The 57671-nt window shown below is 44.7% G+C and carries 46 protein-coding genes (2 of these 46 only partly in view); 16 read left to right on the forward strand and 30 right to left on the reverse strand.

The annotated features are described in order from the left end of the window. From H5715_RS05560 to H5715_RS05570, 3 genes are all read left to right on the forward strand, one after another. Positions 1-384 carry the 3' end of an efflux RND transporter permease subunit gene (locus tag H5715_RS05560; RefSeq protein WP_185906604.1) on the forward strand. 2748 nt of this gene lie to the left of the window's left edge, so 384 of the gene's 3132 nt are visible here — the last part of the coding sequence; the start codon falls outside the window, past its left edge; the stop codon is at positions 382-384. A 47-nt stretch (positions 385-431) separates the two neighbouring features. After that, on the forward strand, positions 432-1745 hold the full coding sequence (locus tag H5715_RS05565; RefSeq protein ID WP_075187474.1) for an efflux RND transporter periplasmic adaptor subunit: 1314 nt from the start codon (positions 432-434) through the stop codon (positions 1743-1745). Between the two features lie 332 nt (positions 1746-2077). Further along, positions 2078-2746 (forward strand): MaoC family dehydratase, encoded by a 669-nt coding sequence (locus H5715_RS05570; RefSeq protein ID WP_075187472.1) that lies wholly within the window; start codon positions 2078-2080, stop codon positions 2744-2746. Positions 2747-3007: 261 nt separating this feature from the next. Here H5715_RS05570 and H5715_RS05575 read toward each other — a convergent pair whose 3' ends face one another. Further along, on the reverse strand, positions 3008-4255 hold the full coding sequence (locus H5715_RS05575; RefSeq protein WP_075187471.1) for a tyrosine-type recombinase/integrase: 1248 nt from the start codon (positions 4253-4255) through the stop codon (positions 3008-3010). A gap of 678 nt (positions 4256-4933) precedes the next feature. Between H5715_RS05575 and H5715_RS05580 the strand changes: the two genes are divergently transcribed. Continuing rightward, positions 4934-5587: an Lcl C-terminal domain-containing protein gene (locus tag H5715_RS05580; protein WP_075187470.1), complete on the forward strand. Its 654-nt coding sequence runs from the start codon at positions 4934-4936 to the stop codon at positions 5585-5587. 435 nt (positions 5588-6022) lie between these two features. Then, complete coding sequence (locus tag H5715_RS19950) at positions 6023-6292, forward strand: transposase (protein WP_075187469.1); 270 nt, start codon at positions 6023-6025, stop codon at positions 6290-6292. 674 nt (positions 6293-6966) lie between these two features. On the opposite strand, the gene H5715_RS05590 is transcribed toward H5715_RS19950, so the two are convergent. From H5715_RS05590 to H5715_RS05605, 4 genes are all read right to left on the reverse strand, one after another. Beyond that, on the reverse strand, positions 6967-7134 hold the full coding sequence (locus tag H5715_RS05590) for a hypothetical protein (RefSeq protein ID WP_175574328.1): 168 nt from the start codon (positions 7132-7134) through the stop codon (positions 6967-6969). Between the two features lie 75 nt (positions 7135-7209). Beyond that, complete coding sequence (gene tnpA, locus H5715_RS05595) at positions 7210-7638, reverse strand: IS200/IS605 family transposase (protein WP_075187466.1); 429 nt, start codon at positions 7636-7638, stop codon at positions 7210-7212. A gap of 252 nt (positions 7639-7890) precedes the next feature. Next, a complete protein-coding gene (modA, locus tag H5715_RS05600; RefSeq protein WP_075187465.1) occupies positions 7891-8670 on the reverse strand; it encodes a molybdate ABC transporter substrate-binding protein in 780 nt (259 codons plus the stop codon). 64 nt (positions 8671-8734) lie between these two features. Then, entirely contained in the window at positions 8735-9694 is a 960-nt protein-coding gene (locus H5715_RS05605) for a porin (protein ID WP_075187464.1), read from the reverse strand. Positions 9695-10220: 526 nt separating this feature from the next. Between H5715_RS05605 and H5715_RS20385 the strand changes: the two genes are divergently transcribed. From H5715_RS20385 to H5715_RS05630, 8 genes are all read left to right on the forward strand, one after another. Beyond that, the gene (locus H5715_RS20385; RefSeq protein ID WP_281388191.1) at positions 10221-10352 is read left to right on the forward strand and encodes a hypothetical protein; all 132 of its coding nucleotides are present in this window, start codon (positions 10221-10223) and stop codon (positions 10350-10352) included. An 18-nt stretch (positions 10353-10370) separates the two neighbouring features. After that, complete coding sequence (locus tag H5715_RS20510; protein WP_425507013.1) at positions 10371-10487, forward strand: hypothetical protein; 117 nt, start codon at positions 10371-10373, stop codon at positions 10485-10487. Positions 10488-10613: 126 nt separating this feature from the next. Then, a complete protein-coding gene (locus H5715_RS20515; RefSeq protein WP_425507014.1) occupies positions 10614-10763 on the forward strand; it encodes a substrate-binding domain-containing protein in 150 nt (49 codons plus the stop codon). 17 nt (positions 10764-10780) lie between these two features. Continuing rightward, positions 10781-11644: a ModD protein gene (gene modD, locus H5715_RS05610; RefSeq protein WP_075187463.1), complete on the forward strand. Its 864-nt coding sequence runs from the start codon at positions 10781-10783 to the stop codon at positions 11642-11644. Further along, entirely contained in the window at positions 11637-12317 is a 681-nt protein-coding gene (gene modB / locus H5715_RS05615; RefSeq protein ID WP_221892347.1) for a molybdate ABC transporter permease subunit, read from the forward strand. The genes modD and modB overlap by 8 nt, the downstream gene beginning before the upstream one ends. Continuing rightward, complete coding sequence (gene modC / locus H5715_RS05620; RefSeq protein ID WP_075187461.1) at positions 12314-13390, forward strand: molybdenum ABC transporter ATP-binding protein; 1077 nt, start codon at positions 12314-12316, stop codon at positions 13388-13390. Before modB ends, modC begins: the two co-directional genes overlap by 4 nt. 26 nt (positions 13391-13416) lie before the next feature. After that, positions 13417-13626: a TOBE domain-containing protein gene (locus H5715_RS05625; protein WP_075187460.1), complete on the forward strand. Its 210-nt coding sequence runs from the start codon at positions 13417-13419 to the stop codon at positions 13624-13626. Positions 13627-13646: 20 nt separating this feature from the next. Continuing rightward, positions 13647-14471: a TOBE domain-containing protein gene (locus H5715_RS05630; RefSeq protein ID WP_075187459.1), complete on the forward strand. Its 825-nt coding sequence runs from the start codon at positions 13647-13649 to the stop codon at positions 14469-14471. A 64-nt stretch (positions 14472-14535) separates the two neighbouring features. On the opposite strand, the gene H5715_RS05635 is transcribed toward H5715_RS05630, so the two are convergent. The 24 genes from H5715_RS05635 to H5715_RS05750 all read right to left on the reverse strand — a co-directional run bounded on the left by H5715_RS05635 (position 14536) and on the right by H5715_RS05750 (position 48499). Continuing rightward, entirely contained in the window at positions 14536-15423 is an 888-nt protein-coding gene (locus H5715_RS05635) for a LysR family transcriptional regulator (RefSeq protein ID WP_075187458.1), read from the reverse strand. Between the two features lie 1490 nt (positions 15424-16913). After that, positions 16914-17393, reverse strand: a complete 480-nt coding sequence (gene bamJ / locus H5715_RS05640; protein ID WP_075187457.1) for a BamJ family beta-barrel-assembly machinery protein — start codon at positions 17391-17393, stop codon at positions 16914-16916. Positions 17394-17416: 23 nt separating this feature from the next. Further along, entirely contained in the window at positions 17417-18262 is an 846-nt protein-coding gene (ylqF, locus tag H5715_RS05645; RefSeq protein WP_075187456.1) for a ribosome biogenesis GTPase YlqF, read from the reverse strand. Positions 18263-18511: 249 nt separating this feature from the next. Beyond that, positions 18512-18949 (reverse strand): hypothetical protein, encoded by a 438-nt coding sequence (locus tag H5715_RS05650; RefSeq protein WP_083608203.1) that lies wholly within the window; start codon positions 18947-18949, stop codon positions 18512-18514. A gap of 638 nt (positions 18950-19587) precedes the next feature. Further along, the gene (locus H5715_RS05655; RefSeq protein ID WP_175574327.1) at positions 19588-20742 is read right to left on the reverse strand and encodes a hypothetical protein; all 1155 of its coding nucleotides are present in this window, start codon (positions 20740-20742) and stop codon (positions 19588-19590) included. A gap of 619 nt (positions 20743-21361) precedes the next feature. Further along, positions 21362-22207, reverse strand: a complete 846-nt coding sequence (locus H5715_RS05660) for a hypothetical protein (RefSeq protein WP_075187453.1) — start codon at positions 22205-22207, stop codon at positions 21362-21364. 426 nt (positions 22208-22633) lie between these two features. Beyond that, the gene (gene xerA, locus H5715_RS05665) at positions 22634-23734 is read right to left on the reverse strand and encodes a site-specific tyrosine recombinase/integron integrase (RefSeq protein WP_075187522.1); all 1101 of its coding nucleotides are present in this window, start codon (positions 23732-23734) and stop codon (positions 22634-22636) included. A gap of 83 nt (positions 23735-23817) precedes the next feature. Further along, positions 23818-24399: an eCIS core domain-containing protein gene (locus tag H5715_RS05670; RefSeq protein WP_075187452.1), complete on the reverse strand. Its 582-nt coding sequence runs from the start codon at positions 24397-24399 to the stop codon at positions 23818-23820. Positions 24400-24423: 24 nt separating this feature from the next. After that, a complete protein-coding gene (locus tag H5715_RS05675; RefSeq protein ID WP_139309899.1) occupies positions 24424-27309 on the reverse strand; it encodes a hypothetical protein in 2886 nt (961 codons plus the stop codon). Between the two features lie 5 nt (positions 27310-27314). Next, positions 27315-28742 (reverse strand): ATP-binding protein, encoded by a 1428-nt coding sequence (locus tag H5715_RS05680; RefSeq protein ID WP_075187450.1) that lies wholly within the window; start codon positions 28740-28742, stop codon positions 27315-27317. A 60-nt stretch (positions 28743-28802) separates the two neighbouring features. Further along, on the reverse strand, positions 28803-32951 hold the full coding sequence (locus H5715_RS05685; RefSeq protein WP_075187449.1) for a contractile injection system tape measure protein: 4149 nt from the start codon (positions 32949-32951) through the stop codon (positions 28803-28805). Next, positions 32948-35626, reverse strand: coding sequence for a hypothetical protein (locus H5715_RS05690; RefSeq protein WP_075187448.1), 2679 nt, complete (start codon positions 35624-35626; stop codon positions 32948-32950). Before H5715_RS05690 ends, H5715_RS05685 begins: the two co-directional genes overlap by 4 nt. Next, a complete protein-coding gene (locus H5715_RS05695) occupies positions 35619-36515 on the reverse strand; it encodes a hypothetical protein (RefSeq protein ID WP_075187447.1) in 897 nt (298 codons plus the stop codon). The genes H5715_RS05690 and H5715_RS05695 overlap by 8 nt, the downstream gene beginning before the upstream one ends. Beyond that, on the reverse strand, positions 36508-40587 hold the full coding sequence (locus tag H5715_RS05700; RefSeq protein WP_075187446.1) for a baseplate J/gp47 family protein: 4080 nt from the start codon (positions 40585-40587) through the stop codon (positions 36508-36510). The genes H5715_RS05695 and H5715_RS05700 overlap by 8 nt, the downstream gene beginning before the upstream one ends. Positions 40588-40619: 32 nt before the next feature. After that, on the reverse strand, positions 40620-41057 hold the full coding sequence (locus H5715_RS05705; protein WP_246434701.1) for a GPW/gp25 family protein: 438 nt from the start codon (positions 41055-41057) through the stop codon (positions 40620-40622). A gap of 1 nt (position 41058) precedes the next feature. Next, positions 41059-41352, reverse strand: coding sequence for a PAAR domain-containing protein (locus H5715_RS05710; RefSeq protein ID WP_075187445.1), 294 nt, complete (start codon positions 41350-41352; stop codon positions 41059-41061). Positions 41353-41477: 125 nt separating this feature from the next. Beyond that, positions 41478-43286 carry a type VI secretion system tip protein VgrG gene (gene vgrG / locus H5715_RS05715; RefSeq protein ID WP_075187444.1) on the reverse strand — a complete coding sequence of 603 codons (1809 nt, stop codon included), beginning with the start codon at positions 43284-43286 and terminating at the stop codon, positions 41478-41480. A gap of 2 nt (positions 43287-43288) precedes the next feature. Then, positions 43289-43972 carry a CIS tube protein gene (locus H5715_RS05720; RefSeq protein WP_246434703.1) on the reverse strand — a complete coding sequence of 228 codons (684 nt, stop codon included), beginning with the start codon at positions 43970-43972 and terminating at the stop codon, positions 43289-43291. Continuing rightward, positions 43972-44193: a hypothetical protein gene (locus tag H5715_RS05725; RefSeq protein WP_075187443.1), complete on the reverse strand. Its 222-nt coding sequence runs from the start codon at positions 44191-44193 to the stop codon at positions 43972-43974. The genes H5715_RS05720 and H5715_RS05725 overlap by 1 nt, the downstream gene beginning before the upstream one ends. A gap of 12 nt (positions 44194-44205) precedes the next feature. Continuing rightward, entirely contained in the window at positions 44206-44679 is a 474-nt protein-coding gene (locus H5715_RS05730) for a phage tail protein (RefSeq protein ID WP_075187442.1), read from the reverse strand. Between the two features lie 99 nt (positions 44680-44778). Continuing rightward, entirely contained in the window at positions 44779-45237 is a 459-nt protein-coding gene (locus H5715_RS05735; RefSeq protein ID WP_075187441.1) for a phage tail protein, read from the reverse strand. A 29-nt stretch (positions 45238-45266) separates the two neighbouring features. Then, complete coding sequence (locus H5715_RS05740; RefSeq protein WP_075187440.1) at positions 45267-46982, reverse strand: phage tail sheath family protein; 1716 nt, start codon at positions 46980-46982, stop codon at positions 45267-45269. Between the two features lie 21 nt (positions 46983-47003). After that, positions 47004-47927: a hypothetical protein gene (locus H5715_RS05745; RefSeq protein ID WP_075187439.1), complete on the reverse strand. Its 924-nt coding sequence runs from the start codon at positions 47925-47927 to the stop codon at positions 47004-47006. Between the two features lie 2 nt (positions 47928-47929). After that, positions 47930-48499 carry a Pvc16 family protein gene (locus tag H5715_RS05750; protein WP_075187438.1) on the reverse strand — a complete coding sequence of 190 codons (570 nt, stop codon included), beginning with the start codon at positions 48497-48499 and terminating at the stop codon, positions 47930-47932. A 1702-nt stretch (positions 48500-50201) separates the two neighbouring features. Here H5715_RS05750 and H5715_RS05755 point away from each other — a divergent pair. Together H5715_RS05755 and H5715_RS05760 are read left to right on the forward strand one after the other, a co-directional pair. Continuing rightward, positions 50202-52433 carry a DUF6359 domain-containing protein gene (locus H5715_RS05755; protein ID WP_075187436.1) on the forward strand — a complete coding sequence of 744 codons (2232 nt, stop codon included), beginning with the start codon at positions 50202-50204 and terminating at the stop codon, positions 52431-52433. 52 nt (positions 52434-52485) lie between these two features. Continuing rightward, positions 52486-54513 carry a bifunctional 2',3'-cyclic-nucleotide 2'-phosphodiesterase/3'-nucleotidase gene (locus H5715_RS05760; RefSeq protein ID WP_075187435.1) on the forward strand — a complete coding sequence of 676 codons (2028 nt, stop codon included), beginning with the start codon at positions 52486-52488 and terminating at the stop codon, positions 54511-54513. 151 nt (positions 54514-54664) lie between these two features. Here the strand turns inward: H5715_RS05760 and H5715_RS05765 are convergent, their stop codons facing one another. After that, on the reverse strand, positions 54665-55237 hold the full coding sequence (locus H5715_RS05765) for a porin family protein (protein ID WP_075187434.1): 573 nt from the start codon (positions 55235-55237) through the stop codon (positions 54665-54667). Positions 55238-55545: 308 nt separating this feature from the next. On the opposite strand from H5715_RS05765, the gene H5715_RS05770 reads away from it, so the two are divergent. Continuing rightward, on the forward strand, positions 55546-57671 hold the 5' portion of the coding sequence (locus H5715_RS05770) for an ExeM/NucH family extracellular endonuclease (protein WP_075187433.1). The gene runs 1315 nt beyond the window's last position; the window shows 2126 of its 3441 coding nt (coding positions 1-2126); its start codon is at positions 55546-55548; its stop codon lies beyond the right edge, outside the window.

Consider the following 57671-nt stretch of genomic DNA (forward strand, 5'->3'; position numbering starts at 1 on the left):
GTAATGGTCAATGACGCAATCATTGTTATCAATAGCTACAAGTTGTACCGAAATCAGGGGATGGCCTGTCATGCGGCGATTGAAATAGCCACATGCTCTAGGTTTCGCGCAGTAATTTTAACATCTCTTACTACGACCGCCGGCCTCTTACCGTTGATGTTTGAAAATTCCTTAATGGGCCGATTTATGGCCCCCCTGGCAGTGGTTATTTGTTTTGGAATGATTTACGGCACGGTTTTGATTTTAATCGTGGTCCCGGCGGCACTCTCCTTCTTGGATAGTGCCGCCGAAAAAATAAGGGGAAAAGTATCGGGTGATAGGCATAGGGATTGGCCAGACACTAAGACTTATCTCGATTCGCCTATCGTTGATACGGATCACTAGAGAGAAAATTTTTGAACGCTAATCAACGGTTTATCGCAGGAGAATTCGTGACAATTGTTCGCTCTAAAGTTCGTTATTGGTGGCCCATTAATCGCGCAGTTTTGGTACCTATTTTTATTTTGTTGTGTGGTGTTTTGATCGCCTCAACTCTGTTGGTGACAGCGCCTGTGCCGGAGGAGCAACCTCCCAAGGAAAGCGTTTGGCCGGTCAGCGCAGTTGTGGTGAATCTGACCGATGCAAACCCAATGGCGCCGCTTTTTGGTCGTGTTGAGTCACCACGTGAAGCAAAAATTGCGTCGCGCCTGCCGGCAGAGGTTGTTGCTGTTGAAGTGCACGAAGGTGATGAGGTTGAAAAAGGGCAAGTATTGCTGCGTTTGGATGACGCGGATCTGTTACTGGCAGTACAGCAAAACCAGGCGAACCTGTTAGAAGCAGAAGCACGACTCAAATCGAACCGCATGAACGCACAATCGGATTCACGTTTATTACAGCATCAGAAAATTCTATGGCATTTGACGGATAAAAAAGTTGCGCGTCAAAAGAGTTTACTTGAGGAGAAAATTATTGCCCAGTCGGTCTACGACGACTCTAGGTTGGAATCAATTCAACAGGCAATTGAATTGGAAAAGCAAATTTTTCTCGTGGCCAACGCAAACAATACCGAAAAACTCGCAGAAGCCAACGTAACGCGGGCGCTGGCGAAACTTGAAAGAGCCAACCTCCAGTTGTCCTATGCAACGGTAACCGCGCCTTTTAATGGTGTGGTAAGTAAAGTTTTAATTTCTGAAGGCGATCGTTTACAGGTTGGTTCACCTACGTTGCAAATATTTGATCGTGAAGAATTACAAGTTCGCTCTGCAATTTCAAACGCCTATGTCAGCGCGATAAAAACAGCGCTCACTGCGAATCAAACCATCGTTGCGTCTACAGAGGCCTATCAGCATAAGGTAGAACTGGAATTGGTTAATCTCACTTCCAGTGTTTCCTCTAGCGGTGCGAGCGTGGATGGTTTATTTCGCGTAACGGATTCAGGCGAGTGGTTAGTACTAGGTCAAATGTTGCCTATTTCGTTGCAGATGCCAACGGAGAATGCTGTTGTATTAATACCACCTCAAGCTTTATATGATCAGGATTATGTTTACGCAATTGAAAATGGCAGTTTGGTGCCTTTGAAAGTCGAGGTGGTTGGCGAAACGAGTTTGCGCGGCAAGACAAAACTACTGCTGCGCTCGAATGATTTGCACGATGGTATTTTATTGCTTGGTTCGCGTTTGGCTAATGCGAAAACAGGTTTGAAAGTTGAGCCTCGTGTGAAAATTGACTATGCGCCAATACTAGCAGATGCAGAGAATCAAGATTAAATGCAACGGAGACATTAGCAAATGACACCGGAAATTGAAAACAATTTCCTCGAATTAAAACATATCTACAGTGTTTACTTTCTCACCCGCAAAGAAAGGCATGCGTCGTAAATGCGAAGATGTGAACCCGTTGAAAAAATACAATACGATTGTACTGGGTTTGTCGACGGAGCACGTAATCTTTCGAAAAGCGCTTATGCTTATCGATGGAATTCCGGCACCCAGAGGGCACCAGAAGAACGGGAGACCCATGTGTTAGATACACAAGAGTTTCGAAAATTGGCGCCGTATGTGGAATGGGTGCAACTTAGTACGAAAAGGAAGAAAGGCGGATGAGAATTGTTGAGCTGATCAAGGAGAAATCCCAGATGATTACGCTGCAAAATTTTACTGCAGAGTCCATCGAATTGAGGCTTAGGGAGCTAAAATCCTCGTTTTTTGAACGTTTAGCCCTGGTAAGCACCAGTAACAAACGGCCCCAATTTTCGCCTGTACAGAGAGAGGCCAAACCAATGGTATGTTCAAGTACATTTGTGCGCGCATATCACGACGATTTGCTAAAAAAAGTAGGCTTTGAAATTCATATTGGCGAGTGGTTTGAAATTACCCAGGACTCAATAAATATCTTTGCCGCCGTGACCAAAGACAGCCAGTGGATCCATTTAGATACTGAGAGAGCTCGCAGAAATTCCCCCTTTAGAAGTACGGTTGCGCAGGGTTTTTTGATTATCGGTATGATTCCCGCGTTACGCGATTACGAAAATTCGGTATCAGAAGCAGATTTCCCGGTTCGTATGGTTGTGAACTGCGGTATTGAAAAAGTACGATTCCTATACCCAGTTAAACCCGGAAGTAGAATTCGTGCGCGCACCATACTCAAAAAAATCGAGCTAGCCCGAAAATGTATTGAGGTTACGGAAGCAATAACCGTGGAAATTGAAGGCTGCACTAAGAGCGCATGCGTAGCGGATATTATTTATCGGGTTTATCTGCAGCCGTAGCTTTAGCCGTAAAGATGAATGACAACCTGCAGGGTGGTTTTCCACTAGCAGCCTGTTGAAAAAGCCGTAATCCGATAAATTACACCAAAAATAGCAACGGTCAATCTTGCGCTGCCAACGTTTTTTAATATGCCTCGAAATACTTCCGTTCGATTTTACCCAATGACCTATAGCTTCCATTCCCAAGGAGGCTATCATGCTCAAACGCCGCACCTACAACTGGCCCCAGCTCTTTACAGAATACGAGCAGTCAGATGTTATTCAAACCTTTCTGCCTTTCCCGCTAAGCGCACGTTTTTTATTTTCAGTTTGTACGTAGATTGTATCAGTAGTTGCCATGCTGGAATGCCCTAGGTCTTCAGAGACGTCTTTGAGTGCGCGCCCACGCTCAACCTCCATGCTTGCGCCAGTATGTCTTAGCCAGTGCGTGGAAGCTTCCTTCAATTTTTGTGATGCGTTTTCACCTTTATCAGTTTTCATTCCTTCGTAAGCTTTATCAAACACCTCCTGAACCAACCTTGTTAAGTGCCTTGATGTCATACCACCTTGACCTCGAATTTTTTCGACAAGAGGGGAGTCATCAGTAGAAGAGGGTAGTGGTGTAGTTCCCCGCGAACTTCGGTAACGCGAAAGGTAGTCAAGGAATTCTGAGGGGACTGTGACATCTCGAAGCTTACGACCCTTCCCAAAAACTTTAAGCCACCAGTTTCCCTCATCATCCTTCCAGAAATGATTCATGGTTGGCGACCAGTTCTTTCGTTCTGAAAGTTCTGAAATGCGGAGAAAAAGCGTTTTAAGGCCGGCAATGATAAACAGGCTGCGTTCGTAGGTTGGTGTTTCATTCGCTAATCTAGTAGCTGTTGCGAGAACATAATCCCATTGATCTTCAGTTAAGCGCTTAACTTCCTTTACTTGGGCATCTTTAATAAAGTATTTACAGTCCTTTTTCGCATACTGGGCAGGGTTACCTAAACAAATTTCTTCTTGAATCAGATAATTGTAAAAAGCAGACAGCCCAGAAAATGTCGCGTCGAGCGTAGCCTGCGATGGTCTGTACCGCCGAGCATCTAGTTTTTGGTTATCGCCTTTGTCTCCCTTGGGTATTTTATACCTAAAAGGGCGCCAGCTTTTGTTGACCTTGAAGCCACCACCAATCAGATCAAAGCGGCCAATAGTTGTCTTGCTTATCCATTTCGCGGGTGGGGTCCAGGTAAAGTCCGCGAACTCCAATATGTCCTTCTTACGCTGTTCGTCGACAGGCTTATCTTTGTACAAAAAGGTCCACAGCAAGAATCTTTCTACATCGGTCCTAAATCGCAAAAAGGTATGTTCCGATTTGTTTCGGCCGGTATAGACAAGGAAATCGCGTGCCCACTTCCAATGCTGTCTACGCCAGGCTGGGCCTTCACCCAGAAACTGCTCAACTTCCGAGTATGCCGTTTTGTCGTAATCCATTAGCTCTTCGTAAGACGGGAACAGAGGCGTGGGTTTTGTGTTGTTTCTAATCATAGAGTGTCAGCGAATTAAGTAAGCAAGAAGGTAGAGTATACAGAAACGCTCGCTATGTCCAATAATTAGAATTATATGACGTAATGTAATAGAGAGAGTGTGAAAATAAGTAACTATTTCAGTGGCTTAGCGCTTTCTTTTCGCTAAAAACGTATTCAGCAGTTTTCATTTTGGCATAGGCTTTATAAAATACATCCAGAATAATGCGCGTTAGCTGCCGAGTCGTCATACCACCTTGACCACGAATCTTTTCAACTGACGGCAACGGTTACAAACCACGGAATGCCCGATAACGCTTCAGGAAACCCAGAAAGTTTGCTGTTACCGTAATGTCACGGGCCTTTCTACCTTTACCATAAACCTTGAGCCACCAATCGTTCAGCTAGTTCAGCTATTTGTAGATGCCGAGTGTTCAAAGTACTAATAACAAATAGACTACGCTCGTACGCGCGATCTTCAGCAGTCTAGTCGCTGAACTTTACGTTGCTCCTTTAGCTCCACTAAACATTGGCATATAGTTTCGTGTGATCTCTGCCACGCCTAGAAACCTTCTCGCATTCCAGGCTACCTATATCTCCAAAAATTATCTTAACAAAGAAGTTACTATTTCGCTTATACTAGAAACTGAAAGTTGCGCATTACCTTCTGAAATTGAGTTGCATTTAGGACGATATACTCATGAAAAGCCAGACGATCAAGCCTAAGCTTTTATCTCTCACTCTAATGTTCTCAATTATTCTGGCGTCTTTCTCATCTTACGCCGCACTTTTGACTCGCTCCGATGGATCGGTTTACGATGACATTCTCAACGTCACATGGTTAACTGACCTAAGTTTTCATAGAGAGAACATTTCCTCCACGGGATGGGAGCCTAACGATCCATCATATTTATGGACAGGAAAAGATGGTTATATTACAAATTATCAAGATGTAGATGAATGGGTCGAAGAACTTGAATACGTAGGTTCCTTAGATTGGAGGTTACCTGAATCTAGCGAGCTGTTAAGCCTGTTCAACGATAGTTTGAAAGTTAGTGCGGGTAATATAGGCCCATTTGCAGGTTTATTTTTAAATCGCGGTTATTGGACATATATTCCTAAATGCGGTGAGGGTTTGAATTATGTTGTTCATATTGCTGATGGCGAACAAGCCAGAAAAGAAGAGGTAAATTACTGTACTTACAATGATGAAGGCGTTACCGGCGTAATTATTTTAGCTGATGGTGATATTAGTAGTGTAGCAGTTCCAGAAACGTCAACACTTACATTGTTTGCAGTACTGATCCTGGCTTTAGGTATAAACACTAAGTACCAACGGAGACAGTCGCAGTAAACATAATAATTTAACATTACAATAAAACGGTGGGAAAGAAACGCAGTTCAATAGTGTCAAGCTCTTATTGTTACAACTCGTTTACTGGCCGGAGTACCATCGCCCTCGTCGCGCGCACCCGCTAAATCCTTTCGCACCAAGGAGCCAAAGGACGTTGGCAGGTGCCACCATATTGCTAATTCTAGAAAGCCTGCCCTTAGCTTTATCTGCTCTCAGTCGTTATGGCTAAATCGCTAAATGATTATATTTCGCCAAGCTATTCGGCTTTCAATGTTGTTGTTATGTCAGTAATTTATTGAAGTGTTATTTGCCGCATTTTTCTATAGTGTTTGTCTCTGTAGCTTTATTAGTCTCCTAAAAGGTTAAAACCATCGGCTTTAGCCGGTCAGCTTTAGCTACAATGCTGGAATCGCAAATAAAGCTGGGGAGCAAAATATGAATTATCGATATGGCAGCCATACAGTCTTTAAAATTCAATGCAACCAAATCAAACAGGAACTCGCTGAAGTCGCTCGATCACACCCGCTATGCCAACGACTTTTAACATTGCCGGGGATCGGAGTCATCAATGCAACCGCAATGTACTCAGCCATTGGAAACGCCAGTCAATTTGCCCATCCTCGTGAGATTCCTGTTTGGTTGGGCGTTACGCCAAAACAATTTTTAAGCGGCGAAAAATCCGTTAACGGGGGTATCACGAGTTGATTCATGGCGCGCGATCCGTATTGTATCGATCAAAACTCAAAACGGACAAACTCTCCGTTTGGGTAAATAACCTTGTTGAGCGAAGCGGCGTGAATAAAGCCGCCGTGGCTTTAGCTAACCGTTTGGCACGACTAATTTGGATTATTTTGCGACGGGATGAAGATTATAAAGTGATTCCTGCGTAGTTATGGCATTGTCATAGCGTATTAAAACAATTTATTTTTTAGGAAATTTTAGAGCAATAAAAATGGTATTTTCTCTTGGTATCGTCGAGTTTTGATGTTAAAGCGGGTTTCCGTACTTAACCATAGTCTGGTTGGGACAAGGCTTTAATAAGCCGAGTGACTGTTTGAGACAGTTAAGTGCGGAACTCATCAGGGCCAGAAAGAAACACTCAAATATAAGCTTTCACAATAGGCCGAATATATGTCAGCACGAACCCAAATCAAAAAAAGACGGTCAACAAGGGAACACAACAACAAAGGCGATCAAATATTGATGGCGAGGTATTTTTCGCCTTGACATACCAGGAGCGTCCATATACTACCTAGGCGGCAGCAAACAATACAGTTGCCTCTTGGAAAAATGATTTAATCAGAGCCTTATCCCGTTTGATACTTTCCACGTCTAAAATGGCACGATTCTTTAGTGATTCTCCTTTCTTGAGTGGCTTTTTAGAGCCGCCGTTTTTTATGTAAGGCAATGGGTTCGTGGTCGACATTACGTCGAATTTCACCATTCGATATCGTTATGCTTTTCGGCAGCTTTGTATTACTTACGCGCTTACCCGATACAATGCTATCAATTGGTGTCAATTGAATAACGGCATTATCTGTATCCATAACTCAACAACCACCAGCTAAATCTTGTGGGTTAGCATTACGGACTGAAAGTCCGGATACGGGTCGAAGACCCGTCTATTCCTCCACCCGAAAATTGTCTTCAACTTTCGGTTCGAAGTGGTGTTCTAAATAACTTTTAATCATCTCTTCAGTTAACTCCCCAGAAGTAACACAAAAGTATCCTCTTGCCCAAAAATGACGACCCCAATATCTTTTCTTAAGATCAGGGAAACTCTCAAATAGCTTTGACGATGAGCGGCCTTTGACCCTACGCATGATTTCGCTCGGGGCCATATTGGGCGGAGCTGAAACAAGCAGATGTATGTGATCTTTGCTAACCACTCCTTTCAATATCTCAATCTCAAAAGCTTGCCACGTTTGTCGAATCAGCTCTCGGGCCTTCAACCCAACATCCCCCGTCAAAACCCGATAGCGGTATTTAGTGACAAACACAAAGTGATATTGAATTTTAAAGACTGTATGGCTGCCATATCGATAATTCATATTTTGCTCCCCAGCTTTATTTGCGATTCCAGCATTGTAGCTAAAGCTGACCGGCTAAAGCCGATGGTTTTAACCTTTTAGGACACTAATAAATTCAATACTTCAACATCCACCGAACTTAATGTTTTTTATTACGATGACGGTCTAGTTTTTTTGAAATGTTATTTGTCGATTTTTTCTAGAGTGCCTGTCCCTTATTACACCTGTCCCATCTTACAATTTGATTGTCCAATGCGTTGCATACGACCAACGTTATGGGGAGAACTGCTTGCTCAAGTTAACCGGTAGATAGCCGTAGTGCCTGATAATAGCTTGCGCAGCTGGGCTTAACATAAAATCTAAAAACGATTGCGCTACCTTAGGTGCTTTAGAGTCGCGTAGTCGAACCGCTTGCTGCTCCAACGGGGGATGCAGTGATGCGGGAATAATTCGGTAAGAGCCGGGTATGGCCTTCCCTTCTCGGTAAATCAAAGAAAGGCTGATAAAGCCAAGCTCAGCTGCGCCACTCTCAATGAACTGAAAGGTCTGTAGCACGTTTTTTCCCTCAACAAATTTCGGGCGTAGCTGCTGAGTCAATCCAAGTTTGTCTAAAACTTCAATGGCCGCTTTACCGTGAACCCCAACTTTCGGGTTGGGCAATGCTAGGTGAGTAAAAGAGTTGCTTTGTAGAACCGAAAGGCTGCCATTAATCCGATCTCGGTTGGCGGACCAAAGTACTAACTGGCTGGCGGCGTAACTAATTCGAGTGCCGCTAACCCCTATTTTTTGTCGTTCCAGACTCTCAGGTGCAGCAATATCAGCACTGATAAAAAGGTCGAATGGCGCGCCCTGCTTTATTTCAGCATATAGCACCCCTACTGAGGCATAGGCGGTAAGAACGTGGTGACCGGTCTCTTTTTCGAACGCCTGAACGAGAGGCTCCATTGCGGGCTTAAAACCACCGGCAACTCCTGCAATAAGTTGATGAGCATTACTGGTAATACTGATAAAAATAAGCCCGATTAGGCTCCATACTCGTCGCTTAATATTCATGGGTGATTCCTTTTATAAAGATAGGGGAAATAGCGAAGTATTCGCTCTTCTGTTTTTCGAATGGTTAAAAACAATAGCGAAGGCCCAGAGATAAAGCAGTACTGATTTCGGTTTTCAATTCGAGTTGGGTTGCCATTGCGTACGCGGTGGCTGCCTTGGAAAAGTTATGATCAACCCCTATGCTCGCCATTTTGGCTTTTTCCCCATGTTGAATTTTGGAGTTATCGTAGCTGTACTGTAGCTTGGCAATGTTTTCGCCTATGGGTAAAGCTAGGTTCACCATGTACCCGTTACCGGAGAGGTCTTCGCTATTTTTTTCTGATTTTTGGTAGAGACCGCCCAGTTGTATCGCTCCAATATCGATCTGCCCCACAGCTCGAAAGGCATCAACCCCTTTAACTTTGTGATTGAGGGCCGCTGCGATGTAATAAGGTCTTTTCTTAAGTTTGCTATCACCATAAGTGGCTGAAATGCTGTAGCCATCGTCCCCGTTTTGGCTTGAGGCATCATCACCAAATACCCAGGTAGCGGTAAGTTTTACTCCTCGATTGAGCGGTGCTATATAGGTAGCGGTATCACCTATACGATCTTGACCGGAAAAAATCTGCTTTAGGTTTCCTTCACGCTCTTTAAACAGATCCGCGCTACCTTCGGTTTTCTTAAAGCGTGTGTCATTACGTCCGAAGACCAAAGTGCCGAAGGTCTTAGAGCTAACCCCCATAAAAGTATTGCGAGCTGTCAGTGGTTGATTCTGATTTTCGTCATCAAATCCCTTAACCTCCGCCTCAAGGGTGTACACCAGTTTGGCACTATCAGTTAACGGGTGGCTCCCTTTCATCCCTAGTCGGCTGAATACCGAATGCACATTGGTGCCTTTATCAACCTGCCTCATAACGCCGTTGTCAGCATGAGTTAGCTCTATTTCTACCTTTCCATAGAGGTGGGTTTCTGCAGCTTGAGCTAGGCTGGCGACTGATGCTAATACGCTAATCGTGAGCAAGAATTGTGAAAGAAAAACATTCATCGTTAACCACCTCGTTATTTACAATTGTAAATAACGAGTAGCAATAGTGGCGCCATCCTGGCGAATGCGAAGAGCCTCAAAATAAGTGCATGAATTCATTGAATATATTGTGATTTAGACTGAAAAACAAAAGAACTCAATGCTTGGTATTATGTCGGCCAATGATTGTAAAATTGAAACAAAATGTTTCGTTATATACATATAAATATAGCGATGTAGCTGCTGAAGATGGAAATAGGTAGCGAAAGAGCCGAATTTATCGCAAATTTAGATTGGCTTTATCTTTGCAGGTACACAGCGCAATCGTGGTTGATACCTATTGTTGAGTGTATGAGAACATCTTTGTTAGCGTTTGGAATTTAGGTTAATTGGTTGTTTTTAGGGGGTTAATCTGTTTTCTCAAAAATAAAGCGTTATTAAAAGGAAGCATTGTTTTGTCGTTATCTCTTCAATGGGATAACGACAATTGAGTTAAATACCACAGAATATTATCAGCCGTTATTTCAGAAATAGATGGCGATCGAATATGACAATGTTAAAACAATTCATTCTGATGTCGATGCCTGTTGGTGCTTGCTCTGCTCAGGAGGGAGAGGTGCGAATTGCTATCGCAGCTAATTTTTATAAACCGATGTTGCAACTTGCGAAAGAATTTTAAGACCCAGCCGTAAATAGTGTGGCTGTCTTCGCTGGCTCAACAGGAGCTCTATATGCGCAAATTAAAAACGGTGCACCGTTTGAAGTGTTTCTGGCTACCGACCAACGCCGATCAAAGGCCATAGAAAAATCTTAGCTAGCAATTTTTTGTAGCGGCGACCTCCAGCGTTGACCATCTGGCGATTGCTAATCCTATAAAACCGCGCATTATCGCGTTATCACAAGTTTATCTAATGGCAGCATTACCGAGGGCAGCGCCTGATTGGTTCCTACCTCACTGTACCGCAAGCTCAACCAGGATGCCGTATTACTGAAACACGGGCAAAAACCCCCTGCGGCTAAACCATTATTAACCTTTTTACAAAGTGCGCTAGCAAAACAGACTATCCACTCATTTGGATACCATATTTAATCGTTAGGAGATGGCTTATGACTCAGGAAATTGTGCTGGATGATCAGCAGTTACAGGCGTTGCTTCGGGAAGATGTCCCAATGGGAGATCTGACAACGTCCGCGTTACAGCTGGAAACCAAACAAGGGCGTATCGAATTCAGTGCCCGCTATGACACTTGTTGCTGTGCTGTTGAAGAAGTGGCTCGATTGCTGAGCTTAAAAGGACTCAGTGTTGAGCTTTATCATCACTCAGGAAGCTGGATCACAGCCGGCACTTTGCTGTTGTCTGCCACAGGCTCCACCGCAACCGCATTAGCTTGCTGGAAAATATGTCAGAACTTGCTGGAGTGGAGTGGTGGTATTGCCACTGCCAGTTACCAACTTGTTACTGCAGTTCATCAATCCAACCCAAACGCCCATGTTGCTTGTACCCGCAAAAATACCCCCGGCACCAAGCGAATGAGCGTTAAGGCTGTTCGTTGTGGAGGCGCTACAATTCATCGCTTAGGACTTTCCGAGAGTGTACTGATCTTTGCCGAACACTGCCAATTTACACCGGCAACACCTGAACAGCTGGTGGCACGAGCGAAAACTTATTGCCCCGACTTAAATACTACAGTTGAAGTCAGTTCGATTGAGGCGGCGTTGATTTGGGCAAAATCCGGCGTGGATATATTGCAATTGGAAAAGTTTTCGCCAGACAAGCTCTTCCAGTGCAGGTTACAGCTCGCAGAACAGGGCAAAGTGCCTTTGATCGCTGCTGCCGGTGGAGTGAATTTAGAGAATGCCGCTGAATATGCAACCTGCGGTGCTGATCTATTGGTTAGCTCATGGCCCTATCAGGCGCGACCCAAAGATATTCAAGTTCGTTTTTACCCACACGGAAATGTGGATGTTTGAGATCAGTATTAATGTGGTTTGGCTCACCTTAAAGTTGGCATTTGTGGTCACCATCATTTTGCTGTTTGTGGCAAGCCCGCTGGCATGGTGGTTGTCGCAAACCCAATCGCGTATCAAACCTGTTGCTAGCGCACTGTTTGCCGTTCCACTAGTGTTACCACCTACCGTGCTGGGTTTCTATTTATTGCTATTCCTCGGTCCCAATGGTCCGGTGGGTCGCCTCGCCGAGGCATTGGGTATCGGTACCCTGCCGTTTAGTTTTACCGGTATCGCCATTGCTTGTGCGGTTCATTCGTTTCCCTTTGTGGTTCAGCCACTACAAAATTCATTTGAGATGATCGGAAAAAGGCCGCTGGAAGTGGCGGCAACACTCGGTGCTTCGCCGTTAGACTGCTTTTGGAATGTGGTCGTTCCACTGGCTCGTCCCGGTTTCATCACCGCTGTGGTGATGGGGTTTTGTCACACTATTGGCGAGTTTGGCGTAGTACTGATGATCGGCGGCAACATTCCCGGTAAGACCCGAGTACTTTCGGTGGAAATATACAACCATGTTGAGGCCATGGAATATGCCCAGGCTCATTGGCTAGCAGGCGGCATGATGGCATTCTCCTTCCTCGCCCTGCTAGTCATCTATTTTGTTAATCAACGGGCTGCGAAAAGGAGCCTGGCATGAGTCGTTTACAAGCAAACTTTCAGGTCGACCGGGGAGACTTCAAACTAAACGTGGAATTTACGTTACCCTCTAAAGGCGTGACCGCGCTATTCGGGCCATCAGGTTCAGGAAAAACCTCCTGCCTGCGGGCAATGGCAGGACTGGAACGATTACCAAATAGTTTTATTAAGGTTGGAAATGAGGTCTGGCAGAACGACTCTCTAGGGGTTTTCGTTCCAGCTCATCAGCGCGAGATTGGTTATGTATTCCAGGAGGCGAGCCTGTTTCCGCATCTAAACGTTCGGCAAAATCTTGAGTTCGGTTTGAAGCGCCTTCCCGCATCAAAGCGCAAAGTGGAACCAGAGTCTGTGATTGAGCTATTGGGAATTGGCTCGTTGCTATCACGCCCACCGGCTGCGCTTTCTGGGGGAGAACGACAGCGGGTGGCGATTGCTCGCGCTTTGTTAAGGTCTCCTGAGCTGCTGCTTATGGATGAGCCCTTATCTGCACTTGATCGGCGACTTAAGCAGGAGATTTTACCCTATTTGGAGCAGCTGCACCGAAGGCTGTCGATCCCCGTAGTCTATGTTAGTCATGCGCCGGATGAAGTGGCAAGACTAGCCGACCATATTCTGATACTCGATCACGGCAAACTGATTTGTTCCGGGTCACTGAAAGAGATCATGGTGGAGCCACGATTTACGTCCCTGTTTGGTGATGGAGCCAGCACCTTGTTTGAAGGAATGGTCTCGGCCCAACATGACGACCTAATTACCGAAGTAACGGCCGATAAGTTGGTACTTCGGTTAACCCCACGCCCGTTACCGCTGGGTTTTCCTATTCGCTGCCGGATTTATGCCAGCGATGTTAGTTTGTGTACTGTGGCACCATCCCACTCTAGCATTTTAAATATTTTCCCTAGTCGGGTAATAGGGATCGATGATGGTGGGCATGCCGGTGAATGTCTCGTTACCGTTGAGTTAGCAAAGGAGCAGAGATTGTTGGCGCAAATATCCAGCTACTCCCTAAATCATTTGCAGCTGAAGCTAGGAGCTTCCGTATGGGCACAAGTGAAATCGGTTGCTGTATTGTAGCTTTTATTTAAATGGAGGATTAAGGTATGAAATTAAGCGCAAGAAACGTTATTCCCGGTAAAGTAGTGAGAATTACTCAAGGCGCAGTGAATGTTGACGTGGTACTTGAAGTCGCCCCTGGCGTGCAATTAGTCTCCATCATTACCAAGCAGGCTTGTGAGTCGTTGCAGCTAAAAGAAGGGATGCAGGCGTATGCGGCGATCAAAGCCACCAATGTGATGATTGCATCAGAATAACCAAAGGCCTGAGTGAACAGATGAACAAAAGTGATTCCATGTTAGGTGCTGCCAAGCTCAGTTTGCATACTGAGATGGGACAGTTTTTAAATGACCACCGAATTCGTTTATTGGATGCCATTGCCGTACACGGCTCATTGAGCGCGGCAGCTCGCTCTTTACCTATGTCGTATAAAGCGGCCTGGGAGGCCTTAGACTCGATGAATAACTTATCGGCCCGCCCAATAGTTATCCGCTCTACCGGGGGTAAAAATGGTGGAGGAACGCAATTGACGCCCTACGCCCACAAACTAATCAGCCTCTATAAAGCAATGGAAATTGAGTATCAGAAAAGTTTAGAGCGTTTACAGGAAGCACTTGAGCAGACCCCTGAAGCAAAAGAGGTTAATGATTTTCGTAAATTGATGAATCGAGTTAACTTTAAAACCAGCGCTCGCAACCAGTTGGTGGGGACAGTGACATCGGTCACCATCGGCGCTGTCAATGTGATTGTGGAGCTCAAAATTAGCGAGCAATTAACACTGGTTGCGGCGGTGACCAAAGATTCTGCGCAATCGTTGGGAATTGAGTTTGGCCAGGAGCTGGTTGCGCTAGTGAAATCGTCTCAAATGGTATTGCATCAGGGAGATAAGCTTAAGTTATCAGCGAATAATCAGTTGAAAGGAGTCATTAGCCGAATACAGCCCGGTGCGGTTTGTTCCGATATAAGTGTTGAACTGGAAGACCAAAAATCCCTGAGTGTTACCATTACCCAAGAAAGCCTAGAGCAGTTAGCGCTGAAAATTGAACAACCGGTAACGGTTTGCTTCAATGCTTCTGCGGTTATCTTGTGCCGCTACAGCTAGTTGATTTAAAGGCACGAAGGGAATAGACGGGAAAAGTTAGTGTTGAACTGAAAAAACATTCGCCCTAAGCCGCACTCTCTGAGGAATAAACTGGTTTCAGTATTGAACAAAGCAATTCTTCAACATACTTATTGCGTTGAAAACCATTGTATTTCTCCGCATAAATACTCTGATGTAAAGGGTAATCGATTATTGGCAAAAACAACAAACTATTGGCGAGAGCCAAAGAACGCGGCACGATTGCAATACCGCCTTCATCATTAACAAAATTGGCAATCCAGTCATCTCTAGGGCTGTAGCACAAAGCCCTCATATTATAACCACGAACCTGTAAGCATTCGTACAATTTTGATGACGATTCACAATGCTTCCGAAAAAGAATTTTTTCATTTTCAAAATCTTTTAGAACTAACGCATCACGCCTAACAAAATCGTGCTGTCGATTGAAAACAGTTACAAATGTGTCGTCATAAACACAATCAAGACTAAATTCTTTGGCGGAAGAAACACGACTACCTATGAGGATGTCAATATCATGATGAATTAACTTATCATTTAACGCAGAAATTTCAGAATCACAATATTCAATATCAAAACTAGGCCGATTAGAACGAAACACTTCAAATAAATTGAAAACCACCTCAAATGAAATGCTCGACTGAAACCCAACTTTCACACATGAATCATCTTGACACAGAATTCTTTTTGCCTTTTCTTCTGTCTGTTCCGCGTTGAGATAGATATCTTTAAAGTTGGGCAACAAACTACTCCCAAGATCAGATAACTCAACGGAACTCTTGGTTCGATAAAAAAGTTCTCCGCCAATAATACTCTCTAATTTTTTTATCCCCTTGGTTAGGGCTGGCTGTGATATGCAACATTGCTTTGCCGCTCGCGTAAAATTAAGTGTTTCACTTACAGCAATAAAATATCGAATTTGGGACATTTCCATAAATTTAGTCCTTTGTATATCCGAACGTATGCACATGCCTTAAAATTGCGCACAACACATACGCCAACGTTCTGCTGGATTCTTTAAGTTACACGACTATCTCAGTTTAGCTGATCTGACTGCCATATACTCGGTGAAAATTAACGCGGCGCCAGTTCCAATCATATCTCACTCATACATAGCCATCGATCCTAAACTACAGTTATCTATTACCCCATATTTTCAATCTACTTTCAAAAGAATGGTCGGCGGCCGATTTCGAAACACCGCCCCTACTCCCTTCAGGAGCCCCAATTTTGCACCCATATTTGGCATTTGTGACAGTAACTGAATAGTTAATAGCTTATTTAAGGTCTATCTCGCCTGCATATTCTGGAAAGTTACTAACTTACCCCAAAGTTAGCAATAATGAATATTACAGGGTGTAATAACGAGCCTGTCCCATATAAATTCAAACACTAAACAGAAAGACGTCCCCTAAGGTAATTACAGCCCTAATTATACATTTCACCCCTTCCGTGTACCTTAGACAAACACCGCAGAAGCGTTCCCATTAGCACCGTTTTTAGCCCTTATACCCAGTAGTACCTGCCAGGAGATTAAAATATTACCTTTCCCCAAAAAAAATACGAATTTAAATCGATCAACAGAATGGCGATGTACATGATCAGATAAAAATATACGATATACACCACGCCGGAATCTGAAGATAGAGTTCCAGCCTGGACATGAGTCTGCATCACAACAAAAAACTAAGCACGTAGTAATTGACCCGTTCGTATTAAAACCGAACCTCTTAACTAACGTATTATCCTAGGTTAACGTCATAAACCGAGAAAACAAAATAAGGAAAACTACGATAAGAGGTGCCAAATTAATTATAAATTTGTTAACGAAATCCCGCTTAAAACACAAGGAAATATAAAATTATTTTCGCTTTTCCTCATGTACTCTGGGGGAATATAGACGGTATTTTGAGCAATCAAATGATTGACGAAGGCTTACATCAGAATAACATCCTGACACTTAGCAACTCTTTCTGTCTTGTTAACCAAACAAAATCAATCGTAGTATCTTGAGAGTCAGCCTCTTCGGTGAAGATAAAACCTTTTTAAATTTATTTGGAACGTTATTGGGGTGTTTTTGAAAATCTGGATACTCCAAACCCAGACATACCTCCGCTACCCACGAGATTTTTTATGTACAACGAAGCACCGAAAACTTCCGTCAAGCCTCATTAGTAAATAGCTGCTCTTGCTTTATGAATACTGACAAGTTTATGCCGCGGTATAAAATGAATAATAATTATTGGCCGATAACGGAACGTTATATGGTGAAATTGAAACGGTCGAAAACTTACAATTCTAAGGACAGACATCCCGTAACAGAAGCTACATAGAAAACTCGCCAAACAGGGTATAAGCTACAATAGTTACTCGAAAAAGCTAAATTAATAGCTATAAAACGCCTAGCCCATATACCTCCGTTGATTAACTGTCAGTCGTTATTTTTATAAGTTCAACATCAAAAATTAATGTTGAACCGGCAGGAATCTGGCCGGAGTTACGATTGCCATAACCTAAATTACTGGGAATAAATAGGCGGCTCTTTTCCCCTTCTACCATTAGCTGCAGGCCTTCTGTCCAGCCTGGGATTACTTGGTTCAAACTAAATTCGATCGGCTCACCTCTATCGACGGAACTGTCGAAGACGGTGCCATCGATTAGTGTTCCGTGATAATGTACTTTGACTTTATCTAAGGGTTTTGCGTGCACGGCGCCAGTTCCGGGTTGCAACTGCAGAACCTGTAAGCCAGACGCTGTCACAAGTACACCCTCTATCTGTTTGTTTTTTTCGAGAAAAATATTGCCTTGTGTATTGTTTTCTTTAGCTTTCTTCTTACTGACAGAGCCTTGCCAAGTAAAATATGCAACTAACGCAATGAAAATTACGATAACGAATGTGTTCATACTACTTACCCTCATAAATTATTTTAGTCGCGGAAAATGTAGCTGAGATGGGGTTCTTCAAAACTAATGCGGCCCAGCTTTCCTGCTCGCAATTCGCGAATAAATAATTCGCCAACGCGTACTAGGTCTACGCCGCCACGTTTCATACAACCACGTTTTTTAGCCACTTGTTCTAAGGCGCCGTAGGCGGAATCGATCAAATTGTCTATTTTGTAGCGTTCGCTTACTCGGTCCGGGTAGCGCTGGAGTAAATAATCCATCGCGAACATCGCTAAATGATCATATTCCACAGCGGTATCTCGAATGGCCCCACTGGTTGCAAGGCGATAGTTGATCATTTCATTTTTTGAACCTGGCCAAGTCATCCCCGGAGAGTCGATCAGTAAGAAATCTTCGGTGATTTTGATTCGTTGCTGACCTTTGGTAATAGCGGGTTCGTCGCCTACCTTTGCTATTTTACGCCCAGCCAGGGTATTGATAAGAGTCGATTTGCCAACGTTGGGAATCCCCAAAATCAATGCAGTCACTGGTTTGTGTATCCTGCCTCGAGGAGGGGCGAGTTTAAACACGCGGTCGGGGATGGTTCTAGTGAGATTAGTGTTACTGGTACTTATGGCGATCGCATCCATATTGCGCTGTTCACGAAAAAATGCCTGCCACGCCTGAGTAATCGCTGCGTCGGCCAAATCTGACTTGCTCAACACTTTTAGATAGGGCTTGTCTCCTCGCAATTTCTCGATCATGGGGTTGGTACTGGAAAAGGGTAAACGAGCGTCTAACACCTCGATCACCACGTCAACCTGAGGCATTATCTCCTTAATCTGCTTGCGAGCCTTATTCATATGGCCCGGATACCAATTTATTAACATACACCACCCTGCTTATCGAAAGTTCGCTATCTTACCGTTTTTATTTGCAAATTGCTGCGGTCGGGGATCTCGGGGCCAAACGACAACGAGAGGGACAGGCGCTCTGTATCTGGACAGCCATCATAAGCATTTATATATCATGTCTGTACCCGCTATTAGTAATCCTGAAAATTTGTGGGTTATTACAGTCACACAACCTTAATTAATCATTTTCCCAAAATATTAGAGACTTCACCTTCAAAAGTGAAGCTATTGTTCGTAACTATTTAGTGAGAGCCTGTCCCTGCTATTCAAGCGCAACAAATCATCACAATCGTTACAGCCGCAAATATGAGCCTTATCAGAACCACACTGAATTTCGGCGGTGCCTGCCGCTTGTATGGAATAGCTGCAATTATTAAAGCCGAGGGCCTTATTGCTCAAGCGTCCCTCTACATAACAATTTAGCCAGTCGTACTCATTGTGCATTGTTATGGTATCAATCTCTTTACCTCGATTAAAAAAGGTTTCCGCTTGGCTTGTTGTAAGGGTAAACCCACCACAAAATCTGTCTGCTTGTTCACCGCGGGATTGTGTACTCAACACCTCAAAACCTGTTTGGCTTGTACTGTCAGGCGCGTTCTTTACATATAAGGCGCCACAACCGTTCAACAAGAGCACACCGAATAGAATCATATATTTGTTCATAGTCATTACCATGTTGCCGTTGAGGCTTCGCTTGCCTGTTTACGGGATACCGTAGGGTGACGGTAGAAGTCCGATTTGGTCAAGCTAAACAATTTAGTTAACTCAGCCACCAGCCATTTCAGCGAAGTGTTCTGTTTGCTATTTATCGAGTCAAAGATTTTCTTAGTTTTATCAAAATTTTCTACTAGCTCAACCCTGATAGTGTCACCATTGGAGGAAAGTGATCTGTAAAGCCTTTTGCCTTTTCGTGGGCATGTAATTTTTTTACTCATACACCAAAGGACTGGCCATCGGCATAAAGGATATTGGCCGCGACAGCTATTTAATTTTTATTGCGCACGCTCCTTTGCAAACAACGAGGTTTTGATTTTTACACATGGTAGGTTATTTGATCAGTAAGGGTGGTTTGGTAAAGAGCACCCTATTTATCAATTAGAAAGTAGGCGTCATTCGCACCGGCGTTGATGTAGGCGTTAAGCGTGTGCTGCGCAGTAGGTTCTTCCGTTTGATCAACTACAATGCCGTGCGCAGTGCTCACGGTTCCTTTATGTAGTTTCTGAAAGGGTTTTGAGTGGATTTTTTCGATATTTTTGTTTATTTTTATGGCAAATCATTACAAAAACTTCCAGGTAATTAGGTTAAGAACAAAAAACACAAAAGGCCAAAAGGCCAAAAGGCCAAAAGCATATTTTTGGAATGATATTATCTTTGTACAAAATAATATTCTGAAAAATTTTAGGCCTTATCGAAAACAAATAGGTGTTAATGGTTGAGCAGACCAATAGGAAATACATTAAAATATAAAAATATTCTAGGTAGACAACACTCGAACCCGAAAATTGTTCGCGCAATTGTATATGGGCTATCATGACCACAAAAAACAACGCCGAACACATACCTAAAAAACCAGTGGCATTAAAACCGAGTAAAACATTGTGATTTGGGCTGTCGGTTATCGTTAGTAGTGCAGCAAACAATAGCACCGAAACCAAGAAAAGATGTAGCATATAAATGATGAAGGCATTATCAAATCGTCGTTTTACGACAAAGTTATAATATAGCTCGGGGAAGTTTTTCTGGCCCATGTAGTTGCTAATACTAAAATTGGTATCATAACCAGAGGGTTTGTAATCAAAATAGGTGTTTTCGCGTATCCATGCACCAAGCACAATTTTCTGTTCAATGCCGAAAATCGCATCAACCTCTGTAGATTTATAGGCCGAAAAATCCGGCGACAATATTACATTATCTGAAAACTCTTTCGGCCAGAAACGAACCCAAACGGTCTTATGGTCGAACGGATACTTCGTGTAATTAAAACCTTGCTTCAGCGTTGACTCGAAATACCATCCAATCACTTCGTGGCCAAATCTACACGCCAAGCCCGCGTCGGTGGGGCAGCTTTCTTTACGGTAAGCAAAATTCAATACACTATCGCTAGCCGTATACACCTGTTCCGGTAAAATAAACCCTGGAACCAAATCGTCATCAGCTGTATTTTGGTAGGTTTCAATCGGAAAATGTTGCCATATATAACCACTAATATTCACTTCGCTCGAATTAAAAAACTTAAGCGATTGAATAAAAATACCGGTTTTAATACGTTTAGTTTCGGCCAGATTAATATCATTACCGTAATGCGCTACCAGGTATTCTTCTGCCGAAACTTCGCTAACCAATTGGCCGCGGCTATCAATCACGTAAGTGTCCATTTTTAGCGACAACGCTACCAGCACGCATCCCAGTGCGAGAGTGATCGCGATAGACAATGTCCATAGCTTTAACTTGGTCAAAATGCACATCCTTATTTTTTAGGAGGCCGTTACTTTATTGAGCCGGACGCATACCCCTTAAGAGTGAACACGGCATGATCCCCTACAATCATCATGCATACTGAGCGATCAGCCCGTCGCCCTAAACAATAATTATCCTTCGCTATAGGTTAGTTTCGGTTGAGGCTGGCCTTTTCGAAAATGAATTTTAGTTACAACCTTATAACCAAGCATAAATATCGAAATAGAAGGTATAAAAATTAGGCGCGCAATGGGGCTAACGGTAGAAAACCACAATAAAAACTAAATACGCCTGGCTTGTGTTTCGGCTTTGTTAAAATGCTAATCGAAACCGTTGCCATCCCTCGTCGGTATCTTTCGTTATAGCACTTTACTGTCCTGTACTGGCCTATTTTTATGAACGCACTCAATTTAGATCGGCCCTCCAAAAAAGTTGCCTATAGCAACGGAAGAAAGGCGTGGGCAGAACAATTCTGTCGAGATATGGGGCGGTGTTGGGTAAAATATTAATAGTATGAATGTCCAATTTTTTTTCCGATTAACCTAAAAGACATATCGCTCTACTTTTATTCTCTTTCGCCTTCTCTACTAGTACATACATATCTCAAGATTTTTTAATTTACTCGATATTTACATGAACATTGATTTTAATTTGGCCGAACTTACATATTAGATTGCCCTGAACTGTACGAGTATCTAATGTATCCCCTACATTTCCCTTCCCTTGTTCAGCCTTGTCCTGCGGAGAAAAGCTATGGAAATTTGATATAGTATCATAGCTGTCAATACCGTCCCACTCATGCTTGGCTGAATAAAACTCGTCTGAGGAGAATTTCCCGCCCACACCTGCGTTGATGTTAGCCCCACCTACATATGTAGCATGTGCGATACTGAACGCCGAAAGGGCAAGTTCATCGCTGATATTTTCACGTATTCCTTCAAAATCGTCCTTCACATTATCTCGACGCTCTTTTTTACGTTTTGCATCAAGGATTTCCTGCTTCTCACTAAATATCAGCTGTTCACCCGAATCAATTCCCCCTTTGTCATAATCCTGGGCGTGTTCTACTGCCAAATCTTTCAGCAATTGAGGAAGCTTCCCCCACTCCAAATCAATATTAGATGCATATGCAGTCATTAACCTGATGGCTTCCCCCTCATTTTCTGCAAGCCATATTCCTCTTCTTTTTTTCTTAGGTTGAACGATATTTTTTCTGGAAGTTGACAGATTAATCTTTCCCATGCGCTGGGTGGAAAAAGAGCTTACTTTCACATCTTTGATTGCTCCAACACCATTAAGTTTTTGATTGGTTTCGACAGCTCCTTGTAGTTTCCTTTGGGTATTAGCCCCCAAGCGGTTATCTGAAAACCCTAAACCTTGCTTCGAATTACTTTTTTCCTGAGTTACTATATTGGCATCAGACCTATTTTTGTTGACTTTTGGTTTATCCGCTTGTTCATACATATCATTAACCTTTTAAATATTTTTTCGATGTGATGGGCTTCTTAAACTGTACCTGCCCTGCGGTCTTCCGAGATCACTATCTTTCATGGCCAGGTAGAAAGTTCTACAATATGATCGACATAACTCCCGACCCTGATCTTTAGCGTGGGATTTTCTGTATCCTCGCTCAGAAGTTGTGCCCTAATTACGGCTTCTTCTAATTATTCTCCACTCAGTTTTAACAAGCCCCACTAATCGTTGCCATTTCGTCGCTAATAATTAATTCTTTACTGTCCGAATCTTTTTAGTCAAGCTGCCTTCGTGATTATTGATCATAGAAACTAGTTGCTGATAACAAGCCCGGAACGTCCAGAGTGGAATTTATTTGGGCTATCTCTTTATCAACACTGACCCTTTAACAAACACCACAGCTGTTAAAAGACCACTCTAAACATCAATTTCATCCAGCGGCGACCGAAGTCCCGCAAACCCCTTCGTCGTCACATGTGTATAAATCTCCGTAGTTTTAGAGCTAGAATGCCCCAACAACGCCTGTATATAGCGAAGGTCCGTTCCCCTCTCTAAAAGATGGGTAGCGAACGAGTGCCGCAACGTGTGAAGCGTGGCTTTTTTTTGAATACCGGCCCCCTTCAACGCCCGATCAAAAATCTTCCGTAAGCTAGTCGCGGAATACCGACCACCTTCCGCCCCTTCAAAAAGAAACACCTTAGGCCGATACTCTCTAAAATAATCCCGCAATAACACCAAACACTTTTCCGACAAAAGCGTCACCCGGTCTTTATTTCCCTTCGCCTCTCTCACCATAATGCAATGGCGCTTAGAATCGATATCGCCAACGTTAAGTTCGATAAGCTCATTACGCCTTAGCCCCGCTGAATAGAGGCAGTAGAGCATGGCTTTGTGTTTTAAATTTTGAACTTGCGAAAACAGGAGGATCACTTCTTCTTCGCTGAATACAACGGGTAGCTTTTTCTTTCTGCGCGGTGCCGTTACGGCTAATTCACTCAGCTCTCGATTAAGTACGGCTTTGTAAAATAGTTTAAGTGCATTAATGGTTTGTCGTTGGTAGGCACCCGAACATTGTCGCTGGTCGATTAAATACAGCATGTATTCACGAACTTGCTGATCACTAATGTGTTCTGGGGGAACCTGTTTGAAATAGGCAAGAAACTTCCCTAGCACGCTGGCATAGGTTTTTTGCGTATTCTCGCTATAGCGTTTTAGCCGCATCTGCTGGTAAAACCCTTCGGGAATAGGAGAGATTGGCGTGTTATGAGGAATTGTCGGCTTGTGAGGTTTTTGCCCAGTATCCACATGTTGAAAATGCGCTAAGGCACTGAATTTTTTTCGTAGATACTCCATGTGATTTTCGTAATAGGGAATATGCCATAACCCCAGCGCTTCACTCCAACACCAGCCGGTAATATTCTGAAACTGCATGGCTAAGTTGGGGTTGTTCTTTAGGCCAAAGGCTAGCCGTGTTTCACCCGATACGCCTATTTTTTTTAAATATACGACAGTTTTCATCCATGCCACCCATATACTGTATATATAAACAGCATTCAGTATAGCATTTGTTTTGTAGGGTTTTAAAGCCAGCGCAAAACTGCTCATTGTTTTCCACCGCCTTCAACCATCTGCAAAGCCCTATCCCCCATAACCGTCGCCTCTGTCTCCAACCCCACATTATCATTCACCGGCAAGCCCCCCACTTCGGTAGTCGGTTGCACCCGGCCCTGCGCTTGCTGCACCACATGCCCCAGCTCGTGGGGCAAATGTTGTTCCTGCCCCGGTGCCACGTGAATATCGGTGCCTTGGGCATAGGCGTGCGCGCCCACTTCGGCGGGTTTGCTGGAGTTCTGGTGTACCTTGACGGCGTCTAGGCTTATGCCCGATAACTGTTCCATACCCGTTTTTAGGGTGTCGGGTAGGCCGGTGGTATTCGGGTGTTGTTGCGCAACCGCTTCTGGCGAAGCGGCTTCAAACTTTCCCTGTAGGGGTTCCTCCTCTTCTAAATCCACTTTTTGCACGGGTTTGAATTGCCCCTGCATTAATTCCTCTTCTTCCAAACCCTGTAATTGTTTTATTGGCTGAGACAAGCCACGGTTATCTTTAAATTGTGCACTGGCTTCGGACGACCCCGCCCGCGTGTTTAGCGCCTGAGGTGTTTTGGGTAGAAATTCTTTGCTCATAATAGAACGCTCCTGCTAGCATAACTATTCAACGCGGTCGGATAACCGCAAAAAACTGCGATAAAGGGGAATGCCTAACATTGCCGCCACAAAAATAATCATCGTTATGTTTGCGTACGGTTGTAAATTTGGATCGCAACCAAAAATGATAAAGATGAATAACACCACACTCCAATTTAATAGGGCAAAATAAAGCCGATGGCTTTTAATATAGGTGCGTGACGGACAGTGGCTACGATAAAGGACAAAGATAATGGCGTTGGCCGCCAGTAATACCAATACAATGGGCAGTGTCCAGGCGCGATGAGGACACACATAGGCACACACCGACACATAGTGTGTGAGTGCGGGGCTGTGTAGCACGGCGCCAATACCGCCCAGCGCCGCCGTGTTAACATAATTATTTTCGCCATTCTCAAACGCTAATTTAAGCGTATGGGAAAGTATTTGCATTTCTGTATTGGTGGGTTTTAATGAATGGTCTTCATTCTCTGTGGTTAACGGTAGGTTCCAAAATCCGATACCGCCAAAGTTGTATTTGAGGTAAGCAATGTCGTCCATAAATTGCCGATGGGCCGATGCATTTTCTTCACTAAGGTTTAAACGCCCAAGAATAGGGATAATTTTTTCCTGGGAATCCACCCGGGCCTCACCTTTAAATTCATTTTCGATTTGCAGGCGGAGTTTTTTTTTGTTGATGCTGGTGCTTTCGTTAAGAAAAACTAAAATGTGGTTAACTTTGCTTTTATGTTCACTCTCTTTTAGTTGGGAAATGAGCGACGAAAGCGTTTGCGGTTCGCCTTTTTCGATATCCTCAACGCTACTCTTTAATACCCTGTCTTTATGGGTGTCCATAAACAGTGTTTGTAATTTAGCAAAGTAGCTGTTGTTATCCTCTACGCTGTCACCCACGCGGCTTTCTTCGTTATCTAAACCCTCTAGGCTCAACATTAAATTAATATCTAACCAGGGATGGCTCGCCATAGTCGATTCTTCGCGTATTTTTTCGTATAACCGGGAAATATAGGTAATAATGAATGACGGGTCTGACGCGGCCCCATAATGATCAAAATATAAGGTTACCCCATTAATGCCTCCATATTTTTCAACGGAGTTCTGCATCGTTTTTAACTGCGCGTAGTGCTCTTCGGCATACACTTTTACTTGGTCTTGACTGGGCCAATTAGCCCAATTTGCCGTATACAGTACGATATCCCGTTTAACGTTAAATTGTTTTAGGTGTTGCACAAAACGTTTTAGAAAACGTGGATTTTTCCAGTGCAATAAATCGTTGAGTTCGCCGTTGTCGTTAATGGGTAAGGCAAAATAGGCCATTCGCGAAAATAGGCTGAAATTTAAGTAGCCGGGATTGGCTGGACTAACACCGATTTCTTCGTAAGCGCTTGACGCTAACCAGTAGGGATAAAACCCATAGGTGGTGCCTTTAAGGGGTAAGGCACATTCCTGACATTCAGGGAGAACGCGAAGATGTATTTCGTTGAGGCTGCTGCTTAAAAACGGTTTTTCGGCGGCGGCGCTTACCGCGCTCACAACCGACTGAATATAATCGGTATAGGTTAAACAGTGTTGGGTCGCACACACGCGGCACTGGCTCTTATCTAGGGATAATAATAAGGCGAGGTCGTTTTCTGCTTTTTCCATTAGCGCACATTGCAGATCGGTAATGGCCTTTTCTGGGGGCGTCTCGCCGTTTTCGTTGGCCTCCTTTGCTTCGATAAACACGGTGAAGAGATCTTCTTGCAGGACGCAATCGAATTTTTCGGTGGTGTCGGTTTTATCATCGAGTGTATTCAACCCCGATTGTCGTAGCTGCATTAACATCGTGTCGATAGCATGGGAAAAAGCATAGGCATTGGGATACACAACCCCCACTAGCGCGGTGATGCAGTCGGTAATGGATTGATCCAACGACGGAAAACCCAATGCCAGAGTTGTTTCATCAACCGTTAGTTGATAACGGGTTGTTGTTAGGGTGTTGTCGTCTAGCAGCTGCATTATTTCGTTTAAACGTTCTTTGGTTGCATTTGCCTCTGCTGATGCTGTGGTTTGTTCGGGCGTATTCTGGGTGGCTACACAATGTTCAGACCCTTCTTCTGCCTCTGGGCATTCTGGGCCCTGCGGTGGGGCCACTACTTTGTCGGCCCCTAAGGCTTTCTCTAACGCATTTTTTAAAATGATTCGAAAATCCGTCGCGGGAAGTAATTGGTTGGTATACACCGTGAGACTCTCCGCCGAGAGGGGTTTACCGTCGCTTAACAGCGTTGTAATAAAGCCGCTTGAAATATAGTGATAGCGTTGGTCGGTAATCATCGGTTCTATTTTTTCGAGGTAGCTTTGTGTGAGTGGTTCACTAATGCCCTCTATTTCAGCCAGCTTTTGTTCCACGTAGGTTAAGGCGGCGTCGATTGTAATAAATTGGTTCTCTTGTTCGTTGATGGCGGTGGCTTCTAGTATTTCTCTCACCGAGGCGTTGAGGGTAAAGGTTTCTAGATCGTCCGCTAAAAGCACATAGGGTTGCACTCCCGAATAATAGTGCGCGCGCGCGTTCGTGCTGGCCTGTTCCGTACAGTCACGCGTTTCTGACGGTATCGCCTCGCAGTTTGAGCCCGCACTGGCGGGTTCTTCCAAGGCTTTATTGATCCATTGACGGGTCACCGGGCCAATAACGCCATCGTTTAAGGTTTTGGTGTTTTCGAGCTTTTGCTTATAACAGCTATTTTTGGCAAGGCGAGGCTTGAGTCGCTCTTGAATCTGTTCGCCACTCACGGGCGCCATATCGGTACAGCGAGAATCGGTTTGAGCGTTTTGTGCGAAAGCTGTATTCAACCACAACCCCATTGCCAGTGTTGTGTACACTAATGTGCGAAACGCATGGAAAGTTGTTAACACCGCGTTCACCCCAATACCCTCCCCTGCTTTTTTTTCTCTTTGCTGATGCCTGTTTCCAGATCTTGCAGTAGCACTTTATTTCGCCCCTGATTCATCATGCGTATGGCGGCAAACCGGACCACATTAATTATGGCGCCGCCGGTAATTTCGTGCTGTTTGGCCAGCTGTTTGAAATCGACAGATTCGTGTAAGCAGGTGGCATTGCAGAAGGCTTTTTGCCAAAGGAGAAAGCGTTGATTGACATCGGGCATAGGGAAGTAGGCGAGCGATTGAAAACGGCGTGAAAAGGCATCGTCGATATTTCCGCGTAAATTGGTGGCGAGAATAATAACGCCGGGAAACGTTTCGATACGCTGTAATAAATACGCCACTTCTTGGTTGGCATGGCGGTCATTCGATGAGGTGGTTTCGGTACGCTTACCAAACAGCGCATCGGCTTCGTCAAAAAAGAGTATCCAGTTGCGGTTTTCTGCTTGATTAAATATGGCCTCTAGATTCTTTTCGGTTTCACCAATGTATTTGGAGACCACCGACGATAAATCGATACGATAGACATCGGAACCCATAGCTTTGCCCAGTAAGCTGGCCGTGAGTGTTTTACCTGTGCCGGGTGGGCCATAAAATAGCGCGCGATAACCGGGTTGTATAGATTTATGTAAGCCCAGCTCGCGAATAATAACGTGCTGGTTAATTAACCAGGTACGGAGGTGGTCGATTTCGTCGAGTGTTTTGGGGGGCAGTACCAGGTCGTCCCAATCCAGGTTGGTTTCTAATAATTTGGCCGGGAAATGCATGCTGAAATCGGGCTTTTGCGTTTCGCCGGTGGTAATGCGATGAAAATATTCGTGGGACAAGGTGATGGACGTGGTCAAATACGCCTCATCAAATTCACCCGTGTGGAAGCGCAATATTCCCGCTTTGGTAAAAAAGTGGTCGCGATCCAGCAACGAGAACACCTGCATGCGTTTTTCCAAATCTTCTCCTGCGATTAAAAACGCTGCCGTTTCGCCGGTGGGTAAAAACCCCCCGTGAGTTTTACCGCGCCAGCCCCCAAATTCCACGTAGGGGTGATCGATATGCGGGTCGCGTATTAATAGCAGGTTAAGAATTTGAGGGCGTAAATGAGGAATAGCAGCCAATATAAAAAGCAGCCGCTCTGCGTGCGACATACCAAACTGACGAACAATAGTGGCGTACTCTGAGGGGTCGTGGGCAATGTTGGGTACCGGAACGTCTTGCACAGAGGCGTATACGCATTCATTTTCAAAATAGAGGGCTAGGCGGGTTTCTAATAGTGAGGAGAACCACTTGAATTCCCGTTCTAACGTGTGTGCATTGCGGGCCAGCGGCGAACAGGGAATGGATAACGGTTCCTTCGTTTTGCCGTACTGTTCCGGCGATAAACGGATAAACGATGACGCATCTACGCGCATAACACCCCCTCCCTCCCAGCCCCAAAAAAATCTGGTTGCCGCGTTGCTATGGTTGTTTGGCTAGCGCCATTGCACATGAATCGCGTCCTCCATAAATGGGTACTTGATAACACTGAAGCCCCAGGGCAAGCGGTCGAGAAGCACATCTAATGGGTGCGATTCCACTTTAAGCTCCCAGCCTTTGTCGTCGACCAAACGCAGCTCACCCCAACGCTGCAAAAACGTTTCCCGTAAACCGGCTACGCTGGTGGCCCCTAGTACACGCCAATGTTGAATAACCGCTTTAAGCAATTCTTCACAGGTGTTTTGTTCTTCTTTGGTGAGCTTCGGCAGGGGCACTAAGGTGTTGGGTTTAATACCGCATATAGCGTTAAACAACCCCCAGAGAGACGGCAAAGACACCTGTGCCGCACATTCTCCGTGGCTTAAATAGTATAAAAGCTGAAGCGCTTTGCCCTGCTCTGTGGCTTTTATTGTTTGATCTTTAAGTAATGCCATGCGCTCAAATAGCACGGCAAGGTAAGGCGCCAACACCACCACCCCGGCACCGTCTACCAGTACGCCTTTCTCGTATTCCAATGCGACGTGTTTATCGCATTCAACAGCGCTTTCAGGGTTAAGGCGGGTTTGACGTTCACTTTCGCCGCTACTATGGCTAGCGCCCGCATTGAGGGGTGTCGATGGCATTAGCTTTTCATGCGGTGTGATTGGCTCGGCCTCTTCCATGCCGATATCCGCTACCGTTAACGACTGCAGTGCGGCTTGCATAATGTAGTTAAAGGGCTTATCCGCCGAGTAATTACCAGAATACAGGTGGCGAATGGCGGATTTTAAGAAGCCGTCCATCGCGAAATTTTTGGGGTCAAGCTTCCAGAGTTTAAAAACGCGACAAACCGTTTGCTGAATAAACCAATCGACACTGACGCATTTTGAGACCACGAGCTGTACTGCTAGGCCATGGAAGATAACCGCAAGCCATTCCTTTTCGTGAAGGCAGTTATTTGACTGAAAAACACCAGCCCACTCCCTTTCTTTATCCGTTTCCTTCTTGTTTTCGATCGCCAATAACGTGGTTTGGCAATGGGCTAGAATCATCTGTAGCACTTGTGCGACGGGGTAAAGACGTTGCATTTTTTGGGGATCGACGAGATAACAATAGTCAAGTAAAACAGCTTCACCCTGATCCGCAATACGGTGCGTGTTTTCCAATGATTGGCTCATTAACATAACGTTGTTTTTAGCAATCGACTTTTTAGCGGCTGAAGGGTTTGGTGTTTGGATGGCAATGGCGTTTGTATTAAGCGCTTCATTGGCGGCAATGTGTTTAGGCGGTATCGCCACTGTAGCGAGAGAAGGGTTCGGCTGCGGCTGCCAATGATTAGCGCCTTTTAGTAGGTGCTCTAGGTCAATCAACCCTCCTTGAAGGAGTGCGCCAATAACCATTACATAAAACGCTCGGCGGTCACGCGCTTTAAGGGCGTATTGTTCGATTGAGTATTTTAATGCTGAACAACTCTGCCCCCCAACCCCGTGTAGCGTAAGACAGCGGTTTGCCAATTGCTTTAACGCCGCGGCCGAAAGGTTCCGGTAGAGGTTTTCATTGGGAATGAACTGATCAACTATTCGTTGAGCCAGACGCTTAAAATAAAGGCTGTGTCGATCTGACAGTACGTTAATTAGGACCGTCCAGCGGCCTAAGTTTGGCGGCGAAGTGGCTGTGAGTAACCCGATAATTTCCGAAAAAAAGGCCGCGCCCTCCTGCCCTAACGACATTTGTTGTGCCCAGGTGCTTACTGGCGCGGTTTCAAACGTGGTAAGCGCTAAAGCCGCTAAGGGCTGTGTTTCCGTAGACCCGGGCGAGCGTGATGTATCGGAAATATCTAGACCGACGATTACTCGCCAGTGTATTGCCAAGGCTTTGGGCAATTCAGCATGTTCGAGGTGCCCTTGTAAATACACTAACAGTGCCTGGTAGTTTACATTGTAGCGGCCACTCATCTGCCTTAATAAACTTCGTGCGTAACTGCGTTGATTAAATTCGCTGCCCCGCTCTAGCACTAAATATGAAAATGTAAATTCGCGTACGGCTAAAGAAAGGCTATTTGAGGTATTACCTGACGAGTGATTAGCGTAGGAATATAGGCTCTTATATTGCGGGTTATTTGTTTCTGAGAAGCCGTTTATAAGGTTATGAATTGCGGCCGTGGACTGCCAAATGCCCTGAATCAATTCCTGTGCATTAAGATCTAATATGCCCACTAATTCAGCTTGTATAGTCAGCGGCAGGTTGCTGACAACCCGTTGCCTTACCGCTATTGGTTGCATAAGCAAGCACAGTAACGAGCGTATGGTTTTCACGTTGCCAGATTTAATCGTGCACCAATGCGCGGCACTGATATTCCAATCACCTTTTTGAATAGCTTTCACCAATGGGGTAAACACATTGTGTTGATCGGCACCGTTCACCATCGGCTGACTAACGGTGTTGGCTAACGGTTGTGGTAGGTGACTGACGCTAGATATCGGTGGCGTTTTTAACAGATTCAAACCCTGTTGAATGTCCCTCCATAGCGCGTTTTTTTGATCCACACATGAGGTTTTTTGAAAGACCAGCTTTAGATCTGCTGTTGATCGCCCGGTTAAGGTGGATAAGCCCTGTAATACGCTCTCTAAATAATGGCATAGTAGATTCTGACCGGATAACGGTCTAACGGAAGATGCATTGTTATTGAGAAAGAATACTAGCGTGACATGCGCGAGAAATTTCGCTTGATTAACCGGCTCGCCCTGCCCCCGGTGCCACAACGAGGAGACTAATGATAGGTACGGCTCTAAATAGTAGTAGTTACTGGCACACAGGTGTTGACACAGTTGTGCTTGAAGATTTCCCGGTAGATTGACCAACACGTTGGCGATATTCGCAACGCTGTTTACGCTGCGAAGTAACACTACCAATTTGTGGGGATTATAACGCAATAGGTATATCACGCTGTGAATAAAGCCGCGTTCTGTTTCGCCCTCAATATTCGCCAGTGTTAAACCGTGCGTAACCGTGCGAATAGCGCGGTGATAATCGAGTTCGATGACTTGCCCTATTTCAGGCTCACCACGTTCGACGGTTGGGCCTAAATAATCATCTGGCTCCAGTATCTCCAATAGTTCTTGTTTGAGAATGTGGGACGAATCCACGTTGTGTAAGATCTCCCGCAGATGCTGGCTGAGCGCGCGACTATCCATATTGTTATGTTGGGCCATTTGCCGCATTAAGCTACGCATATAGATTTTTCGATTAAATCGACTCCCCCTTTCACAGGTCATATACGCCAACGAAAATTCCACTAAGTAACGACGGCTCAAACACGCACTGAAGTTACTGCACGTAGGGGTTTCATTTTTAGGTGTGGGAGAAGACGGTTCTAAACGCGCGTGCAGGTGTTGTGATTGCACATTATTGTGAATATTTGACGCGGTCTTTGATCGTAGGTCAGTGTCCGTTTTAGTGCTGGTTTTATTGGCACCAGGGCGAAGGTGTTGCCCGAGTCGCACCGGCTCTATTGTCGATAAGGCTGCAATAACACGTAAAATGTAATCTGCTTGCGTGGGCTCCAATACCACCATTATCTGGTTTTGTAGCGCTTCAGGAAATTGGCTTGCAACGAGCGTTCGATTGGGTGTTTGCTGTAAATATTCAACCATGCTGTTGCGCAATGTAGCCGGATCCTGCTGCGCCCATTGTTGCCAATAGCGCTCCAATAACCTTAGCGCACTGCCATCACAATGGGCCGTGTTACTACCACCGAATATTATACGTAACACGTTTTCTAGTGTTAAACCTAGATCGGATGATTGTGGCCCCACTGGACTGGCCGTGTACTCTGGCGACCACTGATCGCTGTCACAATGCATGCTGTAGCGAATGGAGGCTTTTAATTCTTGGATAAAACAGCGGCAAAATTCTTGTTTAAACGATTCCGTTGATTCGGCCTGGATTTGAAGCTGCAAATGATGAATACGGATGTCCGGAATCGTTTTTTGTGGTGACTGTTCCCATTGTCGGGATATTTTTTTCCATTCTTGTTCAAGAATGGAATCAACCAACGGTAGCACGCAGTTTTGAGACCAGAGGGATACATCCTGATCCTCGCCATGAGCACCATCGGCTATAATATTTGAATCAAAGTTTAGCTCCAGGTGATGAATACTATTCATGACTCAGACCTTTGTTCAAACTCCGTTATTAGCGCCATTAATTTATGTGATAAATGATTAAGACGCTGAGGTTTTTTAGCGTTGGATTTTTCATGGCACCAATTTTTAAAGAGAACTTCAAACGTTTCCATTTCTACGTATGACACCCAATGTATGTGAGTATAAAGATGCGCGGGCATTTCTCGTAGGATAAGATCGTTGACATACAGCTGAAAATCCTCATCCCGAAAACGCGCTGACCAGGAGGGTAAGATTACACTAACTTGGTTAACATGCCGCTCAAACCAAGGGTTTTCTGCGACAGGCGTTTCGACTGAAGAATTTTTAACCGGTGCGTTCTTCAAAGATTCCAATGCGCGCTGGCTGTGACGCATACGTTCGTCAACGGGAAGCAACAAATTATGTTCCAGCACATGCAGGCCTTCCATGTTTATGTTCAGTTGCTGAATACAGAAGCACAGTTGATTCGCCGCGACAACGGCTTCGCTCTTGTTTTTAAAACTCATCAAATAGAGCCAGTTGGCCTGTAACGGTGAGAGACCATTCAAATTAATAAAGAGTTCTATCTGCCGTTTATTGTTAACCTGCCCTAGGCGATAGCACTCGAGGTTGGCACCGGCTTGAAACAAAATATTTTGTAAGTTGTCCAGATTCGTGAACGCTAGGTTTTTGACATAATGAAAGGTTTTCCAGCTCTCATCCTCTTTAATATGTCTATGCGGAGCCGCGACAAAATCACTTGCCTGACTAACAATAGTTGCTTTATTAATATTCTGATAAAAAGCCGTTGCGAGGGGGTTGTCTTCCTTTTTGGCGTTTGGATCGAGGTGAAAGCCCATCGAGCTTTCGTTATGTATTAACCCACATTTAATTAAAGGGTGAACTGTGGATAGACGAACATCTGAGAGCCCCAGAACTAACCGCAATCGCTTTTCGATATAGGGGATATTGTCTTTACCCCAGCTAGATTTCCGATAATTAAAAGCGCCAGCGCGGTTCTCGGCGTATTCATGAATTCGCTCTAAATGATTTTTTTTGTTCTCTAAAATACGTTGATTTTTCTCTGTCTCCGAAAAGTAGGGGTTGCGAAACTCCCAACCAAATATTTCCCTATCACGACCATTCATCGCGCTTAAAAAGTCTAAGACTAGGGATTTTCGCTGGGGGTAATTGTCATAAGCCTCTAAATTTACAAGGAAATCTTGCCCAGGTAAGTAGGAATATAAAGCGTTTATACCAGGGATAACACTGGCGTCCAAGCCCTGGCAAGGATAAGACGTTTTGCCGGTAATATCTGACGATAGAAAATGTTTGGCGTTATCTAAAATACCAAGATGATCACTCATAAATTGATCGAAGAGCATTAAATACCCTTTTAATTGCTTGGTTTGCGCCTTTCGCTTATCCGATTCATGTGCCGATAGGCCAAACGCGTTGATGCCATAGTTATTCGGAAATTGCGATTGAATGGACACATAAGACAGTAAGTCTTTATGCGCACCGGGCCAGGCAGTGGGTGATTTATCCACCCGGCTTGCTTGCCGCTGCAATCGTTTGGCGTTGAGTAAATTATGAACCTTGACTTTAAGCTGGCCAGTTCGATAGGCGAGCTTTCGATGATTGAAGACAAGGGTAAGCGATTTTTCATTTTCAGACTCGGGAAGACGTAACCGTAGGCTGTAATCGCCATTTATAGTGTCTGCTAAATTCAACGGTTGGTAGCCCTCGGGTTGCTGGCTATCGGTTTCCCACAACCTTGCATTGTCAACTTCTAGTACACCGGGAAGTTGAGTTAACGCCGCAATAAGCCCGGCTAATGATCGAGCGGCATTCGCATCCTGTAACGCTTTGTCTGTTATGCAAAGATAGTTAAGGCCGGGGCCGTCACTATCACTGCCGTCCTTGTTGTTTTTGTAGTCGCTACAGTCACTGTTGGTGTTATATTGCACTTCACCTAGCAAATAGGATTGTGCTTGCAGGTAAAGCTGAGCCAACAGCTCTTCTTCTTGGCAAGATGCTATCACCGTATTGTCTACATAAACACGTGCTTCGATAAACAGCGTTTTACTTTCGGCCAGATTAACTGAAAAAAGGTCCTCACCTAAGTTGCGTATACCGTGAAAGCAACGGTCAACCTGTTTGAATAGGCTATCCCGCTCTGCGCGACTCGCAAGGTGATTGCGGGTGTGAAGGGTTAATTGGTAGAGCCAGGGCAGTTCACAAGCATTGTCACCACGACCTAGATTGAAAACTGTCTGCTTGATTTTGATAGAAGCTAGCGCCGGAACCGCATCAAGAAAATATTTGATTTTATCGTTATGGCTTACCGGTCGACAAACTAAGGATTCGTTCGGTGTATAAAGTCCATGGTGATGTAGATCCACTTCATGCTGGTCGTTGGCAAATAACTCTTCAATGGAATATTCAGTGCGATAATTTAAATCTGAGAGGCCGTAGCACAATTGCTCGAGAATGGTGACGCCAGGATCGTGAAGATTGTAATCGCTCCAACGGTGAGAAGAGAGACGCTGTACTGCGTTAAGCATGGTCTCACGTAGTTTTTCGAACTCGCTGGGCCCGCGTTCGCGTTCAATGTAAATGGAGTGCCTATGTTGAGGGTCGAGAATTTCTTGACCTTGATTTATCTTTGCTAACGAGCCGGAAACATCATTCATTACTGAGGTCTCCCTGCGCTTGCTCGTCTAGGGACGTAAACCTATCGTCATCACTCCACAACCGTGTTATGTGAAAATCGAGAACGCTAATCTGCGTGTCGGATTTACTGTCCACGCGTACGTTGGATGAACCGTAGGTACAGTTTGTACGGATCTGTAACTGATAACCGTTTTTTGCGTCGTCATCCGTCCAGCGTAGCTTAATACGATGTAGCAATGAATCGTGAAATACCTGTGTATAACGAATACGATTACGAAGCCCCAACCAAGACAAAAAGTCATTCTTTTTACTTCGCCAAGGGCAATGTAGGGCAATGGCATGAATTATTGCGTAACGCCGTTTTTCCGGGTTCTGTGCACGAGCAACCACTTCAAATGCTGCCCCCCCTTTTATGTTGTCCGCAATCGTATACCATTGCCCATCGGCCGGTACCGAACGAAATGAATGCCCGTAGGTTCCGCGCCGTTCAGATAAGTGCACACAGCCGTTAACGTCCAATGTACTTATTGGCCGCTTCGTACCCACGCCGATTCGAAGCTCATTGTTTTCTCGGGATAGACATAAAGCTTCTTTTAAACGTTGTTGGTTTAGAGGATCGACTTCCATTCCCGCTTGGTCATCGGCTTCGGATTGCCAGACCAAGTTATTATCAGCACCATCAAAGACTATTTTCCACACCGCCTGATCACGCTTTTGTTCATCGTAATAGCTCGTTAATACCTTCGAGTCGGCGTAACTGGATATCTTGACACCATCGCGACTATTTTTCTCAAATCTATCGTCGTTTAGATTAATGGAGGAATCGATTAAATCGCAAAAACTTGACGATGTTGGTAGCGCACCGTCACCGAAGAACGATTTTAACGTGCTTCTATTTTGTTTAGACATGTGAATGCCCTTCTTCCAAAATAAATGTGCCGCCTATTTCCATGGTATTGATGCCGACCGGCTGCGCTGCTCTTTCTTCAGCGTCACCTTCTAACAGTACGATATCGTGTCGTTCGGATGGGACGGGTAAGGTCCACGGTGTAACAGCCTGAATAAATAGCGGATCGCTATGGGGAGCTCGTTTATAATCCTCCCTCGCCGCCGTATCTTCCAGATGGTAGAAATCCGTTTTCTCAAGATCACGATACACTTTCAGTAGCGACACTTGCGTAGCAAATTTGACATAGGTTAGTTGGCGTATAAAACTCTCCACATCCTTTATTCGAATTTTCCAACCCAACCCTAGTTGCATGCCCGTTTTTGCCCACGGCGATAGAAAACGGGACAAATCTCCATTCAGTTGTTTTATTCGTAGCCCGTAACCGATTTTATCGAAAAAACTGACGGCGCAACGTACCCGTACCACCTCATAATGTGCATTGTTCACTTCTATCCTGATATGAGGAAAACTCAATGACATCAGGTAGCGACGAATTTCTCCAAGCACAACAGCGTTAAGATGATGCCCTTGCGCATGAATATTGTCGATATCCGCCAAGCGGGGTGACACAATGACGGTGACTATACCCGGTGAGGGTTTTGCGTCCCCTAGCCGACAAGCCGGGAGGCATTTGACGCGATCGACCTGAGGAAAACGCTGGAGTACCAGTCGCTCGAAATCCCAGGGCGTGATGGCCCGATTTTTATGACGTAATTGCTCATTCAATCGCCGCTCAGCCTGTTCGTCTGTTTCTTCGTCTGGCTGACTAATGGCGGCTTCGTACTGGCGATAAGACTGCACACCCGCGATGGCAGGAATAGCCTGCCATTTATCACTGATACCAGGATGGTCTGACACGGAGGGAACAGAATTCAGTTTAAGTGTTGTATCCGCAGATTTAACGGTAATGGTGTCAAATACGAGTTTCTCTAGACTGGCATATTGCGCCAGCCCTGTAGACCCTGAGAGGCGAAACCAATACCTATTCGAAGGAATAAGGCCGAGATGTCGCGCTTTGTCTTTGGGTAGTTCAATTTGGATAACGCCCGATCGACGAAGCCCATTAGTCGAGTCTGAAAGAATGGCAGATAGAGGAACGGACTTCCAGCCGGTCTCCGAATAATAGTGCCAATCAAGCTTTGATTTTTCTAAGCTGCGAGTATGCGTACTGTTTTCCCGAAGCTGAAAGTAGATATTCAAGGCGTCTGCTTTATTGGAGATATCAAAGGCCAAATAGAGATTACCGTCGTTCAACCACTCAGGCAGAAGGGTAAACCCGCTTTCCTGTATCGGTTTTTGATTTAACTCATTTCCTAATGGCGTAAAATAGTAGGCGAAAGAACGGGGATCTTTTTCCGACGATTTTTTTTGAATGGCCGTCAAATCACGAACAAATACAATTTCATCCTCGGCGGCATAATCTAACTCAATATTTTTGATTTCCGGGGTGTAGGGCGATTCAGGTAACGCTTTTTTACGCTTCTTGCGTGTGTTGTAAACCAGCGTGTCACTAAGAACTTGATTATAATCTTTATGACCAAACAGTTTACTTTTGGAGTTCAATGCCAGATTAATATACCCGGTTTGATGTTGATTAAATTGCCGATATTCCTGTTCAGTAAGCGCCGCACTCACTCTCGGTGGCTTAAAGATAACGGGGAAATCAATCTGCGTACGCGCGTTTAACTGCCGGGTTACGGGATGGTCGAGGAATAGAGGCGATACGTAATGCAAAGCGGGGTCTTGAGGTATTGGCTCGCCACCCACCAAGATTTGTACGGTGACTGAATAGTTGTCTGTTGCGTAGCCGGCACCGTACGCGCGGTAGTATTCCGAAAACCCACCGTAATTGGTGGGGATATTGTTCCAACGAATATGCATTCGAATTTTTTTAGTACGCTTACGTGCGAATTCAAAGCCACCTATACGTAATCGGCTACTGGATGATGGCGCAGCGGAAAAAGCTAGAAAGGGCTGGGACGTGTCGACTTGACCGTAGTCATTCAATACCGTTAGGTCTCGATACCCCTTTACTGAAACCTTTATGTTGCAGGTACTGACCGCGACGCCGCGCAAATATGAATAAGGAAATACCGCAGCCGTAGGGCTAATCATCATTTGTAAGGCTGGGTAGAGGCCTTGAAAGCCATGTTTAATCAAATCAGGCACTACCACGGCCGGATCAGTTTTTTGTAACCTCAAGCTAAAACATACTCTATTTGATCTTCCTACCCGGTGAATTTCATACTCACGTGGAGAAAACCAACCATTTTCACCGGTTAAACGAAATTTAAGGACGTTGCCCAGGTAATATAGAAGTATGGCTTTATCACTTAATAACAAATCCCTCTCTATGTCTTTAAACATTAATTCAAGCCGTGATCGTGATATTTGACTCATTTCAACGAGCGAGGGTAACTGAGAATTGAGCGTTTGTATTCTCTTCAAAAGTTGCTCTATCTCAATTTTATTTAGGTAGTCGTGAAAAAATATTCTGCGAATATTTATTTCTCTATGCACCAAGCCCAAGCTATGAACATCTTCAATATTCATATATAAATAGAGGAAAAACTTGCGTAGAAATTGCTTCAGAGATTCCTCGTCAATCTTCGGGGGAAGTCTGTTTTTTCGAAAAAACGCTTGTATTACTCGCATTAGGCCTGAATATCGAGTCAGCTTTCGGGGTAATGCCCTATAAAGATCAACCGCAATTTTTTTAACCTCTGGGGTTAAGTCTTGAAATATCACTGATTCAGTAACGCCTGATTCGCTTTGTTGATTAACTATCAGCCTCTGTAATGTTCTATCGACCATATCTATCTGAATAGCAATATGGCGAGTCCCTTGCTTTAAATCCAGATGATCTGACTGAATACACAGGCCGAATTCAGCGTCTTCCTGCTGATTATTTTCTCCAGGAACCTCATCAGATCCGAAAAGATTGGATAGAAATGTTATTTGCGGATTGTCTTCCGATAATAGCGCTTGATGTTTGACGGCCGTAACAGCCTGGGTAGAATTTTCTGGCGAAATTTTATTATGCCGCTGTAAATAGACTGTTTGTACGGAAGACAGTTTAGCACCGGTAATTATACTGTTCATTTCCGCTTGATAAACAACATCTTTTAAATCTGGGCTTTTTCCGGCTAGAAATGTCGCCCCTTGCCTAATAATGAAAGGATCGAATGAGGTAGACTGGCAGTGGAGAAAAGCTCTATCCGGCTTACCTTTTCGCAGATTATTTCTATGCAATTGATTGTAGTAAAATCGATGTAGTTTCTTCGGTAACGTATTGATGTTTAGTTGAGTTGACTGGTAACTTTCCAGAAATGCGATCAGCATCGTAACGGCTGGTTCATGACCGTTTGACTGCAGCAAAAAATAGAACAATTTCTTGCATTTCTCTGAGAGGAACCGTCGTATTTCTAGTACGGTATCGAAAAACTGATTTAGCGCGGTCTCCTGCTGCTCGCGAGAGCTGGGCATCTGATGTGCCCGAAGCGTGTTGTTTCCATAAAGTTCAGTTTCAAAGGACGATAAAAATTGGGTGTCTTTGGATTTAAGTCGTTCCGCTAAATGGATAAATACGCCATAAGAATCGGACAGGGATTCCTTGGCGTACGCTCTAATTTGTATCGCTAACGCTTTGGATTCGACGTGGGAAAAACGTTGACTAGCGGTTAACCATTGCGCAATAGCGCGCACTATTTTTGACGTAAATTCGATACTGTGTACTAATCCTAAACTTCGCTGGCGTCGGTGTTCGCTTTTTAGTCGATTAATACCAATTTGTGCTGCTTCGGCGACCACTAGAATTTCATTGTTCTCAAATAATTTATTCCAGCTACCTGCAGGCTTGTTGTCAATATCGTAAAACCGAATAATTCGAGCGTATGCTGATAGCGCACGCAAAAGGTCTGAAAGATTGCGGTCATCGATGCCTACATATCCAGAAGACAGTGCGCTCGGCATCCTGTCGGATTGCAGAGATCCTTCTATACGATCGACACGATCAAAATACGATTTCTCCATACGGCTCTCTTATTAACGCACTAAATTGTACCCTAAACGTTGTCCGCCTCAGAAAAGTAAAACGGATACACCATGTTGCTGCGCGTGTTTGTTTGTCTGATTCGGTAATGCACTTCAATTTCCAAATAGCCGTTATACACACAGTTTTTATTTTTCGGGTCGTTATCAGTGTTAACGTCGACCCGCTCTAACTCGATCCTTGGTTCAAAAAAAAGAATAGCGCGTTTTACCGCGTCCCTAATTTTACTTATCGCCCCTAAGTTGAGGGTTTCAAAAACCATTTTTTTTAAGGTGCAGCCAAATTCTGGATACATTAGCCGTTCACCAGGAGACGTTGAAAACAGTATTAAAAGACTCTGCTTAATATCCTCCTCGTGATTAACCAATTCAATACCGGCATCTAAGCGATTAAACGTTGGCGGAAAACTCCAGCCGGTTCCTAGAAATTCGTCACTATTTATCTTACGCACACTAGCCTCCTATCATTACATTGGCTGAGCCTAATGTAATCGCTCCCCCGTGAGAGGTGTTGTCGCCCATACGGGCGGCGGGCATATTGGTGATCATGACAGTCGCAGACCCCTTAATGATGCTGCTCGGAGGGCCTACACAGGTAGCCGAATCCCCCATGACCGCTGCGGGTAGATTATTAATGAGAACAGTGAGCGCACCAGGCCCGAGTATTGGTCCACCCACATGGGGAACACCCGTGGCATCGACCATTGGGCACGTATGCATATCGGTTAATCTCGCGGCAGGAAGCATAGAAAGACACCTTGTAATTACACGTTTTCTTTTAAACAGAATTAAGTATTTTTAAAGTTTAACCACATGGTTATTTTAATTTCGATGCCCATAAATTCAACGAATAATTTATCGTTGAGTGCCGATCAATTAATCATAACCATTGCACCTTTTACAGTAGTGGTGCCTGACGCCTTTAGTTCTGATGACGCGTTACCTGAAGCACTAAATGCAGTGGTGGCATCTAGACTGACGTTCATTCCTGAAATTTTCGCGTCACTAGTGGCTTTGCACTCAAGACTAGAACCTGCTGTCAGGGAAATTTTCCCACCCGCATTCAAGCTAATATCGGCTGAACTGTCTAGATCAATGCCGGACGAACTCATTGTTATGGTGTTGCCACTCGAATCTGTCACCACAACGTTCTCCTGGTCATCATCTAACGTTACGCTTTGCCCTCCAGGCGTTTCTAGTTGCAATATCTTATTTTCGTCGTCAAATTGAATTTTCAATTTACTTTTTGTGATTAGAGTCTTGATATGGTTTTCGGCGGTATGTACCAACGGAGAAGTGTTTTTTTTGCTATACAGGCTACCAAGGATAACGGGGTATCCGGGGTCATTGCTAAAATACCCCAACACAACTTCATCTCCTATTTCCGGAATAAAAAAAGAGCCGAAACCCGCCGATGCGTACGGATGCGATAACCTCGCCCAAATTCCAGGTTCCGTTGCCTGCTGTAATGGAATATCGACCTTAACGCGGTATTGCCCTTCCGGGTCTTCATCCAGTTTTAGCACTACGCCTATCTGTAAACCTTCAAATGCGGGAACCAGTCCCGCCGCTTTTGGATAGGTAATATCTTGCTGATCGGTAAACCAATGAGGGCTGCAACCAAATTCAACATCGGTAATCCAAGATCCATTTTCTATACGATGCTCTATTGCACTGCAGAAAACATTTCCACTAAACCGCTCGCCTACCCCAACGACTTTAATTTGCTCGCCCAATTTTGGTGTGGCATTTCCTTGGAATTTCACGTGGCCGCGGAGAAGAGATAACTTGGATTTAGTGAGCTGCGCCGTTGACCAGGATTTTAGACTTTTCTGGACCTGAGGGGTGCTAGTTTTAAGCGTGAATCTTCCAACTCCTAAAACTGTGCTTAAATTACCATTTTTGGTGGCGCGCGCAGAGCTATCGGGTTCCAGAGTTACCGTTTCTTCTACAACTTTCATGGTCGTAGAATCCCAGGCGGTACTTGTGACTTGTGATAGCTGGAAACGCGAATCTAGGTCTGCACGGAAATCCATAATGTCTATACCATAGGTAACCGTTAGTATCGGCATGCTTGTGAATTTCGGTGTTTTTACTGAAATTTTTCCCTCCTCCGATATCACCAACATATTATTGACTTCTGCACGCGACAGAATAAAATCCCAGTCCGTTGCGCCATATTGAACGAGGCTGCTCAACTCTGCGTCGGTCGTTTCAATGTCCGCGGTCAACCCGGAGTAGTTTCCAACAATGGTCGAAATGACTTCGCTGTCCTTAACTACATCACCCGATGATAATGAGATGAAATTGGCATGTTTGCGACCAAAAGTCATTTTAATGGCTTCATCTGCACATTCGATAACCAAGCGCGTGTCAGTGCTTGTGCCTATTTCTATACCGTGCTTCACAATAATACCGCTAAATATCGCCGAGGATTCACTGCCATATCCAACTTCAATATCGACTTTATTTCCAGGCGATAAATCGCTTTTGTCACTGATAGGAAACGTCTGACTCGGCATGTCACCATCGATTAAATGAATCCAGGCCTTTGCAATGCGATTAACGGCCTTGCTCACACGAACGGACTCAATCTTCAGATCACCGGTCTTATCATCGCCATCGATTTTTATCACGATGGACACGGCATCACTGGAATTTTTTTTAGGAGAGTCGACCATAATTATTTCAACGGAGGAAAAAGAAGTTTATCGCCAATGTTCAGCACACGAAAGTTGTCGATACTATTAATCCGTGCCACCTGCATATAGTAACGGCAATCACTGTAAATGCGATGGCAGAGCAATGGTAACGTATCCCCTTCCCTAACATGTACTATGTGACTTAAATCGGGAGACGAGCGATTGGCACCTATACTTTCTTCCTTGTCGGTCATAAACTTTACGAACACCAAGAGTACACTCGCCCGTAACGGCTCACCACTGGGCTTAAAAAGTGTATGGTTGACATCCATGGTTTTCATTCGGCCAAAGAATACTAATGTTCCCCAAACAAGGCGCGAATGTTTTGGCTGGTGATCACTACCACTATAACCAACAATCGATTTTAATTTTTCGATCTCCCCGTCTACGGTTATAGAAGCATCGTGAGTAACGACACCGGTTCCATCTATTACGACTTCAATAGATACGCTATCATCGTCCATACGACAAAATCTCTTGCGATTACCAATTTCGCCTATCGATTTTTCATCGCTAAAGCAGATACTCTGTTTTCTCTTGTAACTATTGGGATTAAGCATTACCGAAATTTTGTCATCTTCATCAATTGTGACGTTTCCGGCTGCATCTACGGAACATGCGGTGATTTCTAGTTTTTCATGTTCGCCGGAACTAAATATGTCCACTATCGACTCCTTTTCTCTTCAAAACAGTTGACTATTATTCGTCGGCATTCTTCAGCCAACTCCTTTTTCATAGAATTGATCATAGCCCTATCGAAATTTTCTTCAGTTTCCTTATGCGAGTCCCTGGCGTTGCCTTTATCCGCCTTTTTTTTATCCTCGCTTTCCTCAGAACTTCTCTTTATTGAAGAATTAACCGTTAATTGATGAATTTCAATAGCCATAAGGTAAACCCACTAAAATAGTCGAGAGGATTTGGTGTATTTAAGTTCGACAGTTTCGATTGCGACTTTATCACCAGTAGAATTGAATTCATCGACGCTCCATTTTTTGGGTAATGCGTCGTCGATTTGCCAGACTTTATTAGGCCATCCCTGGGGATCAAGCAGATGAATTTGCAGCATCCTCGGGTATACCGGAAATCGAAAATCCGTTTGCATTACCGCATTGAGCCATAGGAATAGGCCTGAATTCACACTGCTAATACCCCGCTTTAGTACCAAGGGAGAATGCGTGACCGTTTCCGGCAGAGAATAGCTCCCCTCATTCCCGCCACCCTCTTGAATTTCTTTGTACTTTACTTCGGAGCTTAAACCACTAACGCTTTGAAATGAGGTGTCGGCGCCATTCAATGGATTGACAAAAATCACTTTGAAATAGAATGCGGGAATGGGATACCCATCATTGCCAAAATAGTCGCTTGTCCACATGCTAGGCACCTCTATCCGTTACTCATGAAACCCATTTTTTTAGATCTACGATTTAAACTGCTCAATCGGAGGCCGGGGTCAATGGTGAATTTTTGTTCACTAGGCGTTAGCGATGGTTATACCCTCGTGGGCAATTTCAATGGTTTCAATGGCAGCCTCATTGCCATCGGATTTTAAATCTGTACCCGTAATTTTTGTCGGCCAAGCATTCGCCAAAACCCAGACCATTGTTGGTGCTCCGGTCTCGTCCAGCAAACTAATGGTTACGGGAATTCGTGCAATGGTGTTCATTTTAATTGTATTAAACCAGTCCCAAAATTTATTGTCCGATTTGAAGACGCCTTTCTTCATGGTGACATTCCCAGATTTTTGAATACCAGGCATTTTTACCGTTGAAAAAACGGGGTTGTCGCCACTTCGGTATTCAATGATCTGAGCCTCCACATCTAAGCCAGACACTTCTTGAAATGAAAGAACTTCTGAGTCCCACTTCACTTGAAAATGAAATTTTGGGATGGGCCATACGTTTGCCGATTGAGCTGAGCCATCATCTGCCATAAGGTACTCCTTAAATTATTTTTTTTCGCCTAGGATTTTTGCATCTGCTGGGTAAAGGTGATTTCGATGAATTCTGCTGGCCGTGTTACCGCCACCAATATCGATACCCGCAATATACCCTCTAGAATATCTTCGGGCGTCATGGTTTCACCAAGCCCAACATACACACTGAAGGCATCATCAGGGCTCGAACCAGCGAGGCCCCCTCGCTTCCAAATACCCGTAAGGAAATTTCGAATCATGCTTTTAATGGTTATCCAGGTTTGTGCATTATTGGCCTCAAAAACATAGGCCTTGGTACCCAAGCGTAGGGATTCTTCCATCATAATCATGGTCCGGCGTACGCTGATGTAACGCCAATCCAAACTATTTCCATCGAGGGTTCTCGCTCCCCAAACCAACGTACCTTCACCAATAAAACTGCGGATGGCATTGATGGATTTACCCTGGGTCGTTACATTGAGATCTTCCTGATCATCGTGTGTAATATTCACCGACGGGGCGGATACGGAAGACAAGCTGACATTCGCAGGCGCTTTCCATACGCCTCGTGTATTATCAATCGCTGTATAAACCCCAGCCATGGCCGCTGCAGGTGGAAGCAGGTTTAGTCGAGCACTTATCGATTTTAAAACTTGTACATACAGAGGACTAACGGCCATAAGTGATTTATTCAGCAACGCCCGTTCAGATAAAACTAAAGACTTGATATCAGCATCATTTTTTCCGGCCAAGCTTTGGTCACCTCCATCACGTAACGTAATTTTGGCGGTAACCGCATCCGACAATTCGATGACCTTCAGCAATTCCTTGCCCAACATCTCGCGATTATCGAGCATCATCTTCCCCTCTTTCGTGGGACTAGATTCTGCAGTAGAGGGTGTATCTCCAGCTTCCACTGGTGCTTCCATCGGAATATCGTCTGTTACACCCACTTTTAGTTCGGTGTTCAAAATATCAACTAATGCCGATTTTCCTGCTTCAGTTAAATAGTTAAAGCTTATTACGGAGTCGGATACGATGGTGGTATTCACCCAGGGGTAATACGCGGCCGCAAAATCGAGATAGTTAATCCCCAACGCGTCCCGAAATGCGGCGATACAATCGCCAGCGGCATCTTGCCGATCTTTATACCCGTCGAAAACGTCCAAAATGGCAACACGATTTCGCATTTTGTTACCACAGTGTAAAAGTACGGCCTGCTGTACCGATGTGCATGCTTTTAAACTGGGTAAGGACATCGTTTCGGGAATTACGATCATTGTTGGCTCCGGCTCTTTAATAAGAGTAGCGACGCCATTCTGTAGTTCATCGGCCTTTATTTCCCCTTTTCCGTCGCCGTCTTCATCACCATCGTAGTCGCCTACAGAAACGATATAACAAGCGCCCCCGCCATTCTGAAAAAATAGGCGCATTGAACTAAAAAGGATAAATTTCGCACTTTCTTGCTTCAATGATTTCCCTTTACCCCGACCATCTCCCGCTATTCTTATCTTAAAATCAGCATTTTCTAACGACGCTGCATCCTCAATGGTGAATTTTGGTGTCGGAGCATCACCGAAGTATTTTTCGAATTCCTTCATTGAAGAAATTCGCCAGGGTTTGTTAAGCAGTGATTTATCGCCGTTTTCCGCTTTTTGCGTGTAGCCGATAAACGCAGGAACCGCTGTCGCGACTTCTACGACGGAGTTGGGGAAAGCGCTTTTTTCGACAATATAAACGCCGGGGGTTTTCATGGCTGGCATAATTTTGTCCTTTTGCTATATCTAGTTAATAAATGATTCTGCCAAGATGATGGCGTTGTCGTTAGCATCATACTGCCTGACATAATTTCCTGGATTTGGTAGCGGCAAACTATCAATTAGTATGTTTTCGCGGCCGTATTTCTCCTCCACTAAAGAGGCGTAATTTTCGAGGGTATCTTTCATTGTCATGGATTTTAGGGAAGTGAAAGTTTGCACCGTTCTTCCATTCTCTAAAGTTTCTATATTTGAATTAAATTTAACATCATTCAACTTTACAGACAGCCGTTCACTTGGAGTGTATTTCATAAGGTAGTACTTGACCTTGTAACGATTAGAATTAAAATAAAGCACTTTATTTATTACCTTATCACTACTGAGTAACGAAGAAATCGGTACATTCAGTATAATACTAGAGATTCGGCGAACTCTGTTGAATAAAGCCAAGACCTGATCGTCCATATTCGTATAGTAATCATTGACATCAACTAAATTTAGACTTTTAAGCTGGCTCAATGATTCTATGCGCCGTAAAGTATCTACTGAAAAGCTCGTTCCTGTTAATTGGTCTCGATCGTCATACCAATTAAACAAGTAGAAACAAAGAGATTCGACATTTGTATTTTTTATTTCATTATCAAAGAGTACAGTTTTCGTGTGGCGACAAGTAATATTAATACCCTGGGTAACGAGGTGGAAATTTGTTGGGTCAACGGGTCTAAGGTAAAAAACCAAATTATCGTCACAAAAATATTTATTGATCTCTTTTTTGCTCAACCGATCTGAATTCCATATTAAACTGAATCCGGCCGAAGACGGCATCAGTTTCCAATCAAGCGCGTCCAATATTTTTGTGGTAAACCCCATCGCAAACACATTCATTTCAAAAGGGGTACCGCCAGAGAAAAATTCGTGATTGTAGGTAACATGGGCGATCTCCTGATACATATTCAGTTACCCACTAACGCTTGAGGGTTGGATGCTGTATGAACTCGCGCAACAGTCCCTTCGGGCTTAATTGTTAACATTCGTACTTTGTAGAAAATTGAAGGCAGATATTTACCACCTAACATCCCCCATAAATTACTGACTTCATTTAGATCTGTATTTTCTATCTCGATAATTAGTTTTTCTAACTGGGTGGGTATATCCGGAATAATAAACCTGTCTAATACTGGGTTTTCGTGAAGGCACTGAATGGACATGGAAAGAAAAGACAGTGCATCTACGTAACGATTACCGTGAAAATTGGCTGCGATGGAAATATGAATATTAAGGTAAAGCGCTTCGGTCGACTGAATAATTCCCGACTTTACAGTTTGACATGATCGAGAATACGGCAATGTATCTTTTGATATATTGGCAACAAAGATTAGTATCTTGTCATTCGCTTCAACCGGCATAACGCCGTCGGGAGAAACTGGCGAAGCGATTTCAACGATATCCTCATCAATATCTACGCGCTGGCTAATAAACCCATTCAATCTTGCCGCAATGATCTCTAGCGCTTGATCTAACATAATTTCTACAAACCATCATTGGGATCGTTTATCAGAAATAAGTCTGTCAGCTTTCAAGGTTTTTCGGAAATGAAATGTAGGTATCGGACAATAACAAAATGTTATGTGGTACTTGAATTTTCAAAGACGTACAAAATTATCGATTTTATATCATGATGGAAATGATTCCTGTAGCGAATATTTTCTTCCTTTCGCGTACGTAATACAGCAATCTGGAAGCCTGTATAAACGTCAATTTTTTATCTACTCACCAGCAGTCTTAGATGTGTACGAGATTTATACGCTGCCGTTGAGCGTACGAACTAGCGCAAACGTGCAGTTTTTAACGGCCAGTTACGCGTGCACGGGGACCTAATACTGCAAAACATGAACCAAATTTAACCTCTTAATAAACGGCATACACTGGGGTACCAGTGATACCATAACTTTTAGATAGGGCTTGTCCCCTCGCAATTTCTCGATCACGGGGTTGGTACAGCAAAAGGGTAAACGAGCGTTTAACACCTCGATAACCACGTCAACCTGAGGCATTATCTCCTTAACGTGCTTGCGCAGCCTTATTCATATGGCCCGGATACCAATTTATTAACATACAACACGCTGCTCTTCGAACGTTCTCTATTTTTACCGTTTTTATCAGTAAATCACTGCGGTACAGCATCAAAGGAATCGAACGGAAAGCCAATAAGTTAAGGCAGTTAGATAGCCGGGCAACAACGCGAATCGTGCTCCATCGGTAATCGAAGGGCCGACCACACCGTGCCCCAAAGTAATAATGGGGCATATTGGGGGCAAGCGCTGATATGATGACGCAAGGAGGAGTTATCGAGTATATGTATGCCATATTACTTATTTTCATATAAGTTAAAGAGGAAAACTTTACGTCCTTTCCCCAACTGCGTCGAAATACCTGAGCATAGCCTTTCATTTTTTGCGCCGTACCTGCGCAATAACTGTATCGCCGACTAAAATTCTGCGCATGCTCTAGCCATTTATCCGGGGCGAGACCAAAACGCTGAATAATAGGCGGGATTTCGGAAGGAATAAAACCGTGCTTATCGTCACGTATAGCACGCCCCGTAACATCCAGCAGATCGAAAAATCCTTCGCGAGGAAAAGGTAACGCTACATGAATATCGGTCTTTGAGGGTTTACTAAATGGCGTTAGCTCGCAGTGCGGAAAGTCGTTTACGTATAGTTACTTGAGCAAGAATTAATTCGCTGACCGCCTAGCTAGCGTCCTCGATTATCTATTGGGATCTGCTCCTATTGCCTTGCAATACCGCATGTATGTTTTAACACTCTAAAGAACAAAATCCCGCTAATATTTGTAGTGTTTTTTTGTGGTGCGCCAAGTGCTTTTTAGATAAACCATACAATGCAGAAACCATTACCCTTAGTCGAGCTATTTACTCTATAGCACTCAGGCAGCAGTTTTTCCTGCCCGGAGATAGGTTAGGCCGTGGCGTAGTAAAAAAGGGCAGTAGTTCACTCCCCTGAACAACGGATGATTAATCGGTTTGTTGCCCCCTCCTCTAACAATTATTCCACACTTTACGCGCCAGCATGCATCCGTTGTCACCAATACCAACTTGCACCACTATTTATCATCGAACAGTCAAAAACAGTTCACACCTTCGTCACGTTCACTCCCTACAGTCTGCCATTGTTTTTCTATGCGTTCTCACTGGAGGAGATACCAATGGCAAAGTCATTTATACGTCAGGTTTTATTGGCGGTAACCATCGCCTGCTCTACCCACACAGTTATCGCGGCGCCCTACGAATGGAATTACCCAGCACCAGTAAAACTGCCCAGTGCTGGGAGCAATAATGGCAAGGTAGTTCTATTTGATGTGTCCCACGGTGGTACTGAAGGTAATGCCGATTGGGTCATTAACGGTGCATTTTCAGATTTTGCCGATGCGCTGGTAGCGGAAGGCTACACCGTAGAGGAGTATCGCGGTGTCGATAATAACAACGACGGCATTATTCAGTTCGTCGATGATTACAGTGTTTCCAGTAGTACCGCCAGTGCGACTAACGAAGCGACTATCACGCTGAGCGCGATTAGCCATGCCGATGTTCTAGTATTGGCTGAAAGCAACCGGCCTTTTACGCTGGATGAACGCAGTGCGCTTGAGCAGTTTGTCGCCAGTGGTAAAGGTATTTTTTTCGTTGCAGATCATTACAATGCGGACCGGAATTTAAACACATGGGACAGTACAGAAGTTTTTAATGGTTACAACCGTTCAGACCTCAGTCAGTACAATCTGGGTGGGGTCTACGGCGATTTGCGTAATACGGGCGATGCGAACACCGGTTGGTTAGCGCAGAATTTTGGCATTCGCTTTCGCTTTAACGCGATCAACTTACTGGCAGGCGCGAGCAATATTGTTAGCAGCAGTCAAGGTGAAGGTATCACACAGGGGGTAACGCCGGTATTGATGGCAGGCGGTGCGACTCTGGCGATTACCGACCCTACCCGAGCAAAAGGGCTGGTGTACTTTGCTGGCACCGACAGCCCTAGCCCATGGAATCATGCTGTCGATTCTGGCCTATATGTTGGTGGTGCGAACGAAGGCCCCTATGTGGCTATCGCTAAATCAGGAGCAGGTAAAGCCGCTTTTATTGGTGATTCCAGCCCCATAGAAGACAGTACACCGCTGTATCGACGAGAGGACAGCGGCAGTACCAAGAGCACCTACCCCGGCTGGACCGACGCCGGCAACGCCGCGCAACTTTCCCTGAATATTATTAACTGGCTTGCCAGCTCAGAACCTTACACGTTGTTTAACAGCAGTGCTCACCCCGCTGGCATTGCAACACCAAATGCTATGGATACTGAGGAGTTGACCGACCCCGATAACGGCCAGCCCTGGAATAGCCCAAGCGGTTCTTACGACCCCTGGGATCCCGCTACTTTTGCCGACGGAGCGTATGGCGCGGCCTACGGATTGGGCGGCAGCGCTTCGAGCAGCAGTTCTTCTTCTAGTAGTAGTTCCAGCTCCAGCGCTGGAAGTGTTAATGCCATAAGTGTTGCAACAGCACTAGCACAACCCAGCGGGTCCAGCGTGATTGTTGTCGGCGTTATCGCCCAAGGTATTAATGGTGAATACGCGCTCGAAATTGCTGACGAGGCTAATTCGGCAACCACAATTCTTGTCAAACTCGAAAGTGAATACCGCAGCGAGTTTAGCCCGTTGAATAACCCGGACGTGCTCGGAAAAACACTCGAAGTCACTGGCGTACGCGATACCTATATGAGTAGCCCAAGCATCGAGTATGTCAGCAACATGCAAATAGTCGTTGCGAGCACATCCTTGAGCGTTTCTCAAACCCTGGTAGAACCCACCGGCACATTAGTAACGACAAGGGGCACCATTACCCAAGATGTTAACGGTATCTACGCTCTTGAAATTGCTGATGAAATGAATTCTGGAAGCACCATTTTTGTAAAGCTCGAAAGCGAATACCGCAACGATTTTAGTCCACTGAATAATCCTGCTGTAGTCGGCGAAACACTAGAGGTCACCGGTATTCGTGATACCTATATGAGCGAAGCCAGTATTGAAGCGGTGAGTGCAATGCAACTCATCAGTACTGGCGGAAGCGTTAATACTGAGAGCTGTGGCTCTGCGAATGCCGTATCTGTAGACACCGCCTTTACCAGCGCTACGGGCACAGCTCTTGTTGTGGTGGGCGAAGTGGTGGGAGGTGTAAATAACCCGTACGCGCTCGAGCTGGCGGATTTAAACAGCAGTACCACGGTTTACGTAAAATTGGAATCGCCGCAGCGCGCTTACTTCAGTCCTGCGAATAACTCTGCCATTGTTGGCCAGCTATTGGAGGTGACCGGTACACGGGATCTTTACATGTCTTATCCCAGCCTGGAATCGGTCAGCAGTTTGCAGGAGCTGAGTGGCTGCCCCTAACACATTAACGCTGTCGTGCAGCGATTGTTTTCACTAACAACAAGGAAGCAACATGTTTAGAAGTAAACCCTATTTAAGCGCAGCGTCACTTTTAGCTGCAGCCATTTTACTCACTGCGTGTGATGGTGATGATGACGATAAAATAAAAAAGGCCGATGATGGAGGTGTTGTAAAAGTCGATCTCCGTTTGATGGAAACTACGGATATCCACGCTAACGTATTGGACTACAACTATTACAGTGGTCAGCAGGATATAAAAGTTGGGTTGGTACGTACCGCAACACTTATTCACGAAGCGCGTGATGAATTAAGTGAAGCCGGTAACTCAGTACTGGTCGACAACGGCGATCTAATTCAAGGCAGCCCCATGGGTGACTGGCAGCAGGCCAAGGGCATCGCGCCGGGTGAAATCCACCCTGTATACCAAGCCATGAACGAGCTGGATTACGCAGTGGGTAACTACGGTAATCACGAATTTAATTACGGCCTCGAGTTTCTTGCGGAAAGTGTAAACGATGCAAACTTTCCTTACGTATCCGCCAACATTTTTGTCGATGATGGCGATAACAATGCCGACAATGATCAGCTGTATTTCGAACCCTACTACCTGTTAACAAAATCATTACAGGACAAAAATGGTGATATGCACGAGATCACTATAGGGTTTATTGGATTTGTTCCCCCGCAAATAATGCAGTGGGACAAAGGGAATCTGGATGGCCATGTTATCAGTAAAGATATCAAAGCCATGGCTGAGCGCTTTGTACCCGAAATGAAAGCAGAAGGTGCCGACATTGTTGTCGCCATTCCTCATTCAGGCATCAGCACAAAAGCTTATAGTGCCGAAGACAAATCCGAAAACAGTAGCTGGCACCTTGCCGATGTTGCCGACATTGACGCGATCATGTTTGGTCACAGCCATCTCACCTTCCCTTCATCGAGTTTTGCCGATACGCCAGAAGTGGACGTCGACCAAGGTACCATCAAAGGAATTCCGGCTGTTATGCCTGGTTATTGGGGCAGCCACCTGGGGATTATTGATTTAGAGCTAGAATACGATACACACGCCGACCAATGGAGCGTTACCAGTAGTAAAGTTGCTGCACGCCCTATCGCGGTTGATGGTGTCGCCACCGTTGAAGCTGATAGCGTTATCGCTACCGAGCTGGAAGCCGAGCACCAGGCGACCATCACCTATATGGGCACTCCCATTGGTGAATCGACGGACGATATTTTTAGCTTCCTCGCTCTAGTAAAAGATGACCCATCCATACAAATCGTAAGCGATGCGCAAAAATCCTACGTAGAGGAGCTTATCAAGGGCGATGTAAATTTACAGGATCTGCCCGTACTGTCGGCGGCTGCGCCCTTTAAAGCGTGTGATCGCGAAGGCAACTGCAGTTCTGAAAGTAGCTTTACTACTGTACCTAAAGGCCAACTCACACTGAGTGATGCAGCCGATCTCTACCTGTATCCCAACACACTGGTTGCCGTTAAAGTAACGGGCGAAGAGTTAAAAGGCTGGCTGGAATGCTCGGCCTCACAGTTCTTCCAGATCGATACCAGCAGCAGCGATCCCCAAGAGTTGGTCGACTATTCTGGTTTCCCTACGTACAACTTCGATGTTATCGATGGTGTGAGCTACGAGATCGACGTAACGAAACCCGCTCGCAACGATCGTAGCTGTGAGGTTATCGATGCAAGCGCAGAGCGTATTGTGAATCTTCAGTACCAGGGTGAGGCGGTAGCTGCCGATAAGGAATTTATTATCGCCAGCAACAACTATCGTGCAAACGGCGGTGTGTTCCCGGGTACCGGCAGTGATCACGTTGTAATTAATTCGCCAAATGCAAACCGCACCATTCTAGCCAATTATATTCGAGACAATAGCCCGGTTACACCTACCGCTGATGGCAACTGGTCATTCACACGCATCACAAGTTCTACCGACCTTACCATAACGTTCCGGGTACCTAATACCGACAGGGCACGAAATTTTGTGGCAGCACAGCTCACCACTGCCACACTACTGGAAACCAACAGCAACGGTGCAGCGGTATATAAATTAAACCTTCAGTAGTTGTTTGTTAGAACAACCTGCCGGGGTGCAGGAGCAGTAAAAACCGGTTACCCCGCCAGTGGTATTTGGCTATTCCTAATAAACTAGTTATTAGACACAAAAAAAGCGGGTAGCCCACAGAGGCCTACCCGCTTTTTATTCGTTAGTTTTATTAAAAGGTAAAAGCAGCGCCGACCGAAATCATATCGGTATCAATGTGTTCAAAATCGAAGTATTCATATTCTGCGCGTACAGAGAATGACATTAATTGAAATTTAGCGCCTACGCCGTAAGCAAGGTCACTACCATCATCTTTGAGGGTATCTTCAACATCCTGAATGCTAACTTCTGTATCCCAGGAGACCACTCCTACTTTACCAAAGAACGCGACGGGGCCAGTTGTAAACCCCGCCAAGCCAAACAGATCCCAGGCCGTTCTTTCCGTACTGAACTTTTCCGTACCGAATTCTTGCGACAGTAATTCCCCGCCGGATTTTCCAAAATCAACGTAAGAGCCTTCAATTGCAAGATCAATAAAGGGCACCAATCCCAGGTTATAACCAGCAAATATCTTGTAGCCCGTATCGTCGTCGTCAAACTCCCCATCATAATTGGAATAAGTGACGGTGCTGCTGGTCATACCAAGCGATCCGCCAACATATAAGCCACTATCAGATCCGGAAAACGCGTACGACGATATAAGTGATAAAGCGACAATACCGCATACATTTTTAATTTTTAACATGTCCTTCAACTCCCGATTTATTAACCCACTTAATTTTACGCTTATAAAAGTTGGGAAACTATCATATTAAGCGCGATAAGAATGTAGCAATTTCTCACTTTGTTGCTGATTTGTTTCCGATCTGTGTCTTTCGTTGCGTTCACACACTTATTTAATACAACTGCCCTGAATTTGACACATAAATGCTATTTTCCTGTCATCGGCATTTGTTTTTATGGCAGGCCTAAAGTTCGATTAAACATCTACTGCTCTACTCCAAACCAGTCGCGATTAAACGCGTTCGCATATTTAGCAAACAGGGAAATACAATGAAAAAACTAGCTATCGCTATATCACTAGCGACGATGCCGTTGGTGTCCAGTGCCGATCTTCTTATAACTGCGATATACGACGGGCCACTTACTGGTGGCGTACCAAAGGGTGTCGAATTATACGCACTAGACAATATTGCAGATTTAAGCTCTTACGGTTTGGGTGGTGCGAATAACGGTGGAGGGACTGATGGAGAAGAGTTTACGTTCCCCGCAGTTTCTGTTGCTAAGGGTGCCTATATTTATGTCTCAAGTGAAGAAGATGGATTCACTGATTTTTTTGGATTTTTCCCCCACTACACCTCAAACGCAATGAGCATAAATGGTGACGACGCTGTTGAACTTTTTAAAGATGGTCAGGTTTGGGATCTTTTTGGCGACCAGAACACCGACGGAACGGGTGCCGAGTGGGAATATCTCGATGGCTGGGCCTATCGGAATAACACTTCACTTCCCTCTGCGGAATTTGAACTTTCGCAATGGCAATTCAGCGGCAACAATGCCTTGGATGGCGAAAGCTATAACGATACGGCAAGTTCCAGTATTCCTATGGGCTCATTTTCGCCCGATAGTGGATCTTCGAGCAGCGGGAATACCGATTGGAGCAATCTAATTATTAACGAATTTGATGTAGATACAGAAGGTACAGACACGCAGGAATTTATTGAACTCTATGATGGTGGCAGAGGTAACACAGATCTGACTGGCCTAACACTCGTTCTGTACAATGGCAGCGATGATGCAAGTTATAACGCAATAGATTTGGATGGATATTCAACCGATAATCACGGCTATTTTATTGTCGGAAATCCGGATGTAATAAATATCGATATAGTCATCGGAACCAGCAACAGTATTCAAAATGGTGCAGATGCAATTGCTTTGGTTGAAGGCAATGCCGATGATTTCCCTAACGATACACCCGTTGCTGAACTCAGCATGACTTTGGATGCGATTGTTTACGGAACGAACGACGAGGAAGACACTGCACTGTTGATTTTAATTAACAGTGGTGAAGCTCAAATTGATGAAAATGCGGGTAGTGGTAGCACCATTGACTCTAATCAACGATGTGAAAATGGCATGGGCGGCGCGCATAACACCAGTGCTTTTATTCAGGCGCCCCCGACACCCGGCGAAGAAAACCGTTGTATCGAATCACGTGTAACCACGTTAATTTCCAGCATTCAAGGCACGCCCGAAACGCAGGGAAGCAATAGTTACGGAGAAACCGATGTAAGCCCTCTTATTGGTCAGACCGTTACGGTTGAGGCAATTGTTGTTGGGGATTTTCAAAACAACGACGCCGATGAATCGCGAAATTTGGGCGGATTTTTTCTTCAGGAACAAACCATTGATCAAGATGAAAGCCCAACCTCATCTGAAGGGATTTTTGTCTTTGACACTGAGTTTGGAGTAGATGTTGAACTCGGTGATATGGTGCGTGTGAGTGGAACCGTTGGCCAATACTACGGCGAAACACAACTGAGCAATATCACAGGTGTCGATATTATTGGCATGAATATGTTGAGCGAAGTTAGCCCTGCATCGGTGTCGCTGACCACCAACACTGCGACAACGTTAAACCAGAATGGAAAATACCAGCCCGACTTGGAAGCCTATGAGGGAATGCTGGTTAGGCTTTCGGATACAGTTAAGATTACAGAGCAATACCAGCTGGATCGTTTCAATGAGGTTCGAGTTGCCGCAGGTGAGCGTCCAACGCAGTTTACACAGTTGCATTCACCCGATGCCGCCCTTTACGATTCGTGGTTGCAGGAACAGGGGGCTCGAACACTGATTTATGATGATGGCTTAAATCAGCAAAACGTGAGCATCAATGATCTTGATGGTTTTGCCCCCTACTCTGAGTTAACCGCTAAACGTATGGGCGATACCGCGGCGAATCTGAGCGGCATTCTTGATTATAAATGGGCAGGCAGTAGCACCTCTGGTGCCTCCTGGAGATTAAGATCACATACAAACGGTATTAATGTATTTACTTCCACGTATCTCGATAACTCGGATAATACCAGACCCATTTCCGCACCCAACGTTGAGGGGAATTTAAAGATAACGTCATTTAATGTGTTAAACCTGTTTAAGACAATAGACGAAGATAG

The sequence above is a fragment of the Teredinibacter haidensis genome (genome assembly GCF_014211975.1).
Lineage (GTDB): Bacteria > Pseudomonadota > Gammaproteobacteria > Pseudomonadales > Cellvibrionaceae > Teredinibacter > Teredinibacter haidensis.

What these genes read in the sequence shown, in the direction of transcription:
- H5715_RS05680 (WP_075187450.1), bottom strand. Translation starts at nt 28,742, where the DNA reads ATGCGCGTAGATGCGTCATCGTTTATCCGTTTATCGCCGGAACAGTAC.
- bamJ (WP_075187457.1), bottom strand. Translation starts at nt 17,393, where the DNA reads ATGAACACATTCGTTATCGTAATTTTCATTGCGTTAGTTGCATATTTT.
- ylqF (WP_075187456.1), bottom strand. Translation starts at nt 18,262, where the DNA reads ATGTTAATAAATTGGTATCCGGGCCATATGAATAAGGCTCGCAAGCAG.
- H5715_RS05765 (WP_075187434.1), bottom strand. Translation starts at nt 55,237, where the DNA reads ATGTTAAAAATTAAAAATGTATGCGGTATTGTCGCTTTATCACTTATA.
- H5715_RS05725 (WP_075187443.1), bottom strand. Translation starts at nt 44,193, where the DNA reads ATGGCTATTGAAATTCATCAATTAACGGTTAATTCTTCAATAAAGAGA.
- modD (WP_075187463.1), top strand. Translation starts at nt 10,781, where the DNA reads ATGACTCAGGAAATTGTGCTGGATGATCAGCAGTTACAGGCGTTGCTT.
- tnpA (WP_075187466.1), bottom strand. Translation starts at nt 7,638, where the DNA reads ATGAATTATCGATATGGCAGCCATACAGTCTTTAAAATTCAATATCAC.
- H5715_RS05630 (WP_075187459.1), top strand. Translation starts at nt 13,647, where the DNA reads ATGAACAAAAGTGATTCCATGTTAGGTGCTGCCAAGCTCAGTTTGCAT.
- H5715_RS05690 (WP_075187448.1), bottom strand. Translation starts at nt 35,626, where the DNA reads ATGAATGATGTTTCCGGCTCGTTAGCAAAGATAAATCAAGGTCAAGAA.
- H5715_RS05625 (WP_075187460.1), top strand. Translation starts at nt 13,417, where the DNA reads ATGAAATTAAGCGCAAGAAACGTTATTCCCGGTAAAGTAGTGAGAATT.
- H5715_RS05660 (WP_075187453.1), bottom strand. Translation starts at nt 22,207, where the DNA reads ATGTATGAACAAGCGGATAAACCAAAAGTCAACAAAAATAGGTCTGAT.
- H5715_RS20385 (WP_281388191.1), top strand. Translation starts at nt 10,221, where the DNA reads ATGACAATGTTAAAACAATTCATTCTGATGTCGATGCCTGTTGGTGCT.
- H5715_RS05745 (WP_075187439.1), bottom strand. Translation starts at nt 47,927, where the DNA reads ATGTATCAGGAGATCGCCCATGTTACCTACAATCACGAATTTTTCTCT.
- modA (WP_075187465.1), bottom strand. Translation starts at nt 8,670, where the DNA reads ATGAATATTAAGCGACGAGTATGGAGCCTAATCGGGCTTATTTTTATC.
- H5715_RS05570 (WP_075187472.1), top strand. Translation starts at nt 2,078, where the DNA reads ATGAGAATTGTTGAGCTGATCAAGGAGAAATCCCAGATGATTACGCTG.
- vgrG (WP_075187444.1), bottom strand. Translation starts at nt 43,286, where the DNA reads ATGGTCGACTCTCCTAAAAAAAATTCCAGTGATGCCGTGTCCATCGTG.
- H5715_RS05755 (WP_075187436.1), top strand. Translation starts at nt 50,202, where the DNA reads ATGGCAAAGTCATTTATACGTCAGGTTTTATTGGCGGTAACCATCGCC.
- H5715_RS05750 (WP_075187438.1), bottom strand. Translation starts at nt 48,499, where the DNA reads ATGTTAGATCAAGCGCTAGAGATCATTGCGGCAAGATTGAATGGGTTT.
- H5715_RS05760 (WP_075187435.1), top strand. Translation starts at nt 52,486, where the DNA reads ATGTTTAGAAGTAAACCCTATTTAAGCGCAGCGTCACTTTTAGCTGCA.
- H5715_RS05700 (WP_075187446.1), bottom strand. Translation starts at nt 40,587, where the DNA reads ATGGAGAAATCGTATTTTGATCGTGTCGATCGTATAGAAGGATCTCTG.
- H5715_RS05575 (WP_075187471.1), bottom strand. Translation starts at nt 4,255, where the DNA reads ATGATTAGAAACAACACAAAACCCACGCCTCTGTTCCCGTCTTACGAA.
- H5715_RS05710 (WP_075187445.1), bottom strand. Translation starts at nt 41,352, where the DNA reads ATGCTTCCTGCCGCGAGATTAACCGATATGCATACGTGCCCAATGGTC.
- H5715_RS05695 (WP_075187447.1), bottom strand. Translation starts at nt 36,515, where the DNA reads ATGTCTAAACAAAATAGAAGCACGTTAAAATCGTTCTTCGGTGACGGT.
- H5715_RS05605 (WP_075187464.1), bottom strand. Translation starts at nt 9,694, where the DNA reads ATGAATGTTTTTCTTTCACAATTCTTGCTCACGATTAGCGTATTAGCA.
- H5715_RS19950 (WP_075187469.1), top strand. Translation starts at nt 6,023, where the DNA reads ATGAATTATCGATATGGCAGCCATACAGTCTTTAAAATTCAATGCAAC.
- H5715_RS05730 (WP_075187442.1), bottom strand. Translation starts at nt 44,679, where the DNA reads ATGTGGACAAGCGACTATTTTGGCAATGATGGGTATCCCATTCCCGCA.
- H5715_RS05580 (WP_075187470.1), top strand. Translation starts at nt 4,934, where the DNA reads ATGAAAAGCCAGACGATCAAGCCTAAGCTTTTATCTCTCACTCTAATG.
- H5715_RS05635 (WP_075187458.1), bottom strand. Translation starts at nt 15,423, where the DNA reads ATGGAAATGTCCCAAATTCGATATTTTATTGCTGTAAGTGAAACACTT.
- xerA (WP_075187522.1), bottom strand. Translation starts at nt 23,734, where the DNA reads ATGAAAACTGTCGTATATTTAAAAAAAATAGGCGTATCGGGTGAAACA.
- H5715_RS05670 (WP_075187452.1), bottom strand. Translation starts at nt 24,399, where the DNA reads ATGAGCAAAGAATTTCTACCCAAAACACCTCAGGCGCTAAACACGCGG.
- modB (WP_221892347.1), top strand. Translation starts at nt 11,637, where the DNA reads ATGTTTGAGATCAGTATTAATGTGGTTTGGCTCACCTTAAAGTTGGCA.
- H5715_RS05735 (WP_075187441.1), bottom strand. Translation starts at nt 45,237, where the DNA reads ATGGCAGATGATGGCTCAGCTCAATCGGCAAACGTATGGCCCATCCCA.
- H5715_RS05590 (WP_175574328.1), bottom strand. Translation starts at nt 7,134, where the DNA reads ATGGATACAGATAATGCCGTTATTCAATTGACACCAATTGATAGCATT.
- modC (WP_075187461.1), top strand. Translation starts at nt 12,314, where the DNA reads ATGAGTCGTTTACAAGCAAACTTTCAGGTCGACCGGGGAGACTTCAAA.
- H5715_RS05650 (WP_083608203.1), bottom strand. Translation starts at nt 18,949, where the DNA reads ATGAACAAATATATGATTCTATTCGGTGTGCTCTTGTTGAACGGTTGT.
- H5715_RS05740 (WP_075187440.1), bottom strand. Translation starts at nt 46,982, where the DNA reads ATGCCAGCCATGAAAACCCCCGGCGTTTATATTGTCGAAAAAAGCGCT.
- H5715_RS05685 (WP_075187449.1), bottom strand. Translation starts at nt 32,951, where the DNA reads ATGAATAGTATTCATCACCTGGAGCTAAACTTTGATTCAAATATTATA.